This is a genomic window from Streptomyces cinnamoneus (assembly GCF_002939475.1).
Taxonomy (GTDB): domain Bacteria; phylum Actinomycetota; class Actinomycetes; order Streptomycetales; family Streptomycetaceae; genus Streptomyces; species Streptomyces cinnamoneus_A.
The window spans coordinates 2,681,657-2,722,500 of the sequence record NZ_PKFQ01000001.1 but is presented as its reverse complement, the minus strand read 5'-3'; the positions used below and the strand labels follow the sequence as shown (position 1 = coordinate 2,722,500).

Annotated in this window: 26 protein-coding genes and 3 rRNA genes (2 of these 29 running past the window's edge); 22 read left to right on the top strand and 7 right to left on the bottom strand. The window is 71.2% G+C overall.

What is annotated here, in order from left to right:
* The 3 genes from CYQ11_RS11655 to rrf all read left to right on the top strand — a co-directional run.
* A 16S ribosomal RNA gene (locus CYQ11_RS11655) occupies positions 1-6 on the top strand (it extends 1,518 nt beyond the left edge of the window).
* A gap of 282 nt (positions 7-288) precedes the next feature.
* Positions 289-3,412, top strand: a 23S ribosomal RNA gene (locus CYQ11_RS11650).
* A 74-nt stretch (positions 3,413-3,486) separates the two neighbouring features.
* A 5S ribosomal RNA gene (rrf, locus tag CYQ11_RS11645) occupies positions 3,487-3,603 on the top strand.
* The 16S, 23S and 5S rRNA genes sit together here, the layout of an rRNA operon.
* A gap of 179 nt (positions 3,604-3,782) precedes the next feature.
* Here rrf and CYQ11_RS11640 read toward each other — a convergent pair.
* Positions 3,783-4,877, bottom strand: coding sequence for a hypothetical protein (locus CYQ11_RS11640; RefSeq protein ID WP_181143637.1), 1,095 nt, complete (start codon positions 4,875-4,877; stop codon positions 3,783-3,785).
* A 159-nt stretch (positions 4,878-5,036) separates the two neighbouring features.
* On the opposite strand from CYQ11_RS11640, the gene mtnA reads away from it, so the two are divergent.
* The 7 genes from mtnA to CYQ11_RS11605 all read left to right on the top strand — a co-directional run bounded on the left by mtnA (position 5,037) and on the right by CYQ11_RS11605 (position 13,588).
* Positions 5,037-6,188: an S-methyl-5-thioribose-1-phosphate isomerase gene (gene mtnA, locus CYQ11_RS11635; RefSeq protein ID WP_099200268.1), complete on the top strand. Its 1,152-nt coding sequence runs from the start codon at positions 5,037-5,039 to the stop codon at positions 6,186-6,188.
* Positions 6,185-6,862 carry a two-component system response regulator MtrA gene (gene mtrA, locus CYQ11_RS11630; RefSeq protein ID WP_009333493.1) on the top strand — a complete coding sequence of 226 codons (678 nt, stop codon included), beginning with the start codon at positions 6,185-6,187 and terminating at the stop codon, positions 6,860-6,862. The genes mtnA and mtrA overlap by 4 nt, the downstream gene beginning before the upstream one ends.
* A 1-nt stretch (position 6,863) precedes the next feature.
* Complete coding sequence (gene mtrB / locus CYQ11_RS11625) at positions 6,864-8,882, top strand: MtrAB system histidine kinase MtrB (RefSeq protein WP_104650986.1); 2,019 nt, start codon at positions 6,864-6,866, stop codon at positions 8,880-8,882.
* Positions 8,839-10,701 (top strand): LpqB family beta-propeller domain-containing protein, encoded by a 1,863-nt coding sequence (locus CYQ11_RS11620; RefSeq protein WP_099200271.1) that lies wholly within the window; start codon positions 8,839-8,841, stop codon positions 10,699-10,701. The genes mtrB and CYQ11_RS11620 overlap by 44 nt, the downstream gene beginning before the upstream one ends.
* A gap of 157 nt (positions 10,702-10,858) precedes the next feature.
* The gene (locus CYQ11_RS11615) at positions 10,859-11,596 is read left to right on the top strand and encodes a ComF family protein (RefSeq protein WP_099200272.1); all 738 of its coding nucleotides are present in this window, start codon (positions 10,859-10,861) and stop codon (positions 11,594-11,596) included.
* A gap of 316 nt (positions 11,597-11,912) precedes the next feature.
* Positions 11,913-12,602 (top strand): ribosome hibernation-promoting factor, HPF/YfiA family, encoded by a 690-nt coding sequence (gene hpf / locus CYQ11_RS11610; protein WP_099200273.1) that lies wholly within the window; start codon positions 11,913-11,915, stop codon positions 12,600-12,602.
* Between the two features lie 233 nt (positions 12,603-12,835).
* A complete protein-coding gene (locus tag CYQ11_RS11605) occupies positions 12,836-13,588 on the top strand; it encodes a response regulator (RefSeq protein WP_099200274.1) in 753 nt (250 codons plus the stop codon).
* 52 nt (positions 13,589-13,640) lie between these two features.
* On the opposite strand, the gene CYQ11_RS11600 is transcribed toward CYQ11_RS11605, so the two are convergent.
* Together CYQ11_RS11600 and CYQ11_RS11595 are read right to left on the bottom strand one after the other, a co-directional pair.
* Positions 13,641-14,861 (bottom strand): winged helix-turn-helix domain-containing protein, encoded by a 1,221-nt coding sequence (locus CYQ11_RS11600; protein WP_099200275.1) that lies wholly within the window; start codon positions 14,859-14,861, stop codon positions 13,641-13,643.
* A 42-nt stretch (positions 14,862-14,903) separates the two neighbouring features.
* On the bottom strand, positions 14,904-15,497 hold the full coding sequence (locus CYQ11_RS11595) for a GNAT family N-acetyltransferase (RefSeq protein WP_099200276.1): 594 nt from the start codon (positions 15,495-15,497) through the stop codon (positions 14,904-14,906).
* 225 nt (positions 15,498-15,722) lie between these two features.
* Here CYQ11_RS11595 and secA point away from each other — a divergent pair, with 225 nt between their 5' ends.
* On the top strand, positions 15,723-18,545 hold the full coding sequence (gene secA, locus CYQ11_RS11590; protein ID WP_099200277.1) for a preprotein translocase subunit SecA: 2,823 nt from the start codon (positions 15,723-15,725) through the stop codon (positions 18,543-18,545).
* Between the two features lie 84 nt (positions 18,546-18,629).
* Here secA and CYQ11_RS11585 read toward each other — a convergent pair whose 3' ends face one another.
* Complete coding sequence (locus tag CYQ11_RS11585) at positions 18,630-19,076, bottom strand: Rv3235 family protein (protein ID WP_099200278.1); 447 nt, start codon at positions 19,074-19,076, stop codon at positions 18,630-18,632.
* Between the two features lie 327 nt (positions 19,077-19,403).
* Between CYQ11_RS11585 and CYQ11_RS11580 the strand changes: the two genes are divergently transcribed.
* From CYQ11_RS11580 to CYQ11_RS11565, 4 genes are all read left to right on the top strand, one after another.
* Complete coding sequence (locus CYQ11_RS11580) at positions 19,404-19,907, top strand: DUF6912 family protein (protein ID WP_099200279.1); 504 nt, start codon at positions 19,404-19,406, stop codon at positions 19,905-19,907.
* A 52-nt stretch (positions 19,908-19,959) separates the two neighbouring features.
* A complete protein-coding gene (locus tag CYQ11_RS11575) occupies positions 19,960-20,622 on the top strand; it encodes an HAD family hydrolase (RefSeq protein ID WP_099200280.1) in 663 nt (220 codons plus the stop codon).
* A 338-nt stretch (positions 20,623-20,960) separates the two neighbouring features.
* Positions 20,961-25,967, top strand: a complete 5,007-nt coding sequence (locus CYQ11_RS11570) for an NAD-glutamate dehydrogenase (protein ID WP_099200281.1) — start codon at positions 20,961-20,963, stop codon at positions 25,965-25,967.
* A 93-nt stretch (positions 25,968-26,060) separates the two neighbouring features.
* Positions 26,061-27,215, top strand: coding sequence for a hypothetical protein (locus CYQ11_RS11565; protein ID WP_146104676.1), 1,155 nt, complete (start codon positions 26,061-26,063; stop codon positions 27,213-27,215).
* Here CYQ11_RS11565 and CYQ11_RS11560 read toward each other — a convergent pair.
* Positions 27,143-27,703: a GtrA family protein gene (locus tag CYQ11_RS11560; RefSeq protein WP_099200283.1), complete on the bottom strand. Its 561-nt coding sequence runs from the start codon at positions 27,701-27,703 to the stop codon at positions 27,143-27,145. The two genes, CYQ11_RS11565 and CYQ11_RS11560, sit on opposite strands and share 73 nt — an antisense overlap.
* Positions 27,704-27,820: 117 nt before the next feature.
* Here CYQ11_RS11560 and manB point away from each other — a divergent pair, with 117 nt between their 5' ends.
* The 6 genes from manB to CYQ11_RS11530 are packed head-to-tail and all read left to right on the top strand — an operon-like array spanning position 27,821 to position 36,567.
* A complete protein-coding gene (gene manB, locus CYQ11_RS11555) occupies positions 27,821-28,900 on the top strand; it encodes a mannose-1-phosphate guanylyltransferase (protein ID WP_099200284.1) in 1,080 nt (359 codons plus the stop codon).
* Positions 28,901-28,938: 38 nt separating this feature from the next.
* A complete protein-coding gene (locus CYQ11_RS11550; RefSeq protein WP_099200285.1) occupies positions 28,939-29,778 on the top strand; it encodes a polyprenol monophosphomannose synthase in 840 nt (279 codons plus the stop codon).
* Between the two features lie 18 nt (positions 29,779-29,796).
* Positions 29,797-31,302: a hypothetical protein gene (locus CYQ11_RS11545; RefSeq protein ID WP_104650985.1), complete on the top strand. Its 1,506-nt coding sequence runs from the start codon at positions 29,797-29,799 to the stop codon at positions 31,300-31,302.
* Positions 31,299-32,549, top strand: a complete 1,251-nt coding sequence (locus tag CYQ11_RS11540; protein ID WP_099200287.1) for a glycosyltransferase 87 family protein — start codon at positions 31,299-31,301, stop codon at positions 32,547-32,549. The genes CYQ11_RS11545 and CYQ11_RS11540 overlap by 4 nt, the downstream gene beginning before the upstream one ends.
* A gap of 8 nt (positions 32,550-32,557) precedes the next feature.
* Positions 32,558-35,392, top strand: a complete 2,835-nt coding sequence (locus CYQ11_RS11535; protein ID WP_099200288.1) for a bifunctional glycosyltransferase/CDP-glycerol:glycerophosphate glycerophosphotransferase — start codon at positions 32,558-32,560, stop codon at positions 35,390-35,392.
* Entirely contained in the window at positions 35,389-36,567 is a 1,179-nt protein-coding gene (locus tag CYQ11_RS11530) for a glycosyltransferase (protein WP_099200289.1), read from the top strand. The genes CYQ11_RS11535 and CYQ11_RS11530 overlap by 4 nt, the downstream gene beginning before the upstream one ends.
* Positions 36,568-36,611: 44 nt before the next feature.
* Here CYQ11_RS11530 and CYQ11_RS11525 read toward each other — a convergent pair whose 3' ends face one another.
* Positions 36,612-38,414, bottom strand: coding sequence for a glycosyltransferase (locus CYQ11_RS11525; RefSeq protein ID WP_420894515.1), 1,803 nt, complete (start codon positions 38,412-38,414; stop codon positions 36,612-36,614).
* Between the two features lie 109 nt (positions 38,415-38,523).
* Between CYQ11_RS11525 and CYQ11_RS11520 the strand changes: the two genes are divergently transcribed.
* Positions 38,524-40,044: a glycosyltransferase family 39 protein gene (locus tag CYQ11_RS11520; RefSeq protein ID WP_099200291.1), complete on the top strand. Its 1,521-nt coding sequence runs from the start codon at positions 38,524-38,526 to the stop codon at positions 40,042-40,044.
* Positions 40,045-40,153: 109 nt separating this feature from the next.
* Here CYQ11_RS11520 and CYQ11_RS11515 read toward each other — a convergent pair whose 3' ends face one another.
* On the bottom strand, positions 40,154-40,844 hold the 3' portion of the coding sequence (locus CYQ11_RS11515) for a carbohydrate ABC transporter permease (protein ID WP_099200292.1). 191 nt of this gene lie beyond the right edge of the window; 691 of the gene's 882 nt are visible here — the last part of the coding sequence; the start codon falls outside the window, past its right edge; it ends in the stop codon at positions 40,154-40,156.

Genomic DNA, 40,844 nt, shown 5'->3' with positions numbered 1-40,844 from the left:
TCCTTTCTAAGGAGCACATAGCCGACTGCAAGCGAATGTCTTGCACGGTTGCTCATGGGTGGAACGTTGACTATTCGGCACAGTTCTTGAGGGTTCACTAGTACTGCTTCGGCGTGGAACGTGAAATTTCTGAGGGGCTGGGTCGGGCACGCTGTTGGGTATCTGAGGGTACGGAACGTAAGTTTCGAACCTTCGCGATGCCGGCCCCAGTGCACTCACTGCTTCGGTGGTGGGGTGATGGGTGGCTGGTCGTTGCTTGAGAACTGCACAGTGGACGCGAGCATCTGTGGCCAAGTTTTTAAGGGCGCACGGTGGATGCCTTGGCACCAGGAACCGATGAAGGACGTGGGAGGCCACGATAGGCCCCGGGGAGCTGTCAACCGAGCTTTGATCCGGGGGTGTCCGAATGGGGAAACCCGGCAGTCGTCATGGGCTGTCACCCGCTGCTGAACACATAGGCAGTGTGGAGGGAACGCGGGGAAGTGAAACATCTCAGTACCCGCAGGAAGAGAAAACAACCGTGATTCCGGGAGTAGTGGCGAGCGAAACCGGATGAGGCCAAACCGTATGTGTGTGATACCCGGCAGGGGTTGCGCATGCGGGGTTGTGGGATCTCTTTTTCATAGTCTGCCGGCTGTGAGACGAGTCAGAAACCGTTGATGTAGGCGAAGGACATGCGAAAGGTCCGGCGTAGAGGGTAAGACCCCCGTAGCTGAAACATTGACGGCTCGTTTAAGAGACACCCAAGTAGCACGGGGCCCGAGAAATCCCGTGTGAATCTGGCGGGACCACCCGCTAAGCCTAAATATTCCCTGGTGACCGATAGCGGATAGTACCGTGAGGGAATGGTGAAAAGTACCGCGGGAGCGGAGTGAAATAGTACCTGAAACCGTGTGCCTACAAGCCGTGGGAGCGTCGCGCATCGAGCTTGCTCGGTGCGTCGTGACTGCGTGCCTTTTGAAGAATGAGCCTGCGAGTTTGCGGTATGTTGCGAGGTTAACCCGTGTGGGGAAGCCGTAGCGAAAGCGAGTCCGAATAGGGCGTTTGAGTAGCGTGCCCAAGACCCGAAGCGGAGTGATCTAGCCATGGGCAGGTTGAAGCGGAGGTAAGACTTCGTGGAGGACCGAACCCACCAGGGTTGAAAACCTGGGGGATGACCTGTGGTTAGGGGTGAAAGGCCAATCAAACTCCGTGATAGCTGGTTCTCCCCGAAATGCATTTAGGTGCAGCGTCGTGTGTTTCTTGCCGGAGGTAGAGCACTGGATAGGCGATGGGCCCTACCGGGTTACTGACCTTAGCCAAACTCCGAATGCCGGTAAGTGAGAGCGCGGCAGTGAGACTGTGGGGGATAAGCTCCATGGTCGAGAGGGAAACAGCCCAGAGCATCGACTAAGGCCCCTAAGCGTACGCTAAGTGGGAAAGGATGTGGAGTCGCAGAGACAACCAGGAGGTTGGCTTAGAAGCAGCCACCCTTGAAAGAGTGCGTAATAGCTCACTGGTCAAGTGATTCCGCGCCGACAATGTAGCGGGGCTCAAGCGTACCGCCGAAGTCGTGTCATTGCAGTATGTACCCCCAACGGGGACTGTGATGGGTAGGGGAGCGTCGTGTGCCGGGTGAAGCAGCCGCGGAAGCGAGTTGTGGACGGTTCACGAGTGAGAATGCAGGCATGAGTAGCGATACACACGTGAGAAACGTGTGCGCCGATTGACTAAGGGTTCCTGGGTCAAGCTGATCTGCCCAGGGTAAGTCGGGACCTAAGGCGAGGCCGACAGGCGTAGTCGATGGACAACCGGTTGATATTCCGGTACCCGCTTTGAAACGCCCAATATCGAATCAGGCGATGCTAAGTCCGTGAAGCCGCCCTGGAGTCTTCGGACAAAGGGGAGTGGTGGAGCCGACGAACCAGACTTGTAGTAGGTAAGCGATGGGGTGACGCAGGAAGGTAGTCCAGCCCGGGCGGTGGTAGTCCCGGGGTAAGGGTGTAGGCCGTGTGATAGGCAAATCCGTCACACATTAAGGCTGAGACCTGATGCCGAGCCGATTGTGGTGAAGTGGATGATCCTATGCTGTCGAGAAAAGCCTCTAGCGAGTTTCATGGCGGCCCGTACCCTAAACCGACTCAGGTGGTCAGGTAGAGAATACCGAGGCGTTCGGGTGAACTATGGTTAAGGAACTCGGCAAAATGCCCCCGTAACTTCGGGAGAAGGGGGGCCATGTCTGGTGAGGGAACTTGCTTCCTGAGCTGGGTGTGGCCGCAGAGACCAGCGAGAAGCGACTGTTTACTAAAAACACAGGTCCGTGCGAAGCCGTAAGGCGATGTATACGGACTGACGCCTGCCCGGTGCTGGAACGTTAAGGGGACCGGTTAGCTCCATTTCGGTGGGGCGAAGCTGAGAACTTAAGCGCCAGTAAACGGCGGTGGTAACTATAACCATCCTAAGGTAGCGAAATTCCTTGTCGGGTAAGTTCCGACCTGCACGAATGGCGTAACGACTTCTCGACTGTCTCAACCATAGGCCCGGTGAAATTGCACTACGAGTAAAGATGCTCGTTTCGCGCAGCAGGACGGAAAGACCCCGGGACCTTTACTATAGCTTGATATTGGTGTTCGGTTCGGCTTGTGTAGGATAGGTGGGAGACTGTGAAGCATGCACGCCAGTGTGTGTGGAGTCGTCGTTGAAATACCAGTCTGGTCGTGCTGGATGTCTAACCTGGGTCCGTGATCCGGATCAGGGACAGTGTCTGGTGGGTAGTTTAACTGGGGCGGTTGCCTCCTAAAGGGTAACGGAGGCGCCCAAAGGTTCCCTCAGCCTGGTTGGCAATCAGGTGTTGAGTGTAAGTGCACAAGGGAGCTTGACTGTGAGACCGACGGGTCGAGCAGGGACGAAAGTCGGGACTAGTGATCCGGCGGTGGCTTGTGGAAGCGCCGTCGCTCAACGGATAAAAGGTACCCCGGGGATAACAGGCTGATCTTCCCCAAGAGTCCATATCGACGGGATGGTTTGGCACCTCGATGTCGGCTCGTCGCATCCTGGGGCTGGAGTCGGTCCCAAGGGTTGGGCTGTTCGCCCATTAAAGCGGTACGCGAGCTGGGTTTAGAACGTCGTGAGACAGTTCGGTCCCTATCCGCTGTGCGCGTAGGAGTCTTGAGAAGGGCTGTCCCTAGTACGAGAGGACCGGGACGGACGAACCTCTGGTGTGCCAGTTGTCCTGCCAAGGGCATGGCTGGTTGGCTACGTTCGGGAGGGATAACCGCTGAAAGCATCTAAGCGGGAAGCCTGCTTCGAGATGAGGACTCCCACCCACTTGATGGGGTAAGGCTCCCAGTAGACGACTGGGTTGATAGGCCAGGTGTGGAAGACCGGTAACGGTTGGAGCTGACTGGTACTAATAGGCCGAGGGCTTGTCCTCAGTTGCTCGCGTCCACTGTGTAGGTTCTGAAGTAACGACCTGTGATTTTGCCGGGTTGGTTAACTTCATAGTGTTTCGGTGGTCATAGCGTTAGGGAAACGCCCGGTTACATTCCGAACCCGGAAGCTAAGCCTTTCAGCGCCGATGGTACTGCAGGGGGGACCCTGTGGGAGAGTAGGACGCCGCCGAACAATTATTCAGAAAGCCCTGGTGGGAACCATGTTCCCGCCAGGGCTTTCTTGCGTTTACAGGCCGTTTCCAGCAACCGGCCGCATGTGCCGAAACGCCTCGATGTGGAGAAACGCCTCGGGCCCGTCCTTGGAAAGGGACGGGCCCGAGGCGTTTCTCGTTTCCGCTATTGTCCTGCCCTCTACTGCCCTTCGCCCACCGAGGCAGCGCGCGTGAGCTCGATGTCGAGCGACTCGCGCCGGATTCGCTGGTCCATATACAGCAGCGCCGTCATCCCCGACGTAATCGGCAGGGCGATCATGGAACTGATGGTCGCGGCGACACCAGTGAAGATCAAATTCGTCCAGCTCGAAGGATCGTCGCTGCCCGCCTCTCCCGTGATCATGAATTCGATCGGGCTGGTGGGCAGTGCAACAATCGTGGCCACCAAAAAGACCAGCAGGCCGGCGAGAATCTGTATTCCGAAGATCCGGCCCCATGATCCTCGCACAAGCTTTTCGCTTCGCCGCAGAGACGCCATGACACCCTGCCGTTCCAGCATGAGAGCCGGTGCCGCGAGACTGTAGCGGATCCAGAGCCACACCGATCCGACCAGCCCCGCCATTCCGCCGAGCAGCGTGAGCGAGAGACCCGCCTGCTCCGCTCCGGCCGCGACGAGCACCAGGCCCGGCGCCGTGCCGACCGCGAACGCACCCACGATGAGCAGCGGAATCACACAGAAGAGCCCTGCCATGGCGGGCAGCCGGGGGCGTGCGTTCGCCCAGGCGTCCCGTGCGGTGACCGGGCGGCCCAGGACCGCCCGGCTGACGACGACGGTCAGCATGGCGCTGGCGACGATCGAGCCGATGAGGCCGATGACCGAGGTGGTCGCGATCTCCGTCAGGCTCTCGCCCAGTGCGTGGAGAACCTCCCTCGGGGTCGCGTCCGCCAGCTCCTCCGGCGTGGTCAGAGCCGACGAACCACGGGGCCTGAAACGCTCGACCACCGTCGCCACGGCCTGTGTGCCGACCGCCACGGCGAGGGACACGCCGAGGGCCGTACGCCAGTGCCTGCGCAGCGTGCTGACGGACCCTTCGATGATTTCCCCGACGGCCAGGGGCCGCAGCGGTATCACGCCCGGCTGCGGGGCCCGTGGCGCCGCGTGCGGCCCGTGCCCGCCGTTCCAGGGACCGCCCCAGCCCCCGCCGGGACCGCCACCCCGCCGGTCGTGCTGTCCGCCGCCGCTGTCGGCGCGGGCCCGTTCTCCGCCGGGGGTCCGGCCCGGAGAGTCGTTCATGTGTCTCTTGCTCCTTCTCGTGCCCGTCAGTGCCGGTCAGTCATCGTGTCACGGGCCGGTGGGGGAGCCTTCGGGCCTTTGAGCGGCACGGGGGCTCGTAAGGGGGAGCCGGGAAGGGGAGCCCTTCAATAGTTGGTGGGCGCGGGGCAGACTGGACTAATGGCTGATCAGCACGCGGCACCGGTAACCGCATCCGCGCCCCTGTCCCGTACCGAAGCAGTCCCCGTGGTCCCCGCCCTGCGCTGGGAGGACCTGCCCGAGGGCCCCGTGATCGTCCTCCTCGACCAGCGCCGGCTGCCCGCGGCGGAGGTCGAGCTGGTCTGCACCGACGTACCGGCCCTGGTCGAGGCGATACGAACGCTCGCCGTCCGTGGCGCTCCACTCCTGGGAGTGGCGGGCGCCTACGGGCTCGCGCTGGCGGCCGTGCGGGGCTTCGACGTGGACGAAGCCGCCGAACTGCTCGCCCACGCCCGTCCCACGGCCGTCAACCTCGCCTACGGGGTGCGCAGGGCCCTCTCCGCCCATCACGCGGCCCTGAAGGACGGCGCCGGCGCCCAGGAGGCCGCCGCCGCGACGCTCGCCGCCGCACGCGCGCTGCACCGTGAGGACGCCGAGGCCAGTGAGCGCATGGCGGAGCACGGTCTGGCGCTGTTGCAGGAACTGGTGCCGGGCGGAGGCTTCCGCGTGCTGACCCACTGCAACACGGGCGCCCTCGTCTCGGGCGGTGAGGGCACCGCCCTGGCCGTCGCGGGAGCCGCGCACCGGGCCGGTGAGTTGCGGCGGCTGTGGGTGGACGAGACGCGTCCGCTGCTCCAGGGGGCGCGGCTGACCGCGTACGAGGCGGCGCGGGCGGGAATGCCGTACACCCTGCTCACCGACAGCGCCGCCGGTTCGCTGTTCTCCGCGGGCGAGGTGGACGCCGTGCTGGTCGGGGCGGACCGGATCGCGGCGGACGGGTCGGTGGCGAACAAGGTGGGCAGCTATCCGCTGGCGGTGCTGGCCCGCTACCACCACGTGCCGTTCGTCGTCGTGGCCCCCACCACGACCGTCGACCCCCGCACCCCGGACGGGGCCTCGATCGAGGTGGAACAGCGGTCCGGGCTGGAGGTCACGGAGTTTCCCGGTTCCGGCGCCTCGGCGCCCCTCGCACCGCTCGGAACGCAGGCCTACAACCCTGCGTTCGATATCACACCGCCCGAGTTGGTGACCGCGATTGTCACGGAAAACGGGGTTGTTTCCCCCGTGACGGAGGAGGGTTTGGCGGAGCTGTGTGCCAGGTCACGATCGGGTAATGGGATGATGTCGATATGAAGGGACGCGTCCTTGTCGTCGACGACGACACCGCACTGGCCGAGATGCTCGGAATCGTGCTTCGTGGTGAGGGTTTCGAGCCGTCGTTCGTAGCGGACGGCGACAAGGCACTCGCCGCTTTTCGGGAGGCCAAACCGGATCTTGTATTGCTGGATCTGATGCTGCCGGGCCGTGACGGCATTGAGGTGTGCAGGCTGATCCGCGCCGAGTCCGGGGTGCCGATCGTGATGCTGACCGCGAAGAGCGACACGGTCGACGTCGTGGTCGGGCTGGAATCCGGCGCGGACGACTACATCGTCAAGCCGTTCAAGCCGAAGGAGCTCGTGGCCCGGATCCGGGCGCGGCTGCGGAGGTCGGAGGAGCCGGCGCCGGAGCAGCTGGCGATCGGTGACCTCGTCATCGACGTGGCCGGGCACTCGGTGAAGCGCGACGGCCAGTCGATCGCGCTGACGCCGCTCGAGTTCGACCTGCTGGTGGCGCTGGCGCGCAAGCCGTGGCAGGTGTTCACCCGTGAGGTGCTCCTGGAGCAGGTCTGGGGCTACCGCCACGCCGCCGACACGCGGCTGGTGAACGTACACGTACAGCGGCTGCGCTCGAAGGTCGAGAAGGACCCCGAGCGGCCGGAGATCGTGGTGACCGTCCGTGGTGTGGGCTACAAGGCGGGGCCGAGCTGACATGTCGGGCAACGGTGCCGCCCCGGAGCGGGACGCGGGGCGGCCCGTCGACACGGCGGGCGGCATATCTTTCCTGAGGCGTCTGTGGCGTGCCGGCAGGCTGCTGCCGGACGGTGCGGCCACGGCGCCGGTGCACCCGCTGCTGCGGCTGTACGTGCGCTGGGTGCGGCGTCCGCTGCTCCCCGCGATGCGGCTGTGGCGGCGCAACATCCAGCTGCGGGTGGTGGCCACCACGCTGCTGATGTCGCTCGGCGTGGTCCTGCTCCTCGGCCTGGTGGTCATCGGGCAGGTGCGCAACGGCCTGCTGGAGGCGAAGCAGCACGCTTCGCAGAGCCAGGCCGAGGGCGGTTTCAAGGCGGCCCGCGCGGCCGCCGACCCGGGGGCCGACGGCCGGGGCCAGGACGGCACCCCCTCCGGCGGCCGGGCCAACCCGGACCCCGGCGCGTGGCTGACGGCCCTCGTGCAGCAGCTGGCCAGCGGCGGTCAGGGCGTCTACCACGTGGTGGCGCTCAGCGCGGGCGACAGCGGCGACACCTCGTACGTGGGCGGCGGCACGCGCGGTCCGCGCGCGTCCGGTGACATCGACCCCGAGCTGAGCGTGCCCGCCGATCTGCGGCGGCAGCTGGACAGCAGGACCGGGACGTTCGAGAAGCCCGGAACGATCAAGCGCAGCGCCTCGGACGAGGGTGAGCCGGCGCTGATCGTCGGCAAGCGGCTCTACGACGTCAACGGCAAGCCGTACCAGCTGTACTACCTCTTCCCGTTCACTCAGGAGGAGAAGTCGCTCAGTCTGGTCAAGGGCACGCTGACGACGGCCGGTGTGTTCGTGGTGGTGCTGCTGGGTGCCATCGCCTGGCTGGTGGTGCGGCAGATCGTCACCCCGGTGCGGATGGCGGCGAGCATCTCCGAGCGGCTGGCCGCCGGTGTGCTGCAGGAGCGGATGAAGGTCACCGGTGAGGACGACATCGCGCGTCTGGGCGAGGCCTTCAACAAGATGGCGCAGAACCTCCAGGTGAAGATCCAGCAGCTGGAGGAGCTGTCGCGGATGCAGCGGCGGTTCGTCTCCGACGTCTCGCACGAGCTGCGGACGCCGCTGACGACCGTACGCATGGCGGCCGACGTCATCCACGAGGCGCGGGACTCCTTCGACCCGGTCACCGCGCGGTCGGCGGAGCTGCTGTTCGGGCAGCTGGACCGGTTCGAGTCGCTGCTGGCCGACCTGCTGGAGATCAGCCGGTTCGACGCGGGCGCGGCGGCGCTGGAGGCCGAGCCGATAGACCTGCGGGACGTGGTGAACCGGGTGATAGACGGGGCGCTTCCGCTGGCGGACCGCAAGGGCAGCAGGTTGCTGGTGCGCGGCGGCGAGCAGCCGGTGATCGTGGAGGCGGACGCCCGGCGGGTGGAGCGCGTGCTGCGCAACCTGGTGGTCAACGCCGTGGAGCACGGCGAGGGCAAGGACGTGGCCGTACGGCTGGCCGCGGCCGGCGGCGCGGTCGCGGTCGCGGTGCGCGACTACGGCGTGGGGCTCAAGCCCGGTGAGGCGACCCGCGTGTTCAACCGCTTCTGGCGGGCCGACCCGGCCCGGGCCCGGACGACCGGCGGCACGGGCCTCGGCCTGTCGATCGCCGTGGAGGACGCCCGGCTGCACGGCGGCTGGTTGCAGGCCTGGGGCGAGCCGGGCGGCGGCTCGCAGTTCCGGCTGACCCTGCCGCGTACGGCGGGCGACACGCTGCGCGGTTCGCCGATCCCGCTGGAGCCGGAGGACTCGCGGCGCAACCGCGGGATGAACGAGGCCGGGATGCCGCCCGTGCTGCCGGGTCGCGGCTCGCCCGCGCCCCAGCCGCAGGCGTCGGCGGTGTCCGTACCGCCCCAGGCGCGGAACGTCCGGGCGACGGCCGATCCGACGGCGCTGCCCGGCAGCGGTGCGCGCGTGGTGACGCGGCACGGCGGGGTGAGGAACGACAAGCCCGCGGGGCATGGCCGCGACGCGACCGGAGGCGACCGTGACGGTCAGGGGTAGGGGCACCGGCCGTCGGCGTACGGCGGGTCTGGTCGCGCTGGCGGCCTGCGGCGCGCTGCTGGCCGGCTGCGCGTCGATGCCGGGCAGCGGCGAGGTGAGCTCGGTGGACTCCTCGCAGCGCGCCGACGCGGACGCGCAGGTGCGTGTCTACGGCGTGCCGCCGCGCAAGGCGGAGCAGCCGATGGAGCTCGTGACGGGCTTCCTGGAGGCGACGACCAGTGACGATCCGGACTACGAGACGGCCCGGATGTACCTGGCGAAGTCGGTGAAGCGCCAGTGGGACCCGTCGGCGCGCACCACGGTGCTGTCCGCGACGCCGCAGGTGAAGGTGGAGCGCATCGGCGGGGACCGGGAGCAGGGTTCCTACACGGTGACGCTGACCGGCCGGCAGGTCGCGACGGTGGACGCCAAGCACGCGTACACGCCGGAGGAGCAGGACTTCAAGACCCAGCTGCACATGGCGCGGGAGGACGGCGAGTGGCGCATCGACCAGCTGAACGCCGGGCTGGTGATCGGTGTCTCGGACTTCCAGCGCATCTACCGTTCGGTCAACAAGTACTACTTCGCTGAGCGGGGGAGCGGCGAGGGCGGCTCGGGCAAGGCCCGGCCGGGGCTCGTCGCGGACCCCGTCTATCTGCGCAAGCGCATAGACACGGTGACCACGACCGTGCGGGCGCTGCTGGACGGGCCCACGGGCTGGCTCGACCCGGTCGCCGTGACGTCCTTCCCGAGCGGTACGCGCCTGGAGGACCGGCGGCTGTCGCTGGACGACTCCAACGCGCTCAAGGTGCGGCTCAACGACCGGGTGGCGGGCGCCAGCCAGGAGCAGTGCCTGCGCATGGCAGCGCAGCTGCTGTACACGGTCCAGGAGTCGGCCAAGGTCACGGACGTGACGTTGCAGCGCAAGGACGGCTCGCGGCTGTGCGTGCTCGGCAAGGAGGAGGCGAAGTCGTACGCCTCCGAGCAGACGTCGGGCCGGCCGGGCCGGCAGTACTTCGTCGACGGTCAGCACCGGATGGTCGCCCTGACCGACGGCGACGACGAGGCGCACCGGGTACCCGGTCCGCTGGGTGCGGACGGCGGTGTGCCGCTGCGGTCGGTGGCGGTGGAACGCGGTGACGGGCATGCCGCGGGCGTATCGGCGAACGGCCAGTCGCTGTATGTGACGGCCATGCGGGCCGGCGCGGCGCTCGGCGAGGCCCGGCTGGCCGTCCACGGGGGCACGGCGCCGAAGACGGGGCTGACGGCGCCGAGCTGGGACGGGCTCGGTGACCTGTGGGTGGCCGACCAGGACCCGGACCGGCCCAGGCTGCTGCGCCTGCCCGGCGGCACCGGGGCGCCGGAGGAGGTGCCGGTGGCGGGGCTCGACGGCCGTGTCACCGGGCTGCGGGTGGCCGCGGACGGGGTGCGGGTGGCGCTGTTGGTGACGAAGGGCGACCATACGACCCTCAAGCTCGGCAGGGTCGAGCGGCACGCGAGCGCGGGACGGACGACGTTGTCGGTGCAGGAGCTGCGCTCCGTGGCGCCGCGGCTGGAGGACGTCAGCGCGGTGTCCTGGGCGGGGGCGAGCCGGCTCCTGGTGGCCGGCAGCGAGCAGGGCGGGCTCCAGCAGCTGCAGTACGTGGAGACGGACGGCTCGCAGGGCAACGGCGCCGGCCTGCCCGGCATCACGGGCGTGCGCGGCGTCGCCGCCTCGGAGAACCCCGCCAAGTCCCAGGCGCTGGTCGCCGAGGGCGAGGGCGGCATCGTGCGGCTGCTGCCGGACACCAACTGGAAGCTCGTGGGCAAGGAGGGCTCGGCTCCGGTCTATCCGGGGTGACGCCCTCGGCCGTGCGACGGCGTGCGCCGCTGTCCGCCCGGGCGGCCCGCCGGCTGCCGCGACAGCGGGCGGTCACGCGTCGTCGCTGGTCGTAGCCCTGCCCGGGAGGTTATCCACAGGGGTGGCGAGGGGGCCTCCGCGGCGGGAGAGTGGTTCCATGCGCGGGTGGTGGCAGGAGATGGCCGGCCTGGTGATGCCGGCCGAATGCGCGGGGTGCGGCCTGCCGCGGTCCGTGTTGTGCGCGCGCTGCGGTGCGCGGCTGAACGGGCGGGAGGCCCGGCGTGTACGGCCCGATCCGGAACCGCCGGGGCTGCCGCCCGTGCACGCGGCCGCTCCCTATGCGGAGGGTGTGCGGTCGGTGCTGCTCGCGCACAAGGAGCGGGGTGCGCTCGCTCTGGCGAAACCGCTGGGCGCCGCGCTGGCGGGTGTGGTGCGGGGGGCCGGTCACACAGCAGCGGGGTGGGGCGGGCGGGGCCCGAGCGGGCCGTTACTGCTCGTCCCGGTGCCTTCCGCGCGGAGGTCGGTGGCCGGGCGGGGCCATGACGCGGGGCGGCGCCTCGCGCTGGCGGCGGCCCGGGAGCTGCGGGGGGCCGGGGTGCCCGCGCGGGTGGCCCCGGTGCTGCGCCTGCGGCGCGCGGTGGCGGACCAGGCCGGGCTCGACGCCCGGCAGCGCCGGGCGAATGTGTCAGGGGCAATGGGGGTAGCCGCGGGGGTGAGCCGGCTGTGGCGGACCGGAGGGCCGGTGGTGCTGGTGGACGACCTGATGACGACGGGCGCTTCCCTGGCGGAGGCGGCCCGTGCGGTCCGGCTGTCGGGTGGGCCGGTTGCCGGTGCCGCGGTGATCGCAGCTGCATCGCGAAGTTTCGAAAACAACCGGAACTGGCGTGGAACGTAACGCGTTCCTGTGGGAAACGGCAGGAAAACACCTGAATGGAGGTACGTTGCAACAGGGGGTACCGACGGGCTTCCGAGCGAGATATGTTCGGTTGTGAGGAATGGCAGGAGCTATGCCTCAAATCTCCGATTGGCGCGCTTCGTATCCCTTCATCGAAGCTGGAAGGAAGCGCGCAGCCGGTGGGGTGTGGATCTTGTCCCCTGGGGAGGAGGAGGTGAAAACCGCCTAGTCGGTGGCTCTGGGGATCCCCGGAGCCTGATGCAAGAGGGATGCGCTCCGCAACCTTCGGCGGAGCGATCCGGGAACGGAGTTCTGCGTGGACATCGTCGTCAAGGGCCGCAAGACAGAGGTGCCCGAGCGGTTTCGCAAGCACGTGGCCGAGAAGCTGAAGCTGGACAAGGTCCAGAAGCTCGACGGCAAGGTGATCAGCCTCGACGTGGAGGTGTCCAAGGAGCCCAACCCCAGGCAGTCCGACCGCTCCGACCGCGTGGAGATCACCGTACGTTCGCGTGGACCGGTGATCCGGGCGGAGGCGGCGGCGACGGATCCCTATGCTGCGCTCGACCTGGCCGCCGCCAAACTCGAGGCCCGGCTGCGCAAGGAGCACGACAAGCGGCACGACCGCCGGGGCAACGGCCGGATCCCGGCGTCCGGCGTCGCGGCGACGGTGATCGGTGCCGCGGGGATCAACGCCAGCGGTGAACTCACCACGGAGCAGGGCGAGGGCGAGGTGCCCGTCACCCACATCGGACCACTGGAGATCAGGGGAGAAGGCCCCCTGGTGGTCCGCGAGAAGACCCACTCCGCCGCGCCGATGACTCTCGATCAGGCGCTCTACGAAATGGAGTTGGTCGGCCACGACTTCTATCTCTTCGTCGACTCCGAGACAAAGATGCCCAGCGTCGTCTACCGACGCCACGCCTATGACTACGGCGTCATCCACCTCAACGCCGACCCGCTCTTCGAAGGAGAGCCCGGTGGTGCGGGCGGGGAGCTGGGCGGCTGAGCGCGGGGCCGTGGCCGGAAACGACCGGCCGTGGCCCGGGTGAGCCGCAGACCGTGTGACGGTGCCCCAGGAGCGTTCCACGCTCCCGGGGCACCACCGTGCGGCCGGGAAAGCCGATCCCGGCGGTCCGGCATGAAATCATGGCCGGGCGGCCAACCGCCGGTCCGCCGGAATCGATTGGCGCGGTACAGCACCGACCGACGGCGAGGGGCCGGCCTCGAGGGGGAGGAACGATGGCGGAGAGGTTCGGGCCCGTACTCGTGCCCGGCGATGACGACGACGAGGGCGCACGCTGCGCGGACCGGGGCGGGGGCACCACCCGCGAGGAGCCGATCAGGGTCCTGGTCGTGGACGACCACGCGCTCTTCCGGCGCGGTCTGGAGATCGTCCTGGCGCAGGAGGAGGACATCCTGGTCGTCGGGGAGGCGGGCGACGGCGCCGAGGCCGTGGACAAGGCGGCCGACCTGCTGCCCGACATCGTGCTGATGGACGTGCGGATGCCCAAGCGCGGCGGCATCGAGGCCTGCACCTCCATCAAGGAGGTGGCCCCCAGCGCGAAGATCATCATGCTGACGATCAGCGACGAGGAAGCCGACCTCTACGACGCCATCAAGGCCGGAGCCACCGGCTACCTCCTCAAGGAGATCTCCACCGACGAGGTGGCGACGGCGATCCGCGCCGTCGCCGACGGGCAGTCGCAGATCAGCCCCTCGATGGCGTCGAAGCTGCTCACCGAGTTCAAGTCGATGATCCAGCGGACCGACGAGCGGCGGCTCGTGCCGGCGCCGCGGCTCACCGACCGCGAGCTCGAGGTGCTCAAGCTCGTCGCCACCGGTATGAACAACCGTGACATCGCCAAGGAGTTGTTCATCAGCGAGAACACGGTGAAGAACCACGTGCGCAACATCCTGGAGAAGCTCCAGCTGCACTCGCGCATGGAGGCCGTGGTCTATGCGATGCGGGAGAAGATCCTGGAGATCCGCTGACCCAGGGAGCCGCCGCCCGGCAGGAGGGCGGAGGAGGGCACCCGCACCGTGCTCAGGCGACCGCCGCCCGCAGGCGCGCCGCCAGCTCCGCGTCGTCGCAGCGCTCGATCCGCACCGCGTCGCAGCCCACCCAGCCGGCCGCCTCCCACAACGCACGCGCCATGGGCTCGACGGCCTTCGGACCCGCGAGGGACACCTGCCGGGCCACCAGCGTCCTGCCGTCGCGCGCGGGATCCACGCGGCCCGCCAGCCGGCCGCCCGTCAGCAGCGGCATGGCGAAATAGCCGTGGACCCGCTTCTCCTTGGGCACGTAGGCCTCCAGCCGGTGGGTGAAGCCGAACATCCGCTCCGTGCGCGGCCGGTCCCACACCAGTGAGTCGAACGGCGAGAGCAGCGTCGTGCGATGCCGTCCCCGGGGCTCGGTGGCCAGCGCCGCCGGATCGGCCCACGCCGGCTTGCCCCAGCCCGCCACCTCGACCGGCACCAGGCCCGTGTCCGCTATCACCGCGTCGACCTGCTCGCCCTTGAGCCGGTGGTAGTCCGCCAGGTCCGCCCGGGTGGCCACGCCCATCGCCGCGCCGGCCTGCGCCACCAGGCGCCGTGTGCACGTGGCGTCGTCGAGGTCGTCGTGGAAGAGCTCGTCCGGCACCGCGCGCTCGGCCAGGTCGTACACGCGCTTCCAGCCGCGGCGCCGGGTGCAGACGACCTCGCCGGTGTCGAGCAGCCATTCGACCGCGATCTTCGTCTCGGACCAGTCGTACCACTCGCCGCCGTTCTTGGCGCCGCCCAGTTCCGTGGCCGTCAGGGGGCCGTCGGCCTTCAGACGGTCCCGGACGGCCGCGCAGGAGCGCTCGGCGTCCGCCATCACGTGCCAGCGGTGCCCGCGCGCCTGGAAGGCCCGGCGCCGGAAGGCGAAGAGCGGCCACTCCTCGACGGGCAGCAGACAGGCGGCGTGCGACCAGTACTCGAAGGCGCGGTCTCCGCTCCAGTACGCCGACTCGACCGCGTCCCGCCCGATGGCGCCGAGCCGGGCGTACGGCACCAGTTCGTGCGACCGGGCCAGCACCGAGATCGTGTCCAGCTGGACCGCCCCCAGCCGGCGCAGCACCCCCCGTACCCCCGCCCGCCGGTCGGGTGCGCCCAGCAGGCCCTGGGCGCGCAGCGCGATGCGACGCGCCTCGTCGGCGGAGAGCTCGGCTTCGGCCCGGTGCGGGAGGTCGGCACGGGAGCGGACCCGGGCCCCACGGCCCTGTGCGGCGGCGGCAGTTGTCATGCGGCACACCTTAGGGGCGGCCACTGACAACGGCCGTGGCGATCAGCCGCGCTCCGGGAAGGGCAGGTAGGCGGCGTCCGTCGGCAGCCCCAGGTCGGAGGGCAGCAGCGAGCCGACCCAGGCGTCGCGGCGGGTGCCGTTGTAGGGGATCTTCGCGCGCATGGTGCCCTCCATCCGGAATCCGATCTTCAGGGCCACCGCGCGCGACGCCTCGTTGCCGGCCTCCGCGTACCACTCCATGCGTTCCACGCCCAGGTCCGCGAAGCTCCAGCGGACCACCTCGCGCGCCGCCTCCACGGTGTAGCCGCGGCCGCGCTGCTCCTTCGCCGTCCAGTAGCCCAGCTCGGCCTGGCGTTCGGGCGTGGACAGCGCGAGCCGGACGAGGCACATCGAGCCCACCAGCCGCTGTGCGTCGTCCCGGGTGAAGAGGCCGAAGGTGTACAGGGAGTCCTCCCGCCAGCCTTTGGGGCAGGTGTCCTCGACGAACACGCGCGCGTGCTCGGGCGTATAAGGGGAGGGTGCGCTCGTATAGCGCGGAATGTCCGGTTCCTGACAGGCCGCGTGGACGGCGGGCGCGTCCGACGGCGCGAAGGGGCGCAGGACGAGGCGGTCTGTTTTCAGGCTTATGGGCTCCATGGCCGGAGTCTAGGGAGGGAGGTGGAGAATGAGCCCGAATCATCGCCGCCCGGCACCTTCGGGGACCGCCGTTCGTTCTCACTGCGGGTGACACCCGGCCTCGGCAATGACGGACCTCCCGGCGCGGTGGGGTCCTCGCTTACGATGGCCGTTGCGGCGGGGACTGTCCCGTCGTGCCCGCGCACCCCACCGTGCCCAGGCCCGACCGGCAAGGAGCCAGCCTACGTGTCCGTCTTCGGCAAGATCATGCGTGCAGGAGAAGGCAAGATCCTGCGCAAGCTGCACCGCATCGCGGACCAGGTCAATTCCATCGAAGAGGACTTCGTCGGCCTCTCCGACGCCGAGCTGCGTGCCCTGACCGAGGAGTACAAGCAGCGGTACGCCGATGGCGAGAGCCTGGACGACCTGATGCCCGAGGCCTTCGCGACCGTCCGCGAGGCCGCAAAGCGGGTGCTCGGCCAGCGTCACTACGACGTGCAGCTCATGGGCGGCGCCGCCCTGCACATGGGATACGTCGCGGAGATGAAGACCGGTGAGGGCAAGACCCTCGTCGGCACCCTCCCCGCGTACCTGAACGCCCTCTCCGGCGACGGCGTCCACCTGATCACGGTGAACGACTACCTCGCCGAGCGCGACTCGGAACTGATGGGCCGGGTGCACAAGTTCCTCGGCCTGTCCGTGGGCTGCATCCTCGCCAACATGACGCCGGCGCAGCGCCGCGAGCAGTACGCCTGCGACATCACCTACGGCACGAACAACGAGTTCGGCTTCGACTACCTCCGCGACAACATGGCGTGGTCGCAGGAGGAGCTGGTGCAGCGCGGCCACAACTTCGCCGTGGTCGACGAGGTCGACTCCATCCTGGTCGACGAGGCCCGTACGCCGCTGATCATCTCCGGCCCCGCCGACCAGGCCACCAAGTGGTACGGCGACTTCGCCAAGCTGGTCACCCGGCTGACCAAGGGTGAGCCGGCGAACCCGCAGAAGGGCGTCGAGGAGACCGGCGACTACGAGGTCGACGAGAAGAAGCGCACGGTCGCCATCCACGAGGCCGGCGTGAGCAAGGTCGAGGACTGGCTGGGCATCGACAACCTCTACGAGTCGGTCAACACCCCGCTCGTCGGCTATCTGAACAACGCCATCAAGGCGAAGGAACTGTTCAAGAAGGACAAGGACTACGTCGTCATGGACGGCGAAGTCATGATCGTCGACGAGCACACCGGCCGTATCCTCGCCGGCCGCCGCTACAACGAGGGCATGCACCAGGCCATCGAGGCGAAGGAAGGGGTGGACATCAAGGACGAGAACCAGACGCTCGCCACGATCACCCTCCAGAACTTCTTCCGCCTCTACAACAAGCTGTCCGGTATGACCGGTACGGCCATGACCGAGGCCGCCGAGTTCCACCAGATCTACAAGCTCGGCGTGGTGCCGATCCCGACGAACCGGCCGATGGTCCGCAAGGACCAGTCCGACCTCATCTACCGCACCGAGGTCGCGAAGTTCGCCGCCGTCGTCGAGGACATCGCGGAGAAGCACGAGAAGGGCCAGCCGATCCTGGTCGGCACCACCTCGGTCGAGAAGTCCGAGTACCTCTCGCAGCAGCTGTCCAAGCGCGGCATCCAGCACGAGGTGCTCAACGCCAAGCACCACGAGCGCGAGGCGTCGATCGTCGCCCAGGCCGGCCGCAAGGGCGCCGTCACCGTCGCCACCAACATGGCCGGCCGTGGTACCGACATCAAGCTCGGCGGCAACCCCGACGACCTCGCCGAGGCGGAGCTGCGCCAGCGCGGCCTGGACCCGGTGGAGCACGTCGAGGAGTGGGCCGCCGCGCTGCCCGCAGCCCTGGAGAAGGCCGAGGCCGCGGTCAAGGCGGAGTTCGAGGAGGTCAAGGAGCTGGGCGGCCTGTACGTCCTGGGCACCGAGCGCCACGAGTCCCGCCGCATCGACAACCAGCTGCGCGGCCGTTCCGGCCGACAGGGCGACCCCGGCGAGTCCCGCTTCTACCTGTCCCTGGGCGACGACCTGATGCGCCTGTTCAAGGCCCAGATGGTCGAGCGCGTCATGGCCATGGCCAACGTCCCCGACGACGTGCCGATCGAGAACAAGATGGTCACCCGTGCCATCGCCTCCGCCCAGTCGCAGGTCGAGCAGCAGAACTTCGAGACCCGTAAGAACGTCCTGAAGTACGACGAGGTCCTCAACCGCCAGCGTGAGGTCATCTACGCCGAGCGCCGCCGCGTCCTGGAGGGCGAGGACCTGCACGAGCAGATCCAGCACTTCATGGACGACACCATCGACGACTACATCCGCCAGGAGACCGTCGAGGGCTTCGCCGAGGAGTGGGACCTGGAGCGGCTGTGGAGCGCCTTCAAGCAGCTCTACCCCGTCAAGGTGACCATCGAGGAGCTGGAGGAGGCGGCCGGCGACCGCGCGGGCATCACCGCCGAGTTCATCGCCGAGTCCGTCAAGGACGACATCCACGAGCAGTACGCGGCCCGCGAGGAGCAGCTCGGCTCGGACATCATGCGGGAGCTGGAGCGCCGCGTCGTGCTGTCCGTCCTGGACCGCAAGTGGCGTGAGCACCTCTACGAGATGGACTACCTCCAGGAGGGCATCGGCCTGCGGGCCATGGCCCAGAAGGACCCCCTGGTGGAGTACCAGCGCGAGGGCTTCGACATGTTCACCGCCATGATGGAGGGCATCAAGGAGGAGTCCGTCGGCTACCTGTTCAACCTGGAGGTCCAGGTCGACCAGCAGCTCGAAGAGGTCCCGGTGCAGGACGAGGAGCGTCCGTCGCTGCAGAAGGTGCAGGACACCGTGCCCGCCGCGCGTCCCGAGATCCGCGCCAAGGGCCTCGCCGCCCCGCAGCGCCCGGACCGCCTGCACTTCTCCGCCCCGACGGTGGACGGGGAGGGCGGCACGATCGAGACGGACTTCGCCTCCGACGACACCGGTGAGTTCCGCTCCGAGGCCGACGGCCTGACCCGCGCCGAGCGCCGCAAGGCCCAGAAGAACGCCAGCGGCGGCCGCCGCCGCAAGAAGTAACACCGGACCCACGGCCCGTCTCGGGCCTGACGAGGGGGCGGGGCGCGGGAACGCGTTCCGCCCCCTCGTCGTGCTCCGGGCCGTTCAGCCGCGGGCTCCGGCCAGCTCCACGGCGGCGCACCGCCACCGCCGGTCCGGGCCGTGCTCCAGGCGGAAGGCCAGCGCCTGGAGCCGGTCGCCCGAGGCGATCCGCGCGAAGGCCTCGATCACTCCGGGCCGGGGCTGGAAGTGGCCGCACCCGCGCAGGACGGGAGCGCTGCGGCCCGGCGGGGCGGGGCGCAGCGGCAGCCGCGGCGCGAGCTCGGCGAGCTGGTCGTAGGCGGCCGGGAGGGTGTGGCCGAGCATCCAGTGCACCGGCCGCTGCCCGCTGAGCGTGAGCAGCAGCCGCTCGGCGAACCAGTAGTGCGGCCGCCGGAGCTCGCGCTCGCGCCGGTGGGCGGCCGGCCGCCGCGGGTCGCCGCGGCGGGGCGGAGCGGCGCCGGCGCCCCGGCTCCTGGGCGCGTGAGCGGCTGGCTGATGGGTCCTGTACATGAGATCGCCCCCCGTGCCGCCGGGCCCGGCCCTCGGGTCCCGGCTGTGGAATACCGAGCGGTAGCTTCGGCTGGTGATCTTCTACCGGCGCCCTTCCCGGAGCGGCAAGGACGCCGGGGCGGGGGCGGGCGGCCCGGGGGCCTTCACCTATCAGGGGGACCCGGGGCCCGGAAGCCGGGCGCCACCGGCGGGCACGGCCGGCGCGGGGCGGCCCGCCGCGGTGCCACCGGCGCTTCGAAGGCGCCACCGGCACTTCGAAGGGGGACCCGCGCCCGTATGCTGGCAGCACCATCCGTAAGCCCCCCGGAAACCAGGAAAGCGGCGGTCATGCGCGTCTACGTCCCCCTGACCCTCCCCGGTCTCGCCGAGGCGTACGAGGCGGGCGAGCTGGGCCCGGCCCCGCTGGACGCCTACGCGGTCACCCCCGCCCTGCGTGAGTGGTACGTCTCGGACGACATCGAGGAGCTGGAGTACGCGGCCCTGAGCCGCGCCGCCCAGGGCTCGCTGCGCATGCTCGCCGGCGACCCCGCCGCCGCGCGGCGGCGCGTGGTCGTCGCCGTGGACGTGCCGGACCGGCTGGTGGCAGCCGACCCCGACCGGGCGCTGGACCAGTCCGCGCTCGGCGAGGTGCGGCTCGCGGACCCGGTGCCGCTGAAGAAGGCCGCCTCGGTGCACGTCGACTCCGACGACGCCGAGGAGGACGTGGCGGCCGCGGCGGCCGCCCTGGGCGCGGCGGACCAGGGGGACGACGACGCCCAGTTCACCGTCGACGGGGCCGAGGACCACGAGCTGATGTGGTTCGGCGTCCAGGAGATCCCCAACCTCGTCTAGGGACGGCGTTGTCGGACCCTGCCGGTACGGTCTTCGCATGGGGATGAACAGCATGGGTGAGCAGGCACCGCACATCGTTTGGGATTGGAACGGGACCCTGTTCCACGACATCGACGCGGTCATGTCCGCCACGAACGCGGCCTTCGCCGAGATCGGCCTGGAGCCCATCACCCTGGCGCGCTACCGCGAGCTGTACTGCGTGCCCATCCCGCGCTTCTACGAACGGCTGATGGGCCGCCTCCCCACCCGGGCCGAGTGGGACCACATGGACGTGATCTTCCACCGACACTATCTGGACCACCACCTGCGCTGCGGCCTCGCGGAGGGCGTGGAGTCGCTGTTGGAGGGCTGGCAGGAGACGGGCGGCACCCAGTCGATCCTGTCGATGTACGGACACGAGGACCTGCTGCCCCTGGTGCGGGGCTTCGGCATCGAGCGGAGGTTCGTCCGGGTGGACGGCCGCACGGGTCCCTCGGGCGGCAGCAAGGCGGAGCACATGCGCCGCCACATATCCGGTCTGGAGGGTGTGGCGGCGCGGCGCACCGTCGTCATCGGCGACGCGCTGGACGACGCCGTCGCGGCGGCCCACGTGGGCGCCCACGCCGTGCTGTACACCGGGGGATCACACAGCCGGGCCAGTCTGGAGGGGGCGGGCGTGCCCGTCGTCGACACGCTCGCGGAGGCCGTGACGGAAGCGGCCCGGCTGGCGAACTGAGGCGTTTGTCGCCTCGTCTGTCCGGAGCGGCCAAGTTCAGCCCCTGGTTTTGTACACAATCGGCCGGTGCGTTTCCCCGGGGGAAGAGCGATAGCCTTACCAGGTGATCAGCGCGATATCCAGCAGTGGCGACGACGCCTCTGTCCTGCTCCCGGGCCGTCACCGCGCCCGGGTCGCCGCTGGTCCGCGGAACCGGGCACTTCCCGCTGACTTCACCGAGAACGGCCCGGCCACCTCTCATCCCGGCATACCGTCGAAGACGACCGGAGAACCCGCGTCGCGGCGTGATGCCATCACCATCTATGTCACGCAACGGCGCGCGACAGGAGCCAGAGGACATGCAGACCAAGCTGGACGAAGCCAAGGCCGAGCTGCTCGAGAGGGCGGCCCGCGTCGCTGAGAACGTCCCGGCCGGGGGACAGCAACCGGTCGGCGGGAAGGGCGAGGGCGGGTTCGACCGGGCGACCCTGACCGCCTACCTCCAGCGTTACTACCTGCACACCGCCCCCGAGGACCTCACCGGCCGCGATCCGGTCGACATCTACGGCGCGGCGATCTCCCACTACCGCCTCGCCGAGAAGCGGCCGCAGGGCACGGCGAACGTCCGGGTGCACACTCCGACCGTCGAGGAGAACGGCTGGACCTCCAGCCACTCCGTCGTCGAGGTCGTCACCGACGACATGCCCTTCCTGGTCGACTCGGTCACCAACGAGCTCTCCCGGCAGAACCGCGGCATCCACGTCGTCATCCACCCGCAGGTGGTCGTCCGCCGTGACGTCACGGGCCGTCTGCTGGAGGTGCACGGCCCCGCCTGCGACGCCCACGGCAGCGGCAAGGACGCCGAGCTGCCGCACGACGCGCTCGTCGAGTCCTGGATCCACGTCGAGATCGACCGCGAGACCGACCGCGACGACCTCAAGCAGATCGCCGCCGACCTCGTGCGCGTCCTGTCCGACGTCCGCGAGACCGTCGAGGACTGGGGCAAGATGCGCGACACCGCGCTGCGCGTCGCCGACGGCCTGGCCGACGAGCCCACCGACGACATCCCCGGCACCGAGCTGGACGAGGCCCGTGAGCTGCTGCGCTGGCTCGCCTCCGACCACTTCACCTTCCTGGGCTACCGCGAGTACGACCTGACGAAGGCCGCCACCGACGCCGGTGAGGAGGACGTGCTCACCGCCGTCCCCGGCACCGGCCTCGGCATCCTGCGCTCGGACCCCACGCACACCGCGGACGGGCACCACGACGGCCACCACGCGCCGCTGGCCCGTCCCTCGTCGCCGTCCTTCAGCCGGCTCCCCGCGGACGCCCGTGCCAAGGCCCGCGAGCACAAGCTGCTCGTCCTCACCAAGGCCAACAGCCGTGCCACCGTGCACCGCCCCTCCTACCTCGACTACATCGGGGTCAAGAAGTTCGACGCCGCCGGCAACGTGATCGGTGAGCGGCGCTTCCTCGGCCTGTTCTCCTCGGCCGCCTACACCGAGTCCGTCCGCCGGGTGCCCGTCATCCGCCGCAAGGTCGCCCAGGTCCTGGACGACGCCGGCTTCCGTCCCGACAGCCACGACGGCCGCGACCTGCTCCAGATCCTGGAGACCTACCCGCGCGACGAGCTGTTCCAGACGCCGACGGACCAGCTGCGCGCCATCGCCACCAGCGTGCTCTACCTCCAGGAGCGCCGCCGTCTGCGGCTGTACCTGCGCCGCGACGAGTACGGGCGCTACTACTCCGCCCTGGTCTACCTGCCGCGCGACCGCTACACCACGGCCGTCCGGCTGCGTCTGATCGACATCCTCAAGGAGGAGCTGGGCGGCACCAGCGTCGACTTCACCGCCTGGAACACCGAGTCGGTTCTCTCCCGGCTGCACTTCGTCGTCCGCGTCGAGCCCGGTGCCTCCCTGCCCGACCTCACCGACGCCGACGTCGAGCGCATCGAGGCCCGTCTGGTCGAGGCCGCCCGCTCCTGGGCCGACGGCTTCGCCGAGACGCTGACCGCCGAGGTCGGCGAGGAGCGCTCCGCCGAGCTGCTGCGCCGCTACAGCCACGCCTTCCCCGAGGGCTACAAGGCCGACCACAGCCCGCGCAGCGCCGTCTCCGACCTCGCGCACCTGGAGCGGCTGACCAGCGTCGGCGGTGGCCACGACTTCGAGCTGAGCCTCTACGAGCCCGTCGGCGCCGGCCCCGGCGAGCGCCGCTTCAAGATCTACCGCACGGGTGAGCCGGTCTCCCTCTCCGCCGTGCTGCCGGTCCTCCAGCGCCTGGGCGTGGAGGTCGTCGACGAGCGTCCCTACGAGCTGCGCTGCTCGGACCGGACCACCGCGTGGATCTACGACTTCGGTCTGCGCCTGCCCGAGCACGTCGAGGGCGACGACGCCCGCGGCCGCTTCCAGGACGCCTTCGCGGCCGTCTGGACGGGCGACGCCGAGAACGACAACTTCAACTGCCTCGTGCTGCGGGCCGGTCTCGACTGGCGCCAGGCGATGGTGCTGCGGGCCTACGCCAAGTACCTGCGGCAGGCCGGTTCGACGTTCAGCCAGGCGTACATGGAGGACACCCTCCGCAACAACGTCCACATCACCCGGCTGCTGGTGAACCTCTTCGAGGCCCGGATGTCCCCGTCGCTCCAGCGCGCCGGCACCGAGCTGACCGACGGGCTGCTGGAGGAGCTGGACGGCGCCCTGGACCAGGTGGCGAGCCTGGACGAGGACCGCATCCTGCGCTCGTTCCTCACCGTCATCAAGGCCACGCTGCGGACCAACCACTTCCAGCGGGACGCGCAGGGCGCGCCGCACGGCTACCTGTCCCTCAAGCTGGACCCGCAGGCCATCCCCGACCTGCCGGCCCCGCGCCCGGCCTTCGAGATCTGGGTCTACTCGCCGCGCGTCGAGGGCGTGCACCTGCGCTTCGGCAAGGTCGCCCGAGGCGGCCTGCGCTGGTCCGACCGCCGTGAGGACTTCCGCACGGAGGTCCTCGGCCTGGTCAAGGCGCAGATGGTGAAGAACACCGTGATCGTCCCGGTCGGCGCCAAGGGCGGCTTCGTCGGCAAGCGCCTGCCGGACCCGTCCGTGGACCGTGACGCGTGGCTGGCCGAGGGCATCGCCTCGTACCGCACGTTCATCTCCGGTCTCCTCGACATCACCGACAACATGGTCGGCGGCGAGGTCGTGCCGCCGAAGGACGTCGTGCGCCACGACGGTGACGACACCTACCTGGTCGTCGCCGCGGACAAGGGCACCGCGACCTTCTCCGACATCGCCAACGAGGTGGCGGAGTCCTACGGCTTCTGGCTCGGCGACGCCTTCGCCTCCGGCGGCTCCGCGGGCTACGACCACAAGGGCATGGGCATCACCGCCCGCGGCGCCTGGGAGTCGGTCAAGCGCCACTTCCAGGAGCTGGGCCACAACACCCAGACCCAGGACTTCACGGTCGTCGGCGTCGGCGACATGTCCGGTGACGTGTTCGGCAACGGCATGCTGCTCTCCGAGCACATCCGCCTCGTGGCCGCCTTCGACCACCGGCACATCTTCCTCGACCCGACGCCGGACGCGGCCGTCTCCTACGCCGAGCGCCGCCGTCTGTTCGAGCTGCCCCGCTCGTCCTGGGCCGACTACGACACGGCGCTGCTCTCCCCGGGCGGCGGCGTCCACCCCCGCACCGCCAAGTCGATCCCGATCAACGCGCAGGTGCGCGCCGCCCTTGGTATCGAGCCGGGCGTCACCAAGATGACGCCGGCCGAGCTGATGAAGGCCATCCTCAGCTCCCCGGTCGACCTGCTGTGGAACGGCGGCATCGGCACGTACGTCAAGGCGTCCACCGAGTCCCACGGCGACGTGGGCGACAAGGCGAACGACGCGATCCGCGTCGACGGCGGTGACCTGCGGGTCAAGGTCGTCGGCGAGGGCGGCAACCTGGGTCTGACCCAGCTCGGCCGCATCGAGTTCGCCCTGTCCGGCGGGCCGGAGTCCACCGGCGGCCGGGTGAACACCGACGCCATCGACAACAGCGCCGGCGTGGACACCTCCGACCACGAGGTGAACATCAAGGTCCTGCTGAACGGCCTGGTCACCGACGGCGACATGACGGTCAAGCAGCGCAACAAGCTGCTGGCCGAGATGACCGACGAGGTCGGCGAGCTGGTGCTGCGCAACAACTACGCGCAGAACGTCGCCCTGGCCAACGCCGTGGCCCAGGCCCCCAGCCTGCTCCACGCGCACCAGCGGGTCATGCGCCGCCTCAGCCGCGAGGGCCACCTGGACCGGGCCCTGGAGTTCCTGCCCAGCGACCGGCAGATCCGTGAGCGGCTCAGCGCCGGCCGCGGGCTGACCCAGCCCGAGCTGGCCGTCCTCCTCGCCTACATCAAGATCACCGCGGCGGAGGAGCTGCTCACCACCGGGCTGCCCGACGACCCGTACCTCCAGCGACTGCTGTACGCGTACTTCCCGCAGCCGCTGCGCCAGTCGTTCGGCGAGCAGATCGACAAGCACGCCCTGCGGCGCGAGATCGTGACGACCGTCCTGGTCAACGACACCGTCAACTCCGGCGGTTCGACCTTCCTGCACCGCCTCCGGGAGGAGACCGGCGCCTCGCTGGAGGAGATCGTCCGGGCGCAGGCGGCGGCCCGTGAGATCTTCGCCCTGAACGAGGTGTGGGACGCCGTCGAGGCGCTCGACAACGTGGTGGCGGCGGACGCGCAGACCCGGATCCGGCTGCACTCGCGCCGGCTCGTCGAGCGCGGCACGCGCTGGCTGCTCAACAACCGCCCGCAGCCGCTGCAGCTGGCGGAGACCATCGAGTTCTTCCGCGACGGCGTGGAGACGGTCTGGGCCGAGCTGCCCAAGCTGCTGCGCGGCGAGGACCTGGAGTGGTGGCAGTCCATCCACGACGAGCTGGTCGCCGCGGGCGTGCCCGCCGAGCTGGCGGTCAAGGTCGCGGGCTTCTCGTCGGTCTTCCCGGCGCTGGACGTCGTGGCGACCGCCGACCGCACCGGCAAGCAGCTGCTGGACGTCGCCGAGGTCTACTACGACCTCGGGGACCGGCTGCACATCACCCAGCTGATGGACCGGATCATCGAGCTGCCGCGCGCGGACCGCTGGCAGTCCATGGCCCGCGCCTCCATCCGCGAGGACCTCTACGCGGCCCACGCGGCGCTGACGGCCGAGGTGCTCTCGGTCGGCAACGGCGCCTCGACGCCGGAGCAGCGGTTCGCGGAGTGGGAGGAGAAGAACGCCGCGATCCTCACCCGGGCGCGCACGACGCTCGACGAGATCCGTGGCTCCGACTCCTTCGACCTCGCCAACCTGTCGGTGGCGATGAGGACGATGCGCACGCTGTTGCGTACGCACAGCTGACGCGCCGCGCGCACGGCGCATGTCGTGAGCGCACAGGGGGCGGCCCCGGGGAAAACCCCCGGCGCCGCCCCCTCCGCGTGCTAAGAGTGACGAATGAAAGTCGTTTCACGGCTTGTGGCCGCACCGGCCCGCCGGGAGGCGTTCCGCGCGGTGGCCCTCCACCTGGGGCTGGCCCTCATCGGCTTCGGCGTCCTCCTGGTGATCAACCGCCACCTCGGGCACGGTGGGCAGTGGCTGCTCCACCGCTGGGACAGCGGCAACTACCTCCGCGTCGCCGAGCGCGGCTATCCCCGTTCCCTCCCCTACCGCGACGACGGGACGCCCGCCTACAACCGGCTGGCCTTCTTCCCGCTCGTCCCCGCCCTCATCCGGGGCGTGCACCTGGTCACGGGGCTGCCCTTCGCCTACGCCGGAGTGCTCGTCTCCTGGTGCGCGGCGGCGGTGGCCGCGGCGGGCGTGTACACGCTCGTGCGGGCGGCCGGGGGCCGTCCCGCCGCCGGGTACGCGTGCGTGGCGCTGTGGTCCTGCTCCCCGTACGCCTTCGCGCTGTGGGTGCCCTACTCGGAGGCGGTCTTCACCGCGGTGCTGGTGTGGGCGATGGTGGCGCTGCTCGCGGACCGGTGGCTGGTGGCCGGGGCGCTGTGCGTGGTGGCGGGCACCGTGCGGCCGACGGCCACGGTGCTGATCGCGACGGTGATGGTGACGGCCGGCTGGGCGGTGCTGCGGCGCGGGGGCGGCTGGCGGCCCTGGGCGGCGCTGTTCCTGGCCCCCGTGGGGCTGCTGGCGGGCTGGCTCTATCTGGGGAGCCGCGTGGGCCGCTGGGACGGCTGGTTCGAGGCGGAGCGGGCGTGGGGGCAGTCGTTCGACTTCGGCCTCGGCACGGTGCGGTTCCTGCGGCTCGTGCTGTTCTACCGCGACGGGGAGGTCCACGACGTCCGGCACGCCGCGGTGGTGGCGCTGGTGCTGCTGACGGCCGTCGGGGTGCTGGCCCTGGCGCTGGACCGGAGCGTGCCGTGGCCGCTGGTCGTGCTGGTCGCCGGAGCCTGGCTGCTGATGATGGGGACGCCCGGGTCGCAGTTCTCCAAACCGCGCTTCATGCTGCCGTTCCTGCCGGTTCTGCTGCTGTTGGTGGCCCGGCCGCTCGCGCGTGCTCCGCTGGTGGTGCGGATCTGTCTCTACGGTGGAGGTGCGGTGGTCTCGGGTTGGTACGCGGCGGGGTTGCTCGTGTTGTTCGACGGGTCGCCGTGACGGGGACCGCCGCCCCGCCGGGGGTCGTGGCCGGGCAGCGCCCGGAAGACCCAGGCGCGGTAGGACCAGAAGCGGAACAGGGTGGCCGTGCCGATGCCCACGAACTTGAACAGGTTGCTCAGGAACGGGCTGGCCAGGCCGAGGCCGTAGGTGGCGGCGTAGAGCACGCCGTTCTCGATGACGAGCCCCACGACGCTGAAGACGGCGAAGAGCACGACCTCTCTGCTGCGGTGTCTCTTGTCCCGGTCCCGGTAGGTGAAGTAGCGCAGGCCCAGGTAGTTGAAGGCGATGGCGACGACCGTCGCGATCACGCTGCACCGCACCACGGGCAGCCCGGTGGCGCCGCGGCAGATGTTGAAGACGCCCAGGTTGACGAAGATCCCCAGGCCGCCCACCGCGCCGAACTTCACGAACTCCTGTCCGAGCGCAAGCAGCCTGGCCGGTCCGGGCACGCGCTTCCCCCTCGATTGCGTCGGTCGCAAGGCCATCTCCCGATACGGTCGCCACGCGTTGCGGACATTTCACGTAGACAACAGATTGTAGTGTAAATTGCCGCAAAAAATGACGCAGTGCGACAAGGCGGCCACAGCGGGCGAGGAGCTGGCATGACAGAGGCGGTACTGCTGGTCGGCGGCAAGGGCACCCGGCTCCAGCCGCTGACCATCAACACGCCGAAGCCGATGGTCCCGGCCGCCGGCGTGCCCTTCATCGCCCACCAGCTGGCCCGCGCCAGAGCCGCCGGCGTCGACCACGTCGTCCTGGCCACCTCCTACCTCGCCGAGGTCTTCGAGCCCTACTTCGGCGACGGATCCGCCCACGGACTCCGGCTGACCTACGTCCACGAGAGCGAGCCGCTGGGCACCGGCGGCGCCATCCGCCACGCCGCGCGCGCCCTCGCGGCCCGGCCGGGTGAGCCCGTTCTGGTCTTCAACGGCGACATCCTCACCGGGCTCGACATCCGTGGGCTGCTGCGGCGGCACGAGCGGGTGCAGGCCGATGTGACGCTGCACCTGACCCGGGTGGCCGACCCGCGGGCGTTCGGCCTGGTGCCCACCGATGGCGACGGCCGGGTCCTCGCCTTCACCGAGAAGCCCCGCCGCCCGGAGGAGATCGTCACCGACCAGGTCAACGCCGGGTGCTACGTCTTCCGGCGCGAGGTGATCGACGCGATCCCCGCCGGCCGGCCGGTCTCCGTCGAGCGCGAGACCTTCCCCGCGCTGCTGGACGCCGACGCCCTGCTGCACGGCGTCGTCGACGCCTCGTACTGGCTGGACCTGGGCCGCCCCGCGTCCTTCGTCCAGGCCTCCGCCGACCTCGTGCGCGGCATCGTGCACTCCCCGGCCGTCCCCGGCGACCCCGGCGAGTACCTCGTGCTGCCCGGCGCCCACGTCGAGGGCGGCGCCCGGCTCGGCGGCGGCACGGTCGTCGGCGCGGGAGCACGGGTGGCCGCCGGAGCCGTGGTCGAGGGGTCCGTCGTCCTGGACGGCGCCCGCGTCGAGGCCGGCGCGCGGGTGACCGCCTCCATGATCGGCAGCGCCGCCCGGGTGGGGCCGCGCACCGTGATCGACTGCGCGGTGATCGGTGACCGTGCGGAGATCGGCGCAGACAATGAGCTGCGCGAAGGGGCCCGCATCTGGTGCGGCACGGCCATTCCGGATGCCGCCATCCGCTTCTCCGCCGTCTGAACGCTCCCGTCCGTCACCGACCGAATGAGGACCTGTCCATGAGCGCTCCGCGCACCCCCGCCGCCGCGACACCGCTCCCCGCCGAGTGGGGCCGCATCCCCCTGACCGTGGTGATGCCCACCTACAACGAGGCGGCCAACCTGCCCACCATGGCCGAGACGCTCATGGCCCTGCCCCTCGAAGGGCTGCGGCTCCTGGTCGTCGACGACAACAGCCCCGACGGCACCGGCACCGTCGCCGAACAACTGGCCGAGAAGTACAACGAACCGGGCGAGGCCGACGAGCCGGGCCGCGTCCGCATGGGCGTGCTGCACCGCACCGCCAAGGCCGGCCTCGGCCGCGCGTACGCGGCCGGCATGGAGCGCGCCGTCGACGAGGGGGCCCGCTACGTCCTCCAGATGGACGCCGACGGCAGCCACCCCGCCGACAAGATCGCCGAAATGCTGGGTGTCGCCCTCGCCACCGGCGCGGACGTCGTCGTCGGCAGCCGCTACGTGCCCGGCGGCACCCTCTCCGACGCCTGGAAGGCCCACCGCAAGCTGCTCTCCCGCTGGGCCAACGCCTACGCCAGCGGCATCCTCGGCACCCGCGTCCGCGACATCACCGGCGGCTTCAACCTGTGGAGCGCGGACGCCCTGCGCCGCCTCGACCTGTCCTCCGTCGACAGCGCCGGCTACAGCTTCCAGGTCGAGACGAAGTACCGCGCCCTGCGCTCCGGCCTGACGGTCATGGAGGTGCCGATCCACTTCGAGGACCGTACGGTCGGGGAGTCGAAGATGGACCTGACGGTCCAGCTCGAATCCGTGGCCATGCCCTGGCGGCTGCGGTCCAAGGCCCTTCGCGCCGCCCGCGCTCCCCGCCGCGCCCCCGGCCGCTGACCCGTCGTGAGCCCGGCCGTGGCCTTCAGGGCGCGCCTCCCGCACCGGGCGGCCGCCGTCGCCGCCCTGCTGGCGGCAGCCCTGTTGCTGCTCATGGTGGTGCGGCTGCCCTGGTCCGGTGACCTGGGCATGCACGGCGCGGTCCTGGAACGCCTGCGCGCCGACCCGTTCCACCCGGGCAACCCCCTGGTCGACGCGGACACCCCCAGCCCCTACTACTCGCCGTGGACGCTCCTGCTCGCGCTGACCGGGGCGGTGGCGGGCTGGGGCACGTTCGGCGTGCTGCGGCTGGCCGGGCTCGCCGGGCTCCTCCTGCTGGTCACGGGCATCGCCGCGTACGTCCGTACGCTCACGCCCCGGCGCACGGCCGTGCCGCTCGCGCTGCTGTGCGTCCTGCTGCTGTACGGCGTGCGGCTGTTCGCGTGGAGCGGGGTGCCGGGCCTGACGTCGCTCAGTCTGACCCTCGCCTATCCGAGCACCTTCGCCCTCGGGCTCGGCTTCCACCTGTGGGCGCTGCTGCGCGTGGCGCTGGCCCGGGACTGGGGGACGGCCCGCTTCCTGGGGCTGGGGGTGCTGCTGGCGACGGTGATGCTGAGCCACCCCTTCACGGGGGCCGTCGTGGTGCTGGGAGCAGTGGCGCTGGTCCCGCAGGCGCGGCCCGGCCGGGCGGTGCGGCGCAGGCTCGCCGCCGGGGGCGGCCTGGCCCTGGCGCTGCCGCTGTGCTGGCCGTACTACTTCTTCCCCGCCCTGCTGGGCGGAGGCGGCCTGGACGCCATCCACGCGCCGCTCTACGGCGGTCTCGCCGGGAGGTTCTGCCTGACGGCGCTGGGCGTGGTGGCCCTGGGGGCGCGGCTGCGGCGCGACGGCCGCGACCCCCTGGGGCTGCTCTTCCTGCTCGGGGCCGCCGTCTTCGCCGCGGGCGGCCTGAGCGGCCACTACGCCTGGGGGCGCGTGCTGCCCGCCATGCTCCTCCCCGCGCAACTCGCGCTGGCCGTCGAGACGGCGGAGGCCCTCCCGCCGCCCTTGCGGGACCGGGGCGGGCGGCTGCGGCGCGCGCTGCCGGCGGTGACGGCCGCCGCCCTGCTGGCCGGGGCGTGGGCGCAGGCCGGCGTGCTCTCGTACGTCCTGCGCAGGGACGCCGTCCCGCCCGTGCTGCGCGACGCGCGGGTCATCGGCCTGTGGCCGGGGTTCGGCTGGGCCGCGCGGCGGGTGCCCAAGGGGGCGACGGTGATGACGGACGACTACCACGCCCTGCGCGCCCTCCCGGCCTACGGCCCGTACACCGTGGCCCCTGCCTACCCCGATCTCTTTCTGCCCGACGAGGAGCGCCGCCGCGACGCGACCCGGCGCTACTTCTCCCCTGCCACCTCCCGGGCCGAACGGCTCGGCATCCTCAAGGAGTACAGCGTGCGATGGGTGCTGCAGAAGAGCGGCGGGGGCGGTCTGCCGCCGGGTGACCCGGCGCTCAGGAGGGCGGCCGAAGGGCCCGGTGGGCTCGCGCTGCTGGAGGTCGTCCGCCCGTGAGCACGTCCCCGGCCTCCGGCCCCCGCCCCGGCTTCACCCCCTGGCTCTACGGCCGTGCGCCACGTCCGGTCCTCTGTGCGGCGGTGCTCGTCTACGCCCTGAGTGCCATCCGGTCGTACGAGAAGGCCCGTACGGGTATTGATAACGAGGTCGTCGTGCGGGCGGCGCGGACGTTGCTGGAGGGCGGATCGCCGTACGCGGACAAGCGGTTCCTGTACCTGCCGGGCGCGGTGTTCGCCGCGTTGCCGCAGACGCTGTGCTCCGAGCGGGTGCTCTTCTACGGCGTCCCGGTGGTGACCGGCCTGCTGGTGGCCGTGGGAGCGGTGGTGGCCCTGCGGATCTTCGGCGTGCGGGCGGACAGCCGGCTGGCGGCGGGCGTGGCGGTCGGGCTCGCACTGTTCCTGCCCTTCCACAGCCTGACCACCCTGGGCAACTGGACGGCCGCCTCGGTGGTCGCCTTCCCGGCGGCGCTGCTGGCGGCCCGGCACGGACGGTGGGGCGCGGCGGGCGCGGTGACCGGTGCGGCGATCGCCCTCAAGCCGATGCTGGTGCCGCTGTTGCTGCTGTTCGTCCTGGCGCGGCAGTGGCGGGGCTTGGCGTGGGCGGTGGGCATTCCGGTGGCGGCGTCCCTGGCCGCCGCCTCGGCGATGCCCCGACCGGGCCTGTTCTTCACCCGGACGCTGCCCTTCCTGCTGCACGGTCAGGACGCGTACGCCCGGCCCTACGACGCCGCGTGGCCGGCCTTCCTGCCCCGGGTGGGGGTGCCGCAGCCGCTGGCCTTCACGCTGGCGACGGCCGCGGCGACGGCGGTGCTGTACTGCGCGCGGCTGCGGTGGCGGGGCGGGGGTGACGAGGGGCTGCGGCTGGTGGAGTGCGCGTCGCTGCTGATGCTCGCGGCGTTCGTGGTCTTCCGCCCGTCGTTCATGAACTACGCGCTGGTGGTGGTGCCTTCGCTGACGGCGTCGGCGGTGGCGCGGGGCGCGGCCGCGCGGTCGGTGTGGTTCTGGATGCCGCTGGTGCCGCAGCTGGGCGGGGTGCCGTGGCCGGGGCTGGAATCGGCGCAGCGCCACGCGTTCAAGGACGTCGTGATGTTCGGCGGGCTGGCGGCGGCGCTGGCGCTGGCGGCGTGGCGGCGGCGGGTCCCGCACGGGACCAACGGGCTGGTCACCGCCGCGACGGCGGTCACTGTCAGTGGTGGTGCCTACTCTCTTTGTAGTGAGTTTGAGCCCCGGCCGAGTCCGAAGTGAGGTGACCCATGTCCGCTTCCCCTCCCCAGTCCGCTCCGGAGCCGGCTGCCGCGTCCGGTGCCGTGCCCGTTCCGGCCCCCGCCCCCGATGTGAGCGTGGTCCTGATCGTCTACAACGACGCCGAGCGCCTGCCGCGTGCCGCGCGGTCGGTCCTCGGGCAGTCGCTGCGCAACCTCGAACTGCTCATCGTGGACGACTGTTCCACGGACGGCACGCCCGCGGTCGTCCGGGAGCTCGCCGCCGCTGATCCCCGGGTGCGCGGGCTGCGGCTGCCGGCCAACAGCGGCGGCTGCGGTGCCCCGCGCAACGCCGGCGTCGACGCCGCCCGCGCGCCGCACCTCATGTTCCTCGACAGCGACGACGAACTGCCCTACCACGCCTGCAAGTCGCTGCTGCTGACCGCCGAGAAGACGGGCGCCGACTTCGTCACCGGCGAGGTCACCCGCCTCTTCGAGGAGACCGGCGCCACAGGCCTGTGGTATCCCGGGCTCTTCGAGGACGTCCGCCTGGTCGACGGTGTCCGCGCCGTGCCCGAGTTCTTCGTCGACCACCTCTCCACCAACAAGCTCTACCGCGCGGACTTCCTCGCCCGCCACAACCTGCGTTTCCCCGAGGACGTGCACTACGAGGACCAGCTCTTCACCGCCCAGGTCCTCACGCTCGCGCGGTCCTTCGCCGTCGTACCCTGGCCGGTCTACACCTGGCGGCTCGCCGGGGATCCCGCCCACGGCCCGTCCATCTCCTCCAGCCGGCACCGGATGCAGAACGTGGCGGACCGCATCGCCGTGGCCCGGCGGGTCGACGCCTTCCTGGAGGAGTCGGGCAACGCCGACCTGAGGCCGGCGAAGGACGCGAAGTTCCTCGGCCACGACCTGCGACTCCACCTCGGCGACCTGCCCTTCCAAAGCGAGCGGTGGGCCCGGGAGTTCGCCGCCACCGTCGTCCCCTATCTGGACGCCATGAACCCCGCGGCCCTCGCGGCCGTCCCGCGCGAGCAGCGCGTCTGTCAGTACTTGCTGCAGGCCGGGCGGCTCGCGGAGGCCGCCGAGTGCGCGCGCACCCTCGACAGACCGCTGCTCGCCCCCCGTCACGTGGTGCGGGACGGCTCGGGCCGTACGTACTGGGGACGCACCCTGCCGCAGGACGAAGAGGCCGCCGACGCCCTGGACGTCAGCGCGTGGCGGCTGGACGAACAGCCCTTCACGGGCGGGCCCCTGCGGCACGAGGCGGAGCTGCTGGAGCCCACCGGACCGGTCCTGCGGATCCGCCTGCGCACCTACGACCCCTGCCGGCTGCTGACGGGGGGCGCGCCGGACACCGCGGAGCTGCGGCTGGCCGCCTCGGGGGCGCCCCTCACCGTCCCCTTTCGCTACGCGGCGGCCGACGAGGGGGCCGAGGTCCGCACGGCGTCGATCGACCTCGACCTCGGCCGGGTGCCCCTGGGAGCCAAGGGGTTCACGGGCCGGCGCCACCCCGTGGTCGTCCTCGGCCGGCTGGGCGCCACCCGCACCGATCCGCTGCTGGTCGCCGCTGACGCGCCGACGCTGCGAGCCCGGGTCGGGAGGCACGTGGTGCGGGCCCGCTGTGAGGGGCGGGGGGCCGGGCGGCTCGAGATCACCTGGCAGCGCGCGGGCGTGCTCGCCGGGGCCGAAGTCCTGGCCCCCCGCCTTGCCCCCGCGCGCAGGGTCGTGCGCCGGGCCACCGGCGCCCGGGCCAAGGCCCTCGCCTGCCACGAGCTCCAGAAGCTGCCCGTCGACGACGGCCTGGTCGTCTTCGAAGCCCTGGAAGGGCGCGGTTACGCCGACAGCCCCCGCTACGTCTACGAGGAACTGCGGCGCCGTCGGCTCCCCCTGCGAGCCGTGTGGTCCTACACCGGCAGCCCCGCCTCCTACCCCGAGGACGTCGAGCTGGTGAGAAGGGGCAGCTGGGAGTACGTCCGCACGATCGCCCGGGCGCGCTACTGGGTGGACTCCCACGGCTTCCCCCTGCACTTCCCCAAGCACCCCGGCACCCGCTACCTCCAGACCTGGCACGGCCAGGCGTTCAAGTACATGGGCTTCGACGTCCCCGAACTGCGGCTCGCGAGCGCAGAACGGCAGCGGCAGCACCGCGCCGCGGTCGCCCGCTGGGACGCGCTGATCGCACCCAGCATGGAGTTCGAACGCACCTTCGTGCGGGCCAACGAGTACAGCGCGGAGCTGCTCCGCACCGGGCTGCCCCGCAACGACGTGCTCGTGCGGTGGAACGACCCCGAGCAGCGCGACCGCGCCGCCGCCGCCCGCGAGCGGCTCCAGATCCCCGACGGCCGCAAGATGCTGCTCTACGCCCCCACCTTCCGCGACGGGGCGCGCGGCAGCGGCGAGTCCGTCCGGGTGGACCTGGCGGAGCTGGTGCGCGCCGTGGGCGAGGAGTGGACGGTCGTGGTCCGCCCGCACTACTACGAACGGTTCACCGTGCCGCGCGAGCTGGGCCACGCGCTGCGCGACGGGCGCGACTTCACCGACCTCAACGACCTGCTGCTCGCCTCGGACGCGCTGCTCACGGACTACTCGTCGGTGATGTTCGACTACGCCAACCTGGGCCGCCCCATCCTGCTCTACACCGACGACTACGCCGACTACCGCTCCCTCGCCCGTGGCACCTACTACGACCTGCCCGACATCGCCCCCGGCCCGATGCTCGCCACCGGCGCCGAACTGATCGCCGCCCTGAAGGACCTGGACGGGGTGCGCGAGCGGTGGGCCGGGGCCTACGCCCACTTCCAGGCCCGGTTCAACGCCCTGGAGACCGGGCGGGCCAGCAAGGCCGTGGTCGACCTCTTCTTCGAAGGGAGCGCACGATGACGCCTCCGGCCGGCCACCCGGCGGGCCCGCGCAGCCTCTTCCTCGTCGGCATCGATGTCGACTCGATGGGCGGCTCGCAGCGGGTCCTGCACACCCTCGCCCAGGGCTTCGCCGAACGGGGGCACGACGTCGAGCTGATCGGTATCCGGCCCAGCCCCGAGCCCCACTCCTACACCGCCGACCCGGCCTACCGGCACACCACGCTCTACCCCACGCCCGCCACGCCCGTCCCCGAGGCGGCCTCGCTCGCCGAGCGCTTCGGCCCGGCCCGGCTGCGCGAGGCCCGCGCCCGGCGGGCCCAGCGGGGGCGGGCCCGTGGGCTGCTGGCCCGCAGGCTCGCCGCGGTGCCCCGCGGGCGGCGGGCCCACCTGGTCGTCGGCTCGCCCTGGGCCGCGGTCTGGCTGGAACCGGTGCCCCGGCCACCCCACCTGAAGGCCATCGGGCAGTACCACGAGTCGTTCCACCAGGCCTGCCACTCCGTCAACCTCCAGCTGATCCTGCGCCACTACCCGGCGCTGGACAAGGCGCTCTTCCTCAGCGAGGCGGACGCGGCCGAGTTCCGCCGCAGACGACTGCCCAACGCCGGGGCGATGCCCAACCCCGTGCCCTTCTCGCCCTCCGCCGCGGCCCCCCTGGACACCCGCCGCGTGGGCGCGGTGGGACGGCTGGACCACGTCAAGCGGCTGGACCGGCTGATCGACGCCTTCGCCACCGCCGCCGCCCGGCACCCCGGCTGGGAGCTGCACCTGTTCGGCGACGGACCGGAGGAGGCGGGGCTGCGGGAGCGGGCGGCCCGCCTGGGCGTCGGCGACCGCGTCCGTTTCCGGGGCAGCGTCCGCGACATGGCCGCGGCCTACCGCGAGCTGTCCGTGGTGGCGCTCACCAGCGAGTGCGAGGGGCGCCCCATGGCCCTCGCGGAGGCATCCGCCGCCGGGGTGCCCAGCGTCGCCTTCGACCTGTCGGGCGGGGTGCGCGAGCTGGTCGGCCACGGGCGCACGGGCACGCTCGTGCCGTACGGCGACACCGCGGCGTTCGCGGTCGCGCTGGAGGAGCTGATGGGGGACCCGGCGCTGCGCGAGCGCTACGGCCGGGCGGCGCGCACCCATGTCGCGCCGCTGGCGCTGCCGGCGGTCCTGGACCGCTGGGAGGCGCTCTTCGAGGAGACGGACCGTTAGGGGGATCGGGGGTGGTGGACGTCAGGACGAGGGGCGGGGTGCCGCTACGGCGAGGAGGACGCGCGGGGCCCGCGCGACCTGCGCAGTCTGCGCAGGGCGACGCCCAGCGCGCCGAGCAGGCCCGGCGCCAGCCGCAGGGCGAGCGTGCCGTTCGCGGCGGCGTAGGGCTGCGCCAGCAGCACGCCGTAGCGCAGGCTCGGCAGGGCGCGGCGGCGCAGCCCCTCGCCGGCCCGGGCCGCGGTGTGCACGGTGCCGCCGTGTGCGCAGCGCACCCGCACCCGGATGTCCCAGGCCTGGGGCCCGCGGCTGGCGCGGGGGCGCAGCCGCGCCAGCCCGGCCGTGCGCTCGCGCCGCGGCGGCGCGCCCGTGCCGGGGCCGTGGGCGGGCGGGGCGGCGTGGCGGCCACGGGACCGGGCGGGCGGCGTGGAGGCGCCGGCCGCCGTGACGGGCCGGGGTGCCGCGGTGCCGTCGGGGCGTCGGCCCCGGGTGGCCAGCGTGGTGAGGTTGACCGTGAGGCGGGCGGTCCAGGCCCGGTCGTCCTCGGTCAGGGGGACGGCGTATTCCAGGGCGGCGCGCCCGTTCCTGAGCCGGAACTCGACGTCGACGGTGTGCGGGCGGGCCAGGGCCAGCCGGTCGTAGAGGTCGTGGACGACCAGGTGCAGCTCCACGCGGGGGCCGGACTGCGGCCGCAGCTCCGCGTCGACGGTCACGGGCAGGCGGCGCGCGGGCTCGGCGGCGGGGCCGGCCAGGCCGTCGAGCGGCACCCGGGTCAGGTCCGCCGCCCACACGGGCTGCCCCGCGACCGCCGTGTAGGGCGGCAGCAGCCGGGCGGGCCGGGCGGCGAGCTGGGCCAGCCGGTCCAGGTCGCGCGGCGTCTCCGTGGCCAGCACCACGCGGGCGATCCAGCGGGCCGGGGCGCGGGCGGCCCGCAGGTCCTCCTCGTCGAAGGAGGCCAGGCAGGCGCGGGTCACGCGCCACCAGGCCCGTCGGTATCCGGCGCTGTGCGCGGGCAGTTCGCGGACGTACATGCGCAGGTCGTGGTCGAGGAACTTCACGCGGGCCGCGTGGGCGAGCGGCTTGCTGCCGGCGTCGAGGAAGACCTCCACGCCCTGCTGGTGGGCGCGGACACGGGCCTGCCAGTTGGCGACGGGCGTGCGGTCGAGCGAGAGCGAGGGCCGGGCGGCGTCCCGTCGCACGTGCCAGATGTAGACGGGGTCCGGCACGGTCGCCACGCGCGGGGCGGCGGCGAGGACGCGGGCGGTGAAGACGAAGTCCTCGTAACGGAAGTCGCCCTCGGGGAAGGTGATGCCGCGCGCGGAGAGGAAGGATCGTGCGTAGAGCTTGTTGACGCACAGGGTGTCGTGCAGGAGCGCGGGGTGGTCCTCGGGGGCGTGGTGCACGGCCGCCTCGCGGTAGAGGCGGGGCTGCCAGGGCGTGTCGCGGCCTCGGGGCAGTTCCCGGCGCAGGCACAGCCCCGCCGTGACCGGGGCGTCGTGCCGCAGTGCGGCGTGCAGGAGCGAGGCCACGGCGCCCTGCGGAAGCACGTCGTCACTGTCCAGGAACATCACATACGGGGACGTGGCGGCCCGCACGCCGTCGTTGCGGGGGGTGCCGCAGCCGCCGCTGTTGACGGGGCGATGGATGACCCGCAGCCGGGGTTCCTCGGTGGCCAGCCGGTCCAGGACCGCCGCGGTGCGGTCGGTCGAGGCGTCGTCCACGGCGACGACCTCGGCGACGGCCGGGCCCTGGGCGAGGGCGGAGTGAACGGCGTGGCCGATGAGCGCGGCGTCGTTGTAGCCGATGACGATCACGCTGACCTGTGCGGCGGAGGTTCCGATCTCGCTCACTGTCACAAAAGACATTTTTATCCAATAAGTATGGCTAATCAGGGTATTGCTCACCCGCGTGTGGTCGGACACGCCGCACGCGTCCGCATTCGAACGGAGACGCACACCGATGGGGGAGACGGAACGGACGGCGCCGGCGCCGGGGAGAGGGTGGAGCCGGCTGGGCCGGCCCCGGGGTGGCCGGGCCGCCGCGGTGCTCGCACCGGTGGCCGTCATGCTGGCCCTCGGCCTGTGGGGGCTGGACCGCGGCACCGTGTGGCGCGACGAGGGGGCCACCCTCCAGGTGGCCCGCCGCTCCGTGCCCGAGATCTGGCACCTGCTCGGCAACGTCGACGCCGTGCACGGCCTCTACTACCTGCTGATGCACCCTCTGATGGCCCTGCGGGCCGACGAGACGACGCTGCGCCTGCCGTCGGTGCTGGCGGCCGCGGCCACGGCCGGGCTGACGGCGGCGGTCGGCGTCCGGCTGGCCCGCCCCCGGGTGGGCCTGTGGGCCGGCCTGCTCTACGCGGTCACCCCGTTCGTCAGCCACTACGCCCAGGAGGGCCGCTCGTACGCCCTGGTCGCGGCCGGCGCGGCGCTGGCCACCTGGCTGCTGCTGAGGGCTGTCGAACACCCGTCGTACGGCTGGTGGGCGGGCTACGGCGCGGCGGTGGCGGTCACGGCGCTGCTGCACGAGTTCGCCGTCCTGCTGCTCGCGGCCCACGGCGTGACGCTGCTCGCCTCACGGGTGCCGTGGCGCGTGTGGCGGGGCTGGGGGTGCGCGGCGGTGGCGGCCTGCGCGGTGCTGGCGCCCCTGGCCGTGGTCTCACGGGGCCAGAGCGAACAGGTGTCCTGGCTGCGGACGCCCGGCTACGAACAGGCCAGAGCCCTGCTCTACGCCTTCGCGGGCCCCGGCGACGCCGTCCTGGCCGGCACCCTCGTGCTGACGGCCGTCGCCCTCCTCGTGCCCCTGCCCCGCACCGGCCCGCTCCAGCTGAACGCCGTGGCCCTGCCGCTGGCCCTGATACCGCCGCTCCTGCTCTACGTCGCCGCGCAGCGGCAGCCCCTCTTCCTCGACCGCTACCTGCTGTTCTCCCTCATGGGCGTGCCGCTGCTCGCCGCCGCGGGCGCCGAGCGGCTCCTGGGGCTCCTGCCGTGGCGGCGGGTCGCGATCACTGCCGGGGTCGTGGCAGTGGCGGTGGCGTTCATGGCGCAGCTGCCGGCCCAGGAGCGCGAGCGGCTGCCGGCGAGCCGGGGCGACCAGCCCGCCCTGGTCGCCTCGGCCGCCGGGAAGCTGGTGCGGCCCGGTGACGCGGTGCTGTTCCTGCCGCACTACGAGCGCCGGATATCCCTGTTCTACCCGGACCGCTTCACGGGACTGAGCGACCTGACCCTCAGGCGCTCGGCCGCCGCCTCCGGCACCCTCTTCGGCGAGGAGGTCACGGCGGCGCGCCTGCGGGAGCGGCTGAGCCGGCTCGCCCCGCGGCGCCGGGTGTGGGTGGTGTGGGACACCTCCACCGTCGGCACCCGCTGGTTCCGGGCCCAGCGCGCCGAGTTCGCCAAGACACAGGTGCTCGACGCGCTGTACCGGGAGGAGTCCACGGTGTACGTGCACGGGGGCGCGGTCTCGCTGTACGTGCGCCGCTGAGGGCCCTGACGGCCGGGACGTGCCGCCGAACACGCCCCGGGTCACCCCACCACGCCCCCCGCGCTCACCTCACGACCGCCCTTGCGGTCATTGCACCGCCCTCCCGCGGTCACTTCACGGCACCCGCCATGACGCCGCTGACGAACTGCCGCTGGAAGGCGAAGAAGACCGCGAGCGGCACGATCATCGAGAGGAAGGCACCCGACGCGAGGATGTCCACGTTGTCGCCGAACTGACGGACCTGCTGCTGCAGGGCCACCGTGATGGGAGGGTTGCCGCTGTCGGCGAAGATCAGCGCCACCAGCATGTCGTTCCACACCCACAGGAACTGGAAGATGCCGAGCGAGGCGATGGCCGGACCGCCCAGCGGCAGCACCACCCGGGTGAACAGCCGCAGCTCGCCCGCGCCGTCCAGGCGCGCCGCCTCCAGCAGCTCGCGCGGGATCTCCGCGAAGAAGTTCCGCAGCAGGAACACCGCGAAGGGCAGCCCGAAGGCGGTGTGGAAGAGGACCACGCCCACCGTGGACTCGAAGATGCCCAGCGTGTTGAACAGCTTCGCGACCGGGATCAGGGCGACCTGCACCGGCACCACCAGCAGACCCACCACGACCATGAACCACCAGTCGCGCCCGGGGAACTCGAGCCAGGCGAAGGCGTATCCCGCCAGCGCCCCGACGAGGATCACCAGCACCGTCGCCGGCACGGTGATCAGCGCGGTGGTCAGGAGCGAGTGCATCACCTTGTCGTTGGCGAACAGGTCGCTGTAGCTCCGCGTCGTCAGCTGGGCCGGATGGCTGAAG

Excerpts from the sequence above, each read along its gene's own strand:
- CYQ11_RS11640 (WP_181143637.1), bottom strand. The coding sequence starts at position 4,877 with ATGAACGACTCTCCGGGCCGGACCCCCGGCGGAGAACGGGCCCGCGCC.
- mtnA (WP_099200268.1), top strand. The coding sequence starts at position 5,037 with ATGGCTGATCAGCACGCGGCACCGGTAACCGCATCCGCGCCCCTGTCC.
- mtrA (WP_009333493.1), top strand. The coding sequence starts at position 6,185 with ATGAAGGGACGCGTCCTTGTCGTCGACGACGACACCGCACTGGCCGAG.
- mtrB (WP_104650986.1), top strand. The coding sequence starts at position 6,864 with ATGTCGGGCAACGGTGCCGCCCCGGAGCGGGACGCGGGGCGGCCCGTC.
- CYQ11_RS11620 (WP_099200271.1), top strand. The coding sequence starts at position 8,839 with ATGGCCGCGACGCGACCGGAGGCGACCGTGACGGTCAGGGGTAGGGGC.
- CYQ11_RS11615 (WP_099200272.1), top strand. The coding sequence starts at position 10,859 with ATGCGCGGGTGGTGGCAGGAGATGGCCGGCCTGGTGATGCCGGCCGAA.
- CYQ11_RS11605 (WP_099200274.1), top strand. The coding sequence starts at position 12,836 with ATGGCGGAGAGGTTCGGGCCCGTACTCGTGCCCGGCGATGACGACGAC.
- CYQ11_RS11600 (WP_099200275.1), bottom strand. The coding sequence starts at position 14,861 with ATGACAACTGCCGCCGCCGCACAGGGCCGTGGGGCCCGGGTCCGCTCC.
- CYQ11_RS11595 (WP_099200276.1), bottom strand. The coding sequence starts at position 15,497 with ATGGAGCCCATAAGCCTGAAAACAGACCGCCTCGTCCTGCGCCCCTTC.
- CYQ11_RS11585 (WP_099200278.1), bottom strand. The coding sequence starts at position 19,076 with ATGTACAGGACCCATCAGCCAGCCGCTCACGCGCCCAGGAGCCGGGGC.
- CYQ11_RS11580 (WP_099200279.1), top strand. The coding sequence starts at position 19,404 with ATGCGCGTCTACGTCCCCCTGACCCTCCCCGGTCTCGCCGAGGCGTAC.
- CYQ11_RS11575 (WP_099200280.1), top strand. The coding sequence starts at position 19,960 with ATGGGTGAGCAGGCACCGCACATCGTTTGGGATTGGAACGGGACCCTG.
- CYQ11_RS11570 (WP_099200281.1), top strand. The coding sequence starts at position 20,961 with ATGCAGACCAAGCTGGACGAAGCCAAGGCCGAGCTGCTCGAGAGGGCG.
- CYQ11_RS11565 (WP_146104676.1), top strand. The coding sequence starts at position 26,061 with ATGAAAGTCGTTTCACGGCTTGTGGCCGCACCGGCCCGCCGGGAGGCG.
- CYQ11_RS11560 (WP_099200283.1), bottom strand. The coding sequence starts at position 27,703 with ATGGCCTTGCGACCGACGCAATCGAGGGGGAAGCGCGTGCCCGGACCG.
- manB (WP_099200284.1), top strand. The coding sequence starts at position 27,821 with ATGACAGAGGCGGTACTGCTGGTCGGCGGCAAGGGCACCCGGCTCCAG.
- CYQ11_RS11550 (WP_099200285.1), top strand. The coding sequence starts at position 28,939 with ATGAGCGCTCCGCGCACCCCCGCCGCCGCGACACCGCTCCCCGCCGAG.
- CYQ11_RS11535 (WP_099200288.1), top strand. The coding sequence starts at position 32,558 with ATGTCCGCTTCCCCTCCCCAGTCCGCTCCGGAGCCGGCTGCCGCGTCC.
- CYQ11_RS11530 (WP_099200289.1), top strand. The coding sequence starts at position 35,389 with ATGACGCCTCCGGCCGGCCACCCGGCGGGCCCGCGCAGCCTCTTCCTC.
- CYQ11_RS11520 (WP_099200291.1), top strand. The coding sequence starts at position 38,524 with ATGGGGGAGACGGAACGGACGGCGCCGGCGCCGGGGAGAGGGTGGAGC.